The sequence below is a fragment of the Janthinobacterium sp. SUN176 genome, assembly GCF_030587335.1.
GTDB classification, from domain to species: domain Bacteria; phylum Pseudomonadota; class Gammaproteobacteria; order Burkholderiales; family Burkholderiaceae_D; genus Janthinobacterium; species Janthinobacterium kumbetense.
This window is the reverse complement of record NZ_JAPWIA010000001.1, coordinates 2335870-2391827: the sequence shown is the minus strand read 5'-3', so window position 1 is coordinate 2391827 and position 55958 is coordinate 2335870. Positions and strand designations below refer to the sequence as shown.

Genomic DNA, 55958 nt, shown 5'->3' with positions numbered 1-55958 from the left:
ATCGTAGGGGGAGGTGCAGGCGGCCTGGAGCTGGCCTGCAAACTCAGCCGCAAGCTCGGCGCCGGCCAGGTCACCCTGGTCGACAGCCGCCTGTACCATATCTGGAAACCGTCGCTGCATGAAGTGGCGGCCGGCACCCTGGACATTCATCAAGAGGGCCTGTCGTATCAGATGTTGGCGCATGACAATGGTTTTACCTATGTCTATGGCCCCCTGATCGCACTCGACGCCGCGTCGAACAGCCTTACCGTGGGCGCCATCGCCACGGACAAGGATGAGCAACTCTTGCCGCAGCGCACTGTCAGCTACGACCAGCTGGTGCTGGCCGTGGGCAGCACCTCGAATTACTTCGGCGTGCCCGGCGCCCAGGAAAACACGATTTCCCTGAATGCCACGGAAGACGCCGAACGTTTCCGGCTGACCCTGCTGAAACTGCTGGCCATGGCCGAACAGCGCCAGGGCGACGCGGGCCATCCCGGCGTCGACATCGTCATCATCGGCGGCGGCGCCACGGGCGTGGAACTGGCGGCCGAATTGCGCGAAGCGAGCGGCGTGTATGCCGCGTATGGTTTCCAGAATCTCAACGCCATCAAGGATGTGCGCATCACCCTGCTCGAAGGGGCGCCGCGCATCCTGGCGCCGCTGCCCGAGCGCGTTTCCATCGCCGCTTCGAAATTGCTGCACCAGCACGGCATCACCGTGGTGACCGATACGCGCGTCACCACCATCGAAGCCGACAAGGTGACGGTGGCCAGCGGCACCAGCTATGCGGCCGACATCTGCGTGTGGGCCGCCGGCATCCGCGCGCCGGAATTCCTGTCTACCCTGGGCTTGCCGACCAACCGCGCCGGCCAGCTGGAAGTGACGGGCATGCTCAACGTGCAGGGCCATGCGAATATCTTTGCGCTGGGCGACTGCGCCGCCTGCATGGGGCCGGACGGCAAGCTGGTGCCGCCGCGCGCCCAGGCTGCCCACCAGCAAGCCGATTACCTGCTGAAAACGTTCCTGCTGCAAGCGAAGGGCAAGCCGCCGCAAACCAAGCCGTATGAATACCTGGACTACGGTTCGCTCGTGTCCTTCGGCCGCACCACCTCGGTTGGCACCCTGATGGGTTCGCTGAAGGGCCTGAGCTGGTTCGTCGAAGGATTTGTTGCGCGCATGATGTATGTGAGCCTGCACCTGATGCATCACAATGCCGTGCTGGGCAGCGTGCGCACGGCCGTCATGGCCATGGGCCGCTTCCTGATCAAGCGCAGCACGCCGCAAGTCAAGCTGCACTGATCGCGCTGTAGTAAACGGTTTGCGCCGGATCAAACAAGGGGCCTTGCGGCCCCTTTTTTATTTGCCGCGCGCGGCAGGCGCCGCTTCGCAACGGCCCCGCGTCATGGGAAAGTCGATGGTGGTGAATTTGCCCTTCAAGGTGCCGACGATGCTGGCATGCAGGATGCGCTCGCTGTCGCGGCGGTAGATGATGCGGCTCGGAAAATCGTTATCCAGGTTGGCGAAGATGAATTCATTCGGCTTGTCCTGGCGCAGCAGGTTGAAGATCACGGGCGGCTGTCCCGACGGCTGCACGATGTAGGCCAGTTGTCCCGGTTCCGTGAGGCGGATCTGCACGAATTCAAAGGCCGTCGTCTTGCCGCCCTTGACGGTGCGGCTGGTGCCGAGGATGGTGCCGCCGGCGGCCGCGCTCCATTGTTCGCCGGAACCGGGTTCGGCGCCGTCGACATTCCAGCAGCCGGCCAGCCAGGCCAGCTTGTCCACGGTTTCCGGCGGCGGCACGGTATTGTCGGCGGCCTGGGCGGCGCCCATGGCCAGCAGCGCTGCCAGCAAGGTCGTTGCGAGTCGTTGCATGCCATCTCCTGTCGTTGCGATGTTAGCGGTCACTGGGGCACGCCGGCGGCGCGCCTGCCCAGTGTAGCCGATGCTGGGCTGCACACGGCAAACACTTTATACTCGGGAAAGATGCCGACCGTCACCACCATCACGCCAAGGACAATCATGCACGATACTTCCACGCAGCCGCGCGGCGCCGCCAGGCCGGGCCAGTTCGACGATCGCTACATCAGCCTGAAAAGCCTGGGCCTGGACCCGGAGCAGCTCGATTTTTACCAGCTGCTGCTGGCCTGCAGGGCCAGGGGGGATGCCGGGGAAAGCTTGCGGCAGGTCGTGCGTTTCCGCACGGATGGCTATGGCAAGTCCCGCTTCATCAGCAGTCTGGACGCGTTGCCGGCGCCGCTGGCCACGTTTCCCCTGTGGCGTGCCGAGCTTGACGGCTGGCCCGGCGAGCTGGCGCGCGAGGATTTGCTGGCGCGGGCCAGTGCAGCGCTGGAGCAGCCGGCCGGCGTCTTTCTCGCCTCGGCCGCCTGGCGCACGGCATTGCCCGACATTTGGCAAACCCTGCTGGTGCTGGGATGGCGGCAGGCGGGTTCCCCGGCCGATGCCGCCCTGGCGGCCCAATTGACGGATGTGTTGCGTGTTGGACATTTCTTGCAGGTGCTGGAAGGCGATCGCACCAGCCTGGCCGGGCATGGCGCGCGCCGCGATGTGCTGGGGGCGCAACTGCTGCTGCCGGAAGAGGGCATGCCGCTGCCCCGTTGAGGCGGGCAGGGCGCCCGCTGCGGGAAATTATTCTTTTGGCGTAATGCGCGGCAAGACGACGGTCAGGGCCGTGCCGCCTTGCGGATTGGCCGTCAGGCTCAGGGTGCCGCCCAGGTAATGCACGCGCTCGCGCACGGAGCGCAGGCCGTGCTTGCTCATTTCGACGGGCTCGTTGGCCGGCAAGCCGCTGCCGTTATCCTTGACCGTCATCATCAGCGCTTCGTCATTGTCGTCGATGATGATGTCCACCTGCGTGGCGTGGGCGTGCGCGGCGATGTTGCCGAGCGCTTCTTCCAGGGTACGCAGCAGGGCCACGCCCACGTTGCGCGGGCAAATCAATTCATCTTCGGGCAGGCTGCAGCGCACGGTGATCTTGTGCTGTTCGGCAAATTGCGCGGCCAGCTCGCCCAGCGCGACATTTACGCCGAGAAACTCGAGCTTGTCGTTCCACAGCTTCATCTGCATCTGGCGGTTGGTCTCGATCACATTCAGCAGCAATTGCTTCATCGTTGCCGCGCGGTCGAGCAAGGCGGCTTCCTGCGGCATCTTTTGCGTCAGCAGCGACAGGTGCATGGTGAGTGCCGTCAGCGAGGAACCGAGGCTGTCGTGCAGCTGGCGCGACAGGGCGCGCCGTTCATTGTCCCAGCTGGTGTTGACATGGCCGAGCAATTCGCTGAGGTCGGCGGCGCGTTCCGCATCGGCCTGGGACGCTTCCTTGTTCGGATCTGTTTGTGCGGACATAGCGCCCCGTGAATGGTGAAAGGTGAGGACCAAATTCAAGTTGTGGATCATACATGAGGATTTCATCGCGGGGCGCATGGATGAAAAATTTCTGTCTTTTCGGCAATTTTAATCTCCTTCCATCATTTTTATGTGATAGACAATATTATCGTTTGCGCCAGCGGCCACCGTTCCCGTCGTTACGTACGGCTGCGCACATACCGGGGCGCGGCACGCTGCCATAGTGGGGCTGTCATTACCCCATGCGGCCTGGCGCCAGTGCGGCGCGGGGCGCAGCACTGGCCCGCTTACCGAAACGAAAGGACATGCCATGAATATCGATACCATCGTCGACAAGGAATACCTCGACAAAAGCTTCCGCGACATCGTCAATGCGCCCATCAGCGCCCTGCGCGGCGTCAGCGCAAAAGACGCCAAGGCCTTGCAGCAGGCGTTTGGCGTGACCACCGTGCGCGAATTGTCCAACCTCAACTTCGTCAAATGGGCCAGCGCGCTGGCCATCCTCGCCGATGAAGAGGGCATGAGCGGCGAAGAGCGGGCCAAGGAAGAATTGCTCGACGACGCCGTGGAAATGACCTTCCCCGCCAGCGACCCGATCTCCGTCGATGCGGGCATCACGCGCATCGAAGTGTCGCCCGACACCGTCAATGCGCAAACGGACCACCAGCATGCGGGCCAGCATGAAGTGACGGCTGGCAAGAAATAAAGCCTGCAGGACATGAAAAAACCGGCTGGCCGCGAGGCCCGCCGGTTTTTTTACGCGCCTTTACGTGCCGCGCCGCGTCACGGTCAGGCGATCGATGGAATGCTGCTTTTCTGCATGTTGACCTGCGCCGCGATCACTTCGTGCGGCGTGCAGCAAAAGCGGTTCTTGCCGGCGCGCTTGGCTTCATACAGGGCCGTGTCGGCCGCGCCGAGCAGGGATTCGACGGTGCTGGCGTCGTCCGGGTAGATGGCGATGCCGATGCTGGTCGACAGGCGCAGGGTCAGGTCGTTGATGAAATACGGCTCGGAAATGACTTCGATCAGCTTGGCGGCAGGTTCGCGCGCGTCGCCCTTGCCGGCCAGGTTGCCCAGCACGATGACGAATTCATCGCCGCCGATGCGCGCTACCGTGTCTTCCTTGCGCGACGCGCCCACCAGGCGGGCCGCCACCATTTTCAGGATTTCGTCGCCATAGCCGTGGCCGTAACTGTCGTTGATGGCCTTGAAGCCGTCCAGGTCCAGGTACAGGATGGCCGACTTGCCGCGGCTGCGGGCCGATTGCTGCAGCGTATGCTCGATGCGGTCTTCCAGCAGGCGCCGGTTCGGCAAGCCCGTCAGCGGATCGTGCAGCGCCAGTTCCTGCTGCTGCTTGCTGTATTGCGCCAATTCCTTGTACAGCAGGCGCACTTCCAGCATGTTGTGGATGCGCTTGTGCACTTCCATCAGGTCGAAGGGCTTGCTGATGAAGTCGCGCGCGCCCGCTTCCAGGGCGGCGATCTTGAAACTCGGTTGCGCCGTGAGGGCCAGCACGGGCAGGTAGCCGCCATGTTCGATTTCTTTCAAGCCTTTCATGACCTGGAAACCATTGAGTTCCGGCATTTGCAGGTCGAGCAAGATCAGGTCGTAGCAATGCTCCTGGTGCAGGGGGCAAACCTGTGCCGGACGCATGGTGGCCGTGACGTTGGTATAGCCGGCATCGCGCAGGATTTCCAGCATCAGGTCGACATTGTCGGGTGAATCGTCGACGACCAAAATTTTGGCTTTCAAAATCTCATCTTGGCTGGGCATGTAAGGTCTCGGTTATACGGTCTATGCAACGCTGGCTTCTACCGCAGATGATGGGCTGACGGCGGTGGAAAAGATAGTAGCGCCTTGCAACAAGATAGGGCGCACAACTGCGCATGAACTCGCTTCTGCCGTTCTCCCCGGCCAAGGTCGCCGCTTCCAGCCTGCCGTGCAGGTGTGCTTCTGCATTTCAGTGTAGCAAACTTCAGCTTAGTTGCTTGTAGGACAGTGCCGCGTCTGAAAGTAGGAAGGCTAACCCATGAAAATAGTCATTTTGTACTGCACTATTTATTTCTTTGCATCATCTTTTTAAGATGGTGTTTTGCGCTCCCGTCCAGGGCGCGCAGCGGCCAGCTGCGCCACGGCCGCCACCAGTCCGGCCGGGTCGAGCGGCTTCGAGATCCAGGCCTGGAAGCCGCTGTCCAGCGCCCGCTGGCGATCTTGCGGTTGCGCAAACGCCGTCAGCGCCAGCGCGGGCAGCCGGGCCAACTCCGGGGCGGCGTGCGCGCGCACTTGCGCCAGCAAGTCGAAACCGTCGGCCTCGGGCATGCCGATGTCGCTGACCAGCACATCCGGGCGCACCTGCTCCAGCAGTTGCAGCGCTTGCGCCACGCCGCCGGCGCCGTGCACTTCGGCATTGTTGTCGCGCAAGATGCGTTCCGTCAGTTCGCGCGCATCGGCGTCGTCATCGACCAGCAGCACCTTGACGCCGCGCAAGTCATGGCTGGAGGGTAGGGCGCTGCCCGCTGGGCGCGCGGCGGCCGGCGTGCCCAGCGGCAGGCGCACGGTAAAGCTGGCGCCCTGCATGTCGCCGGCGCTGCTGACGGTGACCGTGCCGCCATGCTGCTCCACCAGGTGCTTGACGATCGCCAGTCCCAGCCCCAGGCCGCCGTGCCGGCGCGTGGTGGAGGCATCGGCCTGGCGGAAGCGGTCGAACACGTGCGGCAGGAAATCCTTCTTGATGCCGACGCCGTTGTCGGCCACCGTGATGGACAGGCGCGACGCCTCGCGGCGCACGCCGATATCGACCCGCCCCCCTTGCGGCGTGAACTTCAGGGCATTCGACAGCAGGTTCCAGATCACTTGCTGGATACGGCTGGGGTCGCCCGTGATGGTGCCCGCATCGCTGGCGATGTTGCAGTGGATGGCGATGTGCTTGGCGTCGGCCGCCGGGCGCAGGGTTTCGATGGCCGAGGCGATGATGCTGGCGGGCGCCAGGGTTTGCAGGTCGAGCAATACCTTGTCGGAGGTGATGCGGCTCATGTCGAGCAAGTCCTCGATCAGCTGCGCCTGCGCGCGCGCATTGCGTTCGATGCTTTGCAGGCCGCGGTGCAGGTCGGCCTGGTCGCGCGTGCCGCGCCGCAGCACCTGGGCCCAGCCGAGGATGGCCGACAGGGGCGTGCGCAGCTCATGCGACAGGGTGGCGAGAAAATCGTCTTTCAGCTGGTTCGTGCGCTCGGCTTCGGCGCGCGCCTCGCGTTCGCTGTCGAGCAGTACCTTGCGCTCTTCGGCGGCGCGCGTGGCGGCCGCGTACAGGCGCGTATTGTCGAGCGCGACGGCGGCCTGGGCCGCGATGGCCGAGACGATGCGTTCGCTGCGCGCGCTGAACATGCCCGCCTGCGGATGACCGAGCAGCAAGCGCCCCAGCAACAGGCCCGAGCGCGAGCTGACGGGCAGGCTCAGGCAGCTGCGCAGCGGCGGCGCGCCATCGGCGCTGGCATCGGGCGCGGCCAGCAAGTCGTTCTGGCGCATGGCCGGCCCCTGGCGCAGTTCGGTGGCGATCGCATCGGCCTGGCGCAGGCTGATGCCGTTGACGGCGCGCGCCGAGGGCAGGGGCGCGGCGCTGTCGGGGATCTCGCCCGCATCGTCATAATAGAAGGCGCCGAAGCGCGCGCCGCTGATGCGCGTGGCTGCATCGACGGTTTCCTGCAGCAGGGCGGGCAAGTCGAGGGTGCCGGCCAGGGCCGCCCCTGTATTGTTGAGCAATTCGAGCACGCGCGTTTCATCGCGCAAGGCTTCCTGCGCGCGCTTGACCTGGTCGACGTCGGTGCTCGTGCCAAACCAGCGCAGCAGCTGGCCGCCCCGGTCGCGCACGGGATTGGCGCGCGTCAGGAACCAGCGGTACTGGCCGTCGGCGCCGCGGATGGGAAATTCCATTTCGAAGGGCGTGCCGTCGCGCAAGGCGGCCTTCCACGCGTGCAGCATGGGTGGCAAATGCTGCGCGTGATAGGCGATGCTCCAGCCGTCGCCCGCCATCTGTTCGGCGCTGGTGCCCGTGTAGTCGTGCCAGCGCTGGTTGTACCAGGCAATGGTGCCGTCGAAGCTGGCGATCCAGGCCAGTTGCGGAATGGAATTGGCCAGCGCGCGCAAGTCTGCCTCGCTGTGGCGCAAGCTTTCCTCGGCCGCCTTGCGCTGGCTGATGTCCTGGATGTACGTGGTCAAGCCATCGCTGGAAGGGAAGATGCGCACTTCCAGCCAGCGCCCCAGCGGCCGGTACAGCAGTTCGAAGCTGCTGCTGTGCTGCTGCGCCATGGCGCGCCGGTATTGCACTTCCAGTTCCGTCCCCTGCAGGGCGGGGCAGGCTTGCCACAGGCTGCTGCCCGCCAGGCTGGCGCCGGGCGGACGCTGCGGTGCGAGCATGTCGGCGCCGCGCGTGTTGATATAGCGGATGGTCCAGTCGCGGTCGAGCAGGCAAAAGCCATCGGTGATGCTTTCCATTAAGTTTGCCAGGCGCTCGCCGGAGAGGCTCAGCGGCGCTGATGGGGGCAGCAGATATTGCGTGCGGTCAGGCTTGGCCATCGGAAATCCTGCAACAGTGAGTCTGCCGCACGGGCTCTTGCCCCGCCGGGCCGCCGCCGCTAAGCTCAGTTAAATGGGTCATGATGGTCAATGCCCGCGCCATGAATGAGGGGAGGCACAAGCGCCCCTGTCTGGCTGGTATTGTAGCCCCAAGCGGCGCAGCGCCACCGCACGCTTGCGCGTTGCCTGCAGATAGCACTGGACAGGCTGGAAAGCAGTCCCTATAATCCCGCTTCTTTCGAGACAGCAACTTCTCGATTCGCTGGAATCTCCTGTGAAAGCAGAAGTATCCATCGATAAAAAGGCGTCAGCTTTTTAGCAGTGAAAAGGTAGTCGATCATGCGGGGCGGTATTCTGCAAAATCAGCTAAGCGATTGAAAAATCGAACTTTTCAAAGCGAAATGAATACGCTATAATGTTTGCCTGCGCGGCTGTAGCTCAGCTGGATAGAGTACTTGGCTACGAACCAAGGGGTCGTGGGTTCAATTCCTGCCAGCCGCACCAGAATACTGAAAATCAGACTTTGCCTGGTTTTGTTGTAACAAGTTTCACCTCCATGTTGTTAATGGAATGTTGTAGAAGTTTTGCGGCTGTAGCTCAGCTGGATAGAGTACTTGGCTACGAACCAAGGGGTCGTGGGTTCAATTCCTGCCAGCCGCACCAGTATTGCCAGCATCGGGTTTTTCCCGTGCTGATGAAAGTTTCAAGCTTCGCGCCGTCCGGCGAAGTGTGTCAGAGTTTGCGGCTGTAGCTCAGCTGGATAGAGTACTTGGCTACGAACCAAGGGGTCGTGGGTTCAATTCCTGCCAGCCGCACCAGTATTTGCAGTAAAGAAAAACCCGGAAAGTTCGCTTTCCGGGTTTTTTTTCGTCCGGCGCAACTGCAGCGGGCCGCCGACGGCGCGGCCTGCCGCAGTTGCGCCAATATCCCATCAATTCGGATACGGCTGGCCCGAGGATGCCTGGTTGCCCAGGACGATGGTGGTCACCCACAGCCCGCCATTCGTCACCGGGCCGGTGAACTTGAACAGCGAACCGCCCGACTGCGCGGGGTCCGCCACATTCGACGCCAGGCTATTCAATCCCGAGGTCGTGAAGGTGCACGCGGTTTCTTGCCCAACAGCATTTTGTTCCGCGTTCAGCACGGGCGTGACGCCATTGAACAGGTACAGGCCGCAATTGTCCATTTTCGATCCGTAGGTGGCGGACTGCGTGTAGTTGAAGGTCACCGCGCCATCGAGCAGGGTGGCGGCCGGGATGGACGACAGTTTCGCCGGCGTGATGCTGGTGATCGTGGCGAACAGGCTGGCCTGGTTTGCCCGGGCAAACGCTTTCGACAGGGGCACGGCATTGATCTGGAAGGGGAAGGCGCTGACGGGGCCGTTCGCTGTCTTCAGGGTCCAGACATACACCTTGCCCGGCGCCACTTTCGTCTCGTCGATGCAGGCCGTGCCGGCGCCCAGGCCCGGCGTGCCGGCGGGCAAGCTGGCCAGGTCCTGGCAGCTCTGGATCGCTTCCGCGTTATTGTAGAAAGCGCTGGCAGCGCCATTGCTGTCGGCAATCCGCATGTGGGTGTAGCCCGTGGCTGGCAGGATCAGCTGCAATTTGCTGCCGGCCGTGCCCGGTGTCTGGAAGTCGCCGAATGTCGTCAGGCCCGGTCCCCGCACGTCGATCTTGTTGATGGCCGGATTGTCCTGCAGCACGGTGTCGAGCTCGACGTGCGCGGCCCATTCGCGCGCAAAGGTGGCCGCGCCCGCACCGTCGAGGCTGCGCTGGATGCGCGCATTCATGTGCATGTCCAGGTGGCCGCTGCCGGCCAGCTTCCAGCCGCCGGCGCAGGCGCTGGTATCGCTCGTCTTGACCAGCTTCCAGTTGAGCATGCCCGCATCTGTTCCTATGCGCAACTGTACCCAAGCGCTGCTCGGCTTGCCTGCGGTGAAGCCGATGGCCGTCGCCCCGGCGCCCAAGCGATTGTTGATGAAGTCGGCGACGCGCGATGTCGAGGTGCTGCTCGACGACGTCAGCGTGGCGATTTCATCCGTGCTTAACGGTTGCATGTTGACGCTGGCCAAGCCCAGCGCTTCAATCGTCAGCCCGGCATGGGCGGCCTGGTCGGTGCTGGTCAGGGCCGACACGATTTCCGCCTGGCCCACACCCGTCCCCATATTGAAGGAGCTGTCGATGAACGGCGACACGGCCGCCGTCGACGGCGCGACGAAGCCCGTCTTCGGATACAGGGCGCTGAGCGAGGCCATGCAGGCGCGGATTTCCGGCAAGACGCTGGCCGCGGCATTTGCCTTGAGCAAGTCGGCATCCGATGGCGGCGTCGCTGCGGGGATGGTGGCGGCGCCGCCGGCGGCGGCGGGCAAGGTCACGCTGCCCAGCGTGCTGTTGGTGGCAATCAGGGTGACCGTCGCCATGGCGCCTTGCGCTTCCGCGGGCGCGACGAGGATCTGGTCCAGCACGGCATCCATGCCCGTGCCGTTGGCAATAAAGGCGCCCGTCAGCGGATTGGTGTTGCTGGTGTTAATCGGTTTGATCATGGCGACGACTGCGGCGATGGCCGCATCGAGCCGTTGCTGGGTCGCGGCACTGGCCAGCGCCGCGGTGCAGGCGGCCGGGATGGCATTGGCAACGGGCGCGCAAACGCTTGCCAGCGCGGCGCCGCCAGGCTGGCCCGACGCCGTGGAAACGATCAGGTCGGTCAGCGGCGTGATATTGACGGTTTGCCCCGCTGCCGTGGCGATGGAATTCATGGTCACTTGCTTGCCGCCGGCCGTGCCGGTGATGCTGAGGAGAAAGGGCGCCGTCATGCCGCCCACGTCGAGCGTGTATGCCCCGCCGGCGCCGGTACTGACCGCCACGGATACTTTGCCCTTGCTATCGATGGCAATCACGCTGCCCGCGACGGGCGCGCCGACGGCGGCGGTGCCGCTGAGCGTCGTGGCTGGCGGCGGTACAACGGGCACAACGGGCACGACGGGAGGGATGGGCGCAACGGGTGCGACCGGGTCGACGGGGGTGCTGCTGCCGCCGCCGCACGCGGCCAGCATGAGGGTGGCGGCGCAGGCGGCAGCCAGAGGCAATAACTTGTGCAAGTTCTTCTTCATGGTATCCCCTTAGTATTTTTATTAAAATTACTGCTAGTAAACATTCTCAAAGTTTTCCATGAATTGCAATTTATTTTTCTTGGATGCATTAATAATGAGCAACAAGTAACAAAGCTGTCGGTTTCGCGCCGCAGTCTGAAAAGAAATGTGATGAAATGAGCAAGACTGCGGCGTGCGTGTGCCGCCACAAGACAGGAGTGGCCGCCAATTGTGAAATATCGCCGCCACGGCTTTGCCATTCTGCAAAGCCCTGCTATAATCTTGTCTTAGGCGGCTGTAGCTCAGCTGGATAGAGTACTTGGCTACGAACCAAGGGGTCGTGGGTTCAATTCCTGCCAGCCGCACCAGAATATCGGGGGTCAGATTGTAAAATCTGATCCCCTTTTTCGTTTCCGAATGGATTTACGCCGCGCCCGTGGCGCCGCGCCGGTATTGCTGGCGAAACGCGCGCGGCGTCACCTGCCTGGCGGCGCGGAACTGGCGGTTGAAATGCGCGAGGTTGCGGTAGCCCGCCTCTTGCGCGATGACGGCGATGGCCAGATTGCTTTCGATCAGCTGTTGGCAGGCGCGGCCGATGCGCAGCCGCGCCAGGTACTCGCCGGGCGTGCAATGCGCGTGGCGCTTGAAACAGCGGTGGAAGGCGCCCAGCGACAGGGCCGCCCGCTGCGCCAGCGTTTCCAGTGCAATCTCTTCCCGGAAATGCGCGTGCATGAAGTCAAACACGATTGCCATGCGCTTTTGCTGCCCATCGGCATGCACCGGCGCCAGCGCTTCCGAGGCCAGCGGCTGCGCACCGCCATCGCCAGCCAGGTCCAGCAGCACGTCGAGCAGCAGCGGCAGGCGCTGCGGCACGGGCAGTGCATTCAATTGCAACAGTTTCTCTGCGCTGCGCGCGCTCGTTGCCGGCGAAAAATGCAGGGCAGGGCCGGCGCGGCGCGCCAGTTGCCGCACGCCATGCAACTCCGGAAAACAGGCCGCCAGCTGTTCCACCCATTCCAGCGAAAACCACACGACGACGGCCAGCATCGGCTGCGTGCTGTCGATGCGCTCGCTGGCCGACCAGGTGTGCGGCAAATTCGGTCCCAGCAGCACCAGGTCGCCCGGTTCGAAGTCGCCCAGGTGGTCGCCGATATAGCGTTGTCCCCGCGCATTGACCGTCAGGGTCAGCTCGAATTGCGGGTGGTAATGCCAGAGGAAGGGAATCGCATCGAGTTCGCGCCACAGCAAGCCCCAGGAGTGGCCCGTCGGAATCGTGACTTGTTCAAATAAAGGCGTCATTGTGACGTTTTAAGGAGGATGGTGGTCAGGATAGTATCAGTTTTGGTTGCTGCGCACGCATTTTACGCGGCACTGCCGGAGCACAATCTGTCCACACCAACACAGGAGACAGCGATGCAAAACCGATATCAGTACGGCGAAGACCGTCCCGGCAATCCATCCGTGGCTTACACGGAACAAACCCAGTTGCGCGACATACAAAAACAGCTGCCCCTGCGCGTGCTGTCCGACAGCGATTTCCTGCACTGGCAAACCTACGGTTACGTCATCGTCAAGGATGCCGTGACGCCGGAACAGGTGCGCCGCACGACCGATTTCCTGTGGGAATTCCAGGGACTCGACCAGCACGACCCCGCCACCTGGAACCACGGCCAGTTGCGCGACCACGCGATGAAAGAGCTCAACGGTTCCGGCATGGTCGAGGCCTATCACAACCAGACCCTGTGGGATAACCGCCAGACCCGGCGCGTGTACGACGCCTTTGTCGACATCTGGGACCGTCAGGATTTGTGGGTGACCATCGACCGCGCCAACCTGAACACGCCGAACAATGGCAAGCGCAAGTTCGGCGGCTTCATCCACTGGGATGCCGACACCACGCTCGACCCGCTGCCCGTCAACGTGCAAGGCGTGCTGGCCCTGTCCGACACCTCGCCCGACAGCGGCGGCTTTCAATGCTATCCGGAATTGTTCAACAACTTGTTGGCGTGGCGCAAGACCGTGCCGCAAGACCGCAACCCGTGGCAGCCTGACTTGGCGACGGTGCCGTATCCGATGGAATTCATCGCCATGAAGAAAGGGGAGTTGTTGATCTTCAACAGCCTGCTGGCGCACGGCATCCGCCCGAACACGTCGACGGACCAGGTGCGCCTGGCGCAATACATTTCCTTCACGCCAGCCCAGGAAGACAATCAAGCCTTGCGCGACTGGCGCGTGCAAAGCTGGCGCGAGCGCAGCGCGCCGCAAGGCTATGCGTTTCCTGGCGATCCCGAGGAAAAGGAACAGCTGCGCTATCCGCAGGCGCAGCTGACTGCGCTGGGCGAGAAGATCCTCGGCGCGCGCGGCTGGTAAGCGTGGCGCCACGTCCGATGGCATTGCCTGCCGGATAGACAATTGCCGGCAAATGCACGATCATGGCTTGACTTGCCATCGACCGAGGAAACGCATGAGTATCATCACCTGCATCGAAGACTTGCGCGTGCTGGCCCAGAAACGGGTGCCGCGCATGTTTTACGACTACGCCGATTCCGGTTCCTGGACGGAATCGACGTACCGCGCCAACAACAGCGATTTCGCCAAGATCAAGTTCCGCCAGCGCGTGGCCGTCAACCTGGAAAACCGCAGCCTGGCTTCGACCATGGTGGGCCAGCACGTGTCGATGCCGGTGGCCCTGTCGCCCACGGGCTTGACGGGCATGCAGCATGCGGATGGCGAAATTCTCGCGGCCCAGGCGGCGGAGCGCTTCGGCGTGCCGTTCACCCTGTCGACCATGAGCATCTGTTCGATCGAGGACGTGGCGGCGAACACGACGAAACCGTTCTGGTTTCAGCTGTATGTGATGAAGGACCGCGAATTCATCAACCGCCTGATCGACCGCGCCAAGGCCGCCAAGTGCGGCGCGCTGGTATTGACGCTGGACTTGCAGGTGCTGGGCCAGCGCCACAAGGACTTGCGCAACGGCCTGTCGGCGCCGCCGAAACTCACCATTCCGAATATCCTCAACATGGCCACCAAGCCGCGCTGGGTGGCGGGCATGCTGGGCACGAAACGGCGCGGCTTCGGCAACATCGTCGGCCACGCGACCTCCGTCTCCGACATGTCGTCCCTGTCGGCCTGGACGCAGCAGCAGTTCGACCTGAGCCTGTCATGGGCGGACGTGGAATGGATCAAGCAGCGCTGGGGCGGAAAACTCATCATCAAGGGCATCATGGACCCGGAAGACGCGCGCCTGGCCGTGGAAAGCGGCGCCGATGCGCTGATCGTCTCGAACCACGGCGGACGCCAGCTCGATGGCGCGCAATCGTCGATCGAAGCCTTGCCGGCCATCGTCGACGCCGTCGGCAGCCAGATCGAAGTGCACATGGATGGCGGCATTCGCTCCGGCCAGGACGTGATCAAGGCCGTGGCCCTGGGCGCCAGGGGCGTGTACATCGGCCGCCCGTTCCTGTACGGCCTGGGCGCCATGGGCGGGCCGGGCGTCACCAAATGCCTGGACATCATCCGCAACGAACTGGATTTGACGATGGCCTTTTGCGGCTTGCGCGACCTGCAGCAGGTGGATAAAAAGATCCTGCTGCCGGGGACGTTTTAAGCGGCAATCCGCACGATTTCAAAACCTTCCGATGCCTGGGGCGGCACGAAGTGGCGCGTGATGTCATCAAATTGCGCGTCGCTGGTGGAAAACGGGTGCAGCCCGCTGGCATTGCGCTGGCGCAAGCGCGCCTTGCATTCCTCATCCGTCACGTCGAGGTAATGCAGCACGTGCGGCGTGCCCGCCTGCTGGAACAGGTCGCGCATCCAGGCGCGGCTGGCCGGCGTATTCGCGGGGAAATCGAGGACGACGGACACGCCCGCCTGCAGCATCTGCAGGCACAAGGGGGCGATGGCCGCGCGCAGCCGCGCCGCGCAAGCCGCGTAGTCGGCCAGGCTGGCGATCTGGCCCGGATACAGCTGCGCCAGCAAGCTGTCTTCGCTGATGCGCACGGTGTGCGGCGCCTGCGCAAGGCGGGCGGTCAGGGTGGATTTGCCCGAGGCAATCTTGCCGCACACGAGGTGCAGGGTGGGGGAGGCGGTGGTGCTGGAGGTAGGGGACATGGTCGCTCGCTAGAAAGAAATAATGCCTGCGAGACGTCTTGATCTATTGCTGCAAATCAAAGCCGCCTCCCGGGCGGCTTTGGCAATCTCAGTCCTGCCAAGCCACCATCGGTCGAATGGCGGCAATAATCGACGGCAGGGGCGGGAATGACGATTGCATGACTGAACGATGCCATGGAATGGCGGGCGCTGTCAATTGCCGATGCGCGTCCACGGCTCGCGGAACGTGGCCGCATCGAGCGGCCGCGCATGCGGGTCGTCGGGCTGGAACAGGCCGCCGATCAGCATATCCTGGATGGCGCCCGTGAAACCGCCGTACGCAGCGCTACCCCACTGGCGTTGCGTGTGGGCGAAGACGACGGCGTCTTGCTGCGCCGCCAGCTGCGTCAAGGCGTGCCGCAAGGCGGCGGCCGCTTCCGGGCCCATGTCCGTGGCGATGGCGCACACCAGGCGCTGGCCAAATTGCAAGGGTTTGTCCGCCAGTCCCAGCAGCGATTCATTGGCCAGGGCGAGGAACACATCGGGCGCCTGGTCGTCCTTTTCACAAATGGTCCAGGTGGGCGCCCACGCTTCCAGGCTCATGAAGCGGGCGTCGCGTGTTTCCGGCGTATGCGTCCACTTCGCGTGCGATTTGTCGTCCCAGCCCAGGCGGCCAAAGGAAATCGGCTTGCCCTTGGGATTGTATTGATGGCTGCGCACGCCGGCCTGGCCTCTCGTCCGCGCTTGCGTCATGAGTCCATCGAGGCTGGCGGCGAACGGCATCCATTGCGCCGCATCCCACAGCGGCGGCGCAGCGGGCGCGGCCAGCAGCAGGAATACTTCGTAATCACGTGAAAAAAACGCCATGCAGTTTCCTCGGCAAGTGGATGGAAAATTGTGTCGCAATATTATAGTGGCGCTTGCGACAAGGCGGCGCGCTGGCTGGGGCGCAGCAGGTAGACGCCGTACAGGCACAGGGGCAGCACGGCCAGCAGGGCGATATACGGCAGGATAGACGCGCCGTCTTCGGCCGGGTTGGGCAAGGTGGCCGTCACCAGCGCGTAGTCCCACAAGCCATGCACGAGCACCATGGGCCAGATGGAGCGGGTGCGCAGGCGGATGGCCGCGTAGCCGACGCCCTGCAGGGTGGCGGCCACGGCTTGCCACAGGGCGCCGCTGACGTCGCCCGTGGCCAGGCCGTTGGCCGTGTGGGCCAGGCCGAACAGCGCCGAGGACATCAGGACGGCGGGCCAGACGGCGTAGCGCTCCAGCATGCCTTGCAGCAAGATGGCGCGGAACATCAGCTCTTCCGAGACGGCCACCAGCGCCGCATTGCAAGCGACGATCAGCAGCACGCGCGGCTGCGGCCAGCCGCCCGCCCAGGCCAGCAACAGCATCAGCAGCGCATACAGCAGGGGCGGCGAGACGAGCCACAGCGTTTTCCATGGCTGCGGCGCGCACAGGCCCGCCGCGCGGCGCCGGCTTGAGGCCAGCAGCAGCGCCAGCGCGAACAGGGCGGCCAGCGCCCACGACAGGCCGATACGGCCGGTGACGGCGGCACCCGGCAAGGCGTAGCCGGCCGCTTCCAGCCAGCGGCCGCCCAGGCTCAAGCCCAGCCAGATGGCCAGTGCGATGAGGGTGACGGGCATGGTGAGGGCGATTCTAGGGAAGGGCATGGTTGGCTTCGGTGTTGGCCGCGTCGGCTATTGCGTACATGGGCGAATCATGAAGTTGCATCAATGATATGGTGGAAATATTGCCATACTACATTAAAAGCAGGCGTACAAAATTGCCACATCGTTATAGTTGCATGGAATAATAAGCATTCGTCCGTTTGCCGCCAGACTGGAGAGCCATGACCTACAGCAAGACCATCACCACTGAACGATTGATCCTGCGCAAGCCGCAACCATCGGATGAGGCGGCGCAGTTCGCCATGCATTCCGACCCCGAAGTGATGCGCTATTTCAGCGAACCGCCCTGGGAAGACACGGGCCGCGCCGCGCGCCAGATTGCCGAGGACATCGCCGCTTTCGAGAAAGAGGAATTCTTCCGCTTCGCCGTCGAGCTGAAGGCGACGGGCGAGTACCTGGGCAGCTGCAGCCTGTTTTCCGAGCACCGCCAGAACCGCCGCGCCGAGATCGGCTACGCGCTGGGCCGCCCGTACTGGGGCAAGGGCTATATGCACGAAGCGCTGTCGGCGCTGCTGGAATTCGCCTTCATCGAGCGCGACCTGAACCGCCTGGAAGCCGATATCGACCCGCACAACGCCGGTTCGGCCAGCGCCCTGGAACGCCAGGGTTTCAACAAGGAAGGTTTTCTGCCCGAACGCTGGATCGTCGGAGGCCAGGTCAGCGACTCGGCGCTGTATGGCTTGCTGCGCCGCGAGTGGGAAGCGCGGCGCAAGGGCGCCGCGTGAGCGGACAGGTTGGCGACGCGTTCCAGCAAACGCCAGGTCGGAGCTGAGGAGGATGCCGGGCGATGATCGCTGTCGATTTACCCGCTTCAGGCCACCCGCTGGTGACCTTGCGCCCGCTGGAATACAGCGACGCGCCCGCCTGGTATGCCTACCTGGCCGACCCTGCCGTCGTGGAGCACACGAGCTGGAACTTGCAGTGCGCCGACGATCTGCAGGCCAATTTCGATGACTATGCCTCGGCCCAGCCATCGTCGTCCCTTCGTCTGGCCGTCGTGCTGCGCGAGGGCGGCCGGCTGGTGGGCACGGTCGGCTTCAATGCCATTTCCCCGCAGCACCGCACGGCGGAGATCGCCTACGACCTGGCCCCAGCCGTGTGGGGGCAGGGCGTGGCCACGTCCGTCGTGAACGCTGTCGTGGATTGGGGCTTCCAGCGCCTCGGCTTCCTGCGCATCCAGGCAACCGTGCTGGAAAGCAATGAACGGTCGATGCGTGTGCTCGAACGCTGCGCTTTCGAGCGGGAGGGCTATCTGCGCTGTTACCGGCAAGTTCGCGGAAGATCCTGCAATTTCTGGCTGTATGCGCGCATTGCCGGCGTGCGATGAACAAGCTACCCTTGAGTATCCTGCTGGTGGAAGACCACCTGGCCATCGCGCGCCAGGTGCTCGATTTCCTCGACGGCTTGCGCTGGCAGACGGACCATGCGGGCACGGGTGCGCTGGCCGTGCAATTGGCCACGCGCAACAGCTATGACGTGGTGCTGCTGGACCTGAACTTGCCCGACATGGATGGTTTGCAAGTGTGCCGCGCCATCAAGGCGGCCGCGCCCAGCAATGTGCCGATTTTGATGCTGACGGCGCGCGACGCGTATGAAGACAAGGCACGCGGCTTTCGCGACGGCGCCGACGATTACCTGACCAAGCCGTTCGACTTGCGCGAAGTGGCCTTGCGCTGCGAAGCGCTGGCGCGCCGGCAGCAGTTGCACGTGCACCAGGAAATGCGCGTGGGACCGTTCACCTTGCAGACGCGCGCAGGGCGCGCCCTGTATGGCGACGCACCGCTGCCATTGACGCAGACGGGTTTTAAAATTCTGTTGCTGCTGTGCCGCGAATACCCGCACGCCGTCTCGCGCTCGGCCTTGCTGCAACAGCTGTGGGGCAGCCAGCCGCCCGACAGCGATGCGCTCAAATCGCACATCTATGCGCTGCGCAAGCAGCTGGAGTTGCTTGGCGGGGTTGGCGCGGCAGGCATGCTGGTGACCATACCGCAGCTGGGCTACCGCCTGGCCTTCGACGCGGCGGCATCGTCATGAGCCAGTCGATCCGGCAGCGCCTGTTTGCCGCCCTGGCCGGCTTCACCATCCTGCTGTGCCTATGCTACACGGGCCTGGCGCTGGTGATTGCGTATGTGACGGAAGACATGCTGGTGCAGCGCCTGCTCGAGCGCGAAGCGGCGGCCGTCAGCATGCGCTGGCAGCAGCATGGCAAGCTTACGCCTTCTGGCAGCGACCTCATCACGGTTTATGGCAGTTACCTTGACTTGCCTCAAGCGGTGCGTGCGCACGTGCCGCCGTCCGCCCCGCGCGGCGAAGTGTTTACGACGACTGGCCAGCATTATCACGTGCTGGCGCTGGATATCGTTGCCGGCGGCCAGCCGCAGCGCGCGTACCTGCTGGCCGACGTGGCGCCCGTGCTGGTGGTCTCGCGCCTGGCGCGGGAAGTGGGCGGTGTCGTGGCTGGCGTGGCGCTGGCGCTGATCGGGCTGGCCCTGCTGCTGGCGTACTGGCTGGCGCGGCGCCTCGTGCTGCCCTTGCAGAGATTAGCGCAGGAAGCGCGCCGGCTGGCGCCCGGCGGCGCCGTCCATTTCAGCGACCGCGACCGCCCCGATGAGATCGGTTTCCTGGCGCGCCGCCTGGAAACCACCTTTGCCGAATTGCAGGCGGTGTTGCGGCGCGAACAGGCTTTTACCCGCGACGTCAGCCATGAATTGCGCACGCCGCTGACCCTCATGCACAACACCCTGGCGCTGGACGATGCGCCGCCGCTGGGCAAGCAGGAGCAGGCGCAGCTGCGGCAATCCACGGATGAGATGCGCGCCACCATCGACGTGCTGTTCGTGCTGGCGCGGGCCGAGCAATTGCCGGGCGACGTGGTCGAATTGCGCGGCTGCATCGAGCAATGCCTGCTGCGCCTGCTCGACGAACACCCTTGGGATGCCAGCCTGCTGACACTGGACTTGCCCGAGCGGCTGGAGGCGGTCGGCAACCCGCAGCTGGTCATGTTGCTCCTGAATAATTGCCTGGCGAATGCGTTGTTCCATGGCGGCCCCGATAGCCGCATCGGTATTGCGTTTGCACAAGGTTGCCTGAGCATCCAGAATACCGTGCAGCCGGGGCAAGCGCCACGCATCCACGGTTTCGCGCATGGTCAGGACTTGCTGCTGCGCCTGGCAAAAGCCATGCACTGGGACATTGTTTTCCATCCGGGCGCGACGCAGTTCCGTGTCGCCATCCATCCGGCCCGGGCGCAATAAAGTTGGCGGATTTCACCGCGATTTCACCTGCCCCTGCTTATGCTGGCTGCTCTTTTACTTGAAGGGAAGCCCATGAAAATCGCCATCAGCCTGTTCATCCTGTCCTGCCTGTCCATGCCCGTGCTGGCCCAGGTGCAATCGCTGCAGCTCAAGGATGACAAGCGCCGCTACATCGTCTACACGCCGGCTGCGTATCAAAGCCAGCCTCAAAAGACCTTTCCCGTCGTCTTCAATTTCCATGGCGGCGGCATGAGCATGGCGGAACAAATGCTGTACACGCAGATGAACAAGACGGCCGAGCGGCACCAGTTCATCGTTGTGTATCCGCAAGGTATCAAGCAGGATTGGAACGTGGGCTTCGGCATGGATTACCTGGCGGGCACGGACGATGTCGGCTTTACGCAAGCGATGTTGAGCAAACTCAAACAGGATTACCGCATCGATGAGCAGCGCGTGTATGCCACGGGCCTGTCGCGCGGCGGTTTCTTTGCCCTGCGCCTGGCGGCCGAGCTGCCGCAACAGTTCGCCGCCGTCGCCTCGGTGGGGGCGCCCATGCCGGAACCGGTACGGCAGCATCACAAGACTGCAGACAAGGTCGGCATGCTGCTGATACAGGGCACGGCCGACAAGGTCGTGCTGTTCGAGGGTAAGGCCGCCAGCTATCTGTCGGCGGAAGATACGTTCGATTACTGGCGCCAGCACAACGGCATCGAAGGTGCCAGGCCGCAGCCGCGCCTGCTTCCTGGCCCCGCTGGCGACGCCACGCAAGTGAGCTGGCTGGAGCAGGACGCCGCTGGTGCCAGCGTGGTCTTGATCACCGTCAAGGAGGGCGGCCACACGTGGCCGGGCGCCGATGCCTTCAACGTCGGCCTGCCCATAGGCAAGACCACGCGCGCCATCGATGCGAATGAGGTCATGTGGGGGTTTTTCAGCCGCCATCGCCGTTGACGCCATGCTAGGATGGCGGCGCATGGCGTAACCATCAAGCAACGGGAAAGGCAGGCACAGTGGCATTATCAACAGCAGGCATCGCGGCCATGGCCGCGGCAATCTTTGCCAAGCCCGGCGCGGCCGTGGCGCAGGCGTATTCGCAGATGGAACGGGAAACGCTGTATTTCCACTCGCCTGCCGAGCTGTGCGCGTATGCGGCCAGGCTGGAAGCCGAAGGGGCCGGCGAGGTGTTCCTTGCCGTGCATTACCCGGACATGGCCGGGCACTTTGCCCCGCGCCGTATCGCCCTCGACCCGGCCAAGTGCGGCGGCCTCACCTACCGTTACGTGTGCGAAGGCTGGGGCGTCATCCGCGTCTACCTGCGCCTGTCCAGTGGCAAGGGACTGGCGTCGCATGTGAGCGCCAATTCGCAGAAGCGCGCGGAAAAATGGCAGCCCCTTTACCCGGACTTTGGCCAGACCGATGCCTGGGACTGGGCCGCCGTGGGCCGCCATGAACGCCGCCTGATCCGCGTGCTGAAGCAGGCCGTGGCGCACGATGCGGCGGCAGGAGGCTCGGCATGACAGGCGTGACGCCCATCCACCCGGCCGCCATCTTTTGCCGTTCCCTGGCGCAGCTTTCCGCCATGCTCGACAAGACCGGCACTGCGCCGCACATGCTGGCGGCGCGCCTGCACCCGGACATGCTGCCGTTCGCCCAGCAAGTGCGCGCGGCCGTGAGCTTTTCCCTGCGCGGCTGCTGTCCGCTGGCGGGGCTGGAGGTAGCCGATTTCAGCGCCGCCGCCAGCCTGCAGGAACAGATCGCACACACCATGCGCTACCTCAAGGACATTCCCGTGGAGCGCTTTGACGGGCCGCCAGACCGCATCTGCCGCGACCGCGCCGGCTTCGCCGACATCGTGCTGCCGGCCGATGAATTCTTGCAGCTGTACATACTGCCGAATTTCTATTTTCACTTCAGCATGGCGTATGCGATTGCGCGCAGCGCCGGCGCGGCCATCGGCAAGGGCGATTTCGATGGCTATCACGCGTATGCGCCGGGGTTTTCATTCGAGCGGCCTGCCGCGCCGTAGTTCCTACAAGCCCGCGTCTTTCCACGACGCCAGTCCCAGCCGCTTCAACAGCCGGCCCGACAGCCCGCAGCTCCAGCAACTGATCTGGATTTGTCGCTGCCGCGCCGGGTCCGCATGCCAGGCTTGTTCGGCGTAGGCGAGCAGGGCGTCGCTGAGGGCAGAGTCGTCGGCGACGGGCGGCAGGCGCGACATCAATTCAAGCAAGCCGTGGGTGGCCTCCTTGATCTGCAGCAAACCCGCCAGCATGGCGCGCAGGACGGCGCCGTCGATGTTGCTGCTTGCTTGCGTGAAACGCTGCTGCCAGCACGGGCCGCGCGCCTGCCACAGCGCCAGCAGCGGGGGTACGTCGGCGGACTGCAGTTGCCCGATCAGCTCGTCCGCCTCGAGAAACAGGTCGAGGCGGTCGTATTCATCGTCGTCGCTGCACAGCAGTGCATCGAGTTCCTGCAAGACGTTCATGCCACCACGTTCGTGGGCGCACCCCGTTCGAACGCTTCCACGTTGCCGATCAGGATGTCGGCCAGCTTCTGCATGGCCTCGCCGCTGGCCCAGGCCGTGTGCGGCGTGAGGATGAAGTTGGGCAGGCGCAAATTGAGCAGCGGGTTGTCGGGCGGGGGCGGCTCCTTGGACAGTACGTCGAAACCGGCGCCGGCGATCACGCCGTTTTTCAAGGCCTCCGCCAGTGCCGCTTCATCGACGAGGCCGCCCCGCGCCGTGTTGATCAGCAGCGACGTGGGCTGCATGCGCGCCAGTTCCTTTGCTCCGATGATGTTGCGCGTGGTGTCCGTCAGCGGCAGGTGCAGGCTCAGCACGTCGGAACTGGCCAGCAATTCGTCGAAGCCCACTTCCTTCACGCTATCTTCATTGATGGGCGAACGGTTGTGCACGATCACCTGCATGCCGAAGGCGCGGCCCAGCTGGGCCACGGACTTGCCCAGCGCACCATAGCCCAGCAAACCCAGGCGGCTGCCGGCCAGGTCGCGGATCGGGTGGCCGAACAGGCAGAAGCGGTCGGACGCCTGCCACAGGCCCGCTTCCACGTCCGCGCGGTAGGCGACCAGCTGGCGGCGCAGGGCCAGCATCAGGGCCAGGGTGTGTTCGGGCACGGTGGCGCGCGCATAGTCGCGGATATTCGCCACGACGATGCCCCGCTCGCGGCAGGCAGCCAGGTCGAGGATATCCGTGCCGGTGGCGGCCACGGCGATCATCTGCAGGTCCGGCAATTGCGCCAGCTCGGCCGCGCGCAGCGGCACCTTGTTCGTGATGGCGATCGTGGCGCCTTGCAGGCGAGCCACCGTCTGTTCGCTGCCCCTGGTGTGCGCATGTTCTTGCCAGCTGTGGGCGAAGGCGGGCGGGCGCACGGTGGCGATCAGGCTGTCGCGGTCGAGAAAGACGATGCGGTGCGGGTGCGGCGATGTGCTTGCTGCGGTCATGGCTGGGCCTCGGTCTGGGTGGCGCGCGCGCTGGGAAGGCTGCTCTTGCCTTTCAGTTGCGTGGCCGGGTGGTTGGTAAACATGTCGGCGACCCATTCGACAAACACGCGCACCTTGGCGGACAGATGGCGGTTGGGCGGATAGATCACGTGGATGGGCAGCGGGTCGGATTCCCATTCGCTGAGCAATTCCACCATTTTGCCTTGTTCTATCAGGGGCGCAAGCATGAAATGCGTCATTTGCACGATGCCCAGGCCCGCCAGGCCGGCGGCCGTGTAGGCATTCGAGTCGTTCAGGGCGATATGGCTGGGCATGGCGATCTGGATGCGGTCGCCGGCGCGCGTGAAATCCCAGTCGAAGGTCTTGCCCGTCTTGGCGGAGAAAAAATTCACGCCCCGGTGCTGCGCCAGGTCGTCCGGATGCAGCGGGGTGCCGTGCTGCGCCAGGTAGCCGGGCGAGGCGCACGTCATGAAGTGCAGCACGCCGACCCGGCGCGCGATCAGGTTCAGGTCGCCCAATTCGCCGCCGCGCACGGCGCAATCGACGCCTTCCTCGATCAGGTCGACGGGGCGGTCGCTGCAGCCCAGTTCCAGCGAGATGTCCGGGTAGCGGGCAAAGAAGTCGGGCAGGGCGGGGATGATCAGTTCGCTGGCCAGGGCCGTGGGCGCATCCACGCGCAGCCGCCCGCTGGGGCTCAAACGCGTGCGCGACAGCGATTCCTCCGCCTCGCGCACGTCCGACAGGATGCGCACGCAGCGCTCGTAATACGCGGCGCCATCGGACGTGATGCTGACGTGGCGCGTGGTGCGGTTGAGCAACTTAACCGACAGGCTCGCTTCCAGCGACTGGATCAGGGTCGAGACGGTGGCTTTCGGCAGCTGCATGTTTTCCGCCGCGCGCGTAAAGCCGCCCGCATCGACGACTTGGATGAAAACTTCCATGGCTTGCAGCTTGTTCACTTGATTCCTTATCACTTTATGCTTGATTATTCATAATCCTGAACAATCAATTCGTCATTGCACTCTTTATCAGATTGTAGATCAAGTCTATAGTTGTTGTACTGCAGCATAAATGTGATTGCCGCAGGAAGTTCACAGGAGAAAAATCATGGGTCATCGGAATGGAATCTTTGCAGTGCTCGCTCTCGCTATGAGCTCGCTCGCTCTGGCCGCGATGGTATCGACGGATGCATACTCGATGGCGGCGCAAAGCGAAGCCAGCGGTTATAGCGCCCTGACCCATGAAGTGGGCGGCGTCGCCCTGTTGTGCCTGAACGACACGGTGCTCGATGCTGCGGTGCAGCCGGTGGTGGCGCAATGAGCTTTGCCGACACTGCGGCCGAACTGGCACCTGGCCAGGCGCTGAAGATACGCGACATCCAGGTGCAGGGCGCGCAGGATGCGCTCGGCGCGCGCGTCTACACGGCCGGCGTGCCGGGCGCCAAGCAGCCGAACCTGATGGTTTTCTTCCATGGCGGCGGCTTTGTCGACGGCGACCTGGACGACGCGGACGACTTCCTGCGCTGCCTCGTGCTGAGCAATCCCGACCATGTGGTGCTGGCCGCGAACTACACCCTGGCCCGCGTGCGGCCATTTCCCGCCGCCGTGGAAGACGCGCATGCCGTGCTGCTGTGGGCAAAAAAGAACAAGTCCAAGCTGGGCTGGACGGGCAAGCAGATGGTGGTGTCGGGCATCGAGGCGGGCGCCAACCTGGCCGCCGTATGCGCGATGATGTCGCGCGACCGGGGCGGACCGCCCCTCGCGGGCCAGGTGCTGATCATGCCCATGCTCGACCCCGGCCTGTCGACCTGCTCGATGCGCTCCTTGCCGACCTGTCCTGACCTGGCGGAAGTGGCCGATCAATGCGCCGCCGCCTACCGTGGCTACCTGCCGAATGCCGCTGACCGTACCCATCCGTATGCGTCGCCGTTGCAGTCGAGCCGCCTGAAGAACCTGCCGCCGGCGCTCATCCTGTCCAGCGAAGACGACCCATTGCGCGACGAGGCTGAACAATACGGCAGCAAACTGATCGCCTGCGGCATCAAGACCACCGTGCGGCGCATGGCCGCCGCACCGCTGCAGGACGCCACCGCCCGCAATGAGTGCGCTTGCAAGGTACAGGTATTGAGCGAAATTAGCAGTTTCGTCGCCGGACTGGGGCAGGAGCCCGAGTCATGACGCCGCCATCCGCGGCACCGCAAAAAACTTACACTAATCAGTTTACTTTTTGAGTTTTGGTTGCTACACTACGCAGTGTAGTTCCCTTCATGCCTGAGTTGTGCGTTCGCACAGCCAGCTTCGTCGTCCCCGTCCGCTTTTAAGCAGCTGGCGGCCTGTTTACCTTTGATCGAGCGCCGTCGGGCGCCATGGCACCACCATTCACTTTTTCAGTTGGGTTGCTTCCTGCCGCCCATACCATTAGAAATTTTCATAAAACAGGGAAATAAAATGAAAAACGTTCAACAATTTTCCACTCTGCTGAAGCCCCTGGCTGCCTCGCTCGCGCTGGCAGGACTGGTGGCCGTGAGCCTGGCCGGCTGCGATTCGGCCAACAGCAAGGTGCCCGACGCACCAGCGGCCGGCGGCCCGCCCATCTCGGCCGCCGCCGTGGTGGAAAAACAGATCACGGAAACGCAGGAATTCTCGGGCCGCCTGGAAGCGATCGAGCGCGTGGAAATCCGCTCGCGGGTCGGCGGCTTCATCACGGCCGTCAATTTCAAGCCGGGCAGCGAAGTGAAAAAAGGCGACGTGCTGTTCGTCATCGATCCGCGCCCATTCCAGGCCGAAGTGTCGCGCGCCGAAGGCACGGCGGCTTCGGCCCGCGCCAAGGCGGAACTGGCCAAGCTGGAACTGTCGCGCGCTGAAAAGCTGCTGGCCGAAAAAGCCATCGCCCAGCGCGAATTCGATGAAAAGGCATCGGGCTTGAAAGAGCTGGACGCGAATGCCCGCTCGGCGCAAGCCGCCTATGAAGCTGCCAGGCTGAACCTGTCGTACACGCAGGTGCAGGCGCCGATCAGCGGCCGCGTCAGCAAGGCGGAAATCACCGTCGGCAACCTGATCGACGCTTCCGCCATCCTCACCTCCGTGGTGTCGACGGACCGCATCTACGCCAGCTTCGACGGCGATGAAGATACGTATCTGCGCGTGGCCGGCACGGCGCAAAAGGGCACGCCCGTCACCGTCAAGGTGGGCCTGGCCAATGAAACGGGCTTCCCGCATGAAGGCAAGCTGGAATTCGTCGACAACCAGCTCGATCCGGCCACGGGCAGCGTGCGCATGCGCGCCACCTTCGCCAACGCCGAGCGCCAGCTGGTGCCGGGCCTGTTCGCGCGCATCCAGCTCGACGGCGGCAATGGTCCGCAGGCGCAAAGCACGGCGCTGTTGATCAGCGACCGCGCCGTCGGCACGGACCAGAGCCGCAAATATGTGTACGTGGTGGGCGCCGACAACAAGGCCGAATACCGCGCCGTCAAGCTGGGCCCGAATTCGGACGGCTTGCGCGTGGTGCGCGAAGGCTTGAAGGCGGGCGAAAAGATCGTCGTCAACGGCTTGCAGCGCGTGCGTCCAGGCGCACCGGTGACGCCGCAGATGGTGGCCATGGACTTCGACCCGACCGCGCCTGTCGCTCCCGCAAAACCTGAAGTAAAAGACGCCAAGATCGCCGCGAAAGCAGCATCGACTTCCAAGGAATAAACATGAATTTTTCCCGCTTTTTCATCGACAAGCCGATTTTCGCGGCGGTGCTGTCGATTGTCATATTCGTGGCCGGGCTGCTGTCGATTTTCGGCCTGCCCATCTCCGAATATCCCGACGTCGTGCCGCCATCCGTGGTGGTGCGCGCGCAATACCCGGGCGCCAACCCGAAAGTGATCGCCGAAACCGTGGCCGCGCCGCTCGAAGAGCAGATCAACGGCGTCGAGAACATGCTCTACATGTCCTCGCAAAACACGTCCGATGGCGCGATGATGCTGACCGTGACCTTCAAGATCGGCACCAACGTCGAGCAGGCCGAGACGCAGGTGCAGAACCGCGTGCAGCGCGCCTTGCCGCGCCTGCCAGAGGAAGTGCGCCAGATCGGCGTGACCACCGTCAAATCGTCGCCCAACCTGACCATGGTGGTGCACCTGGTCTCGCCGAACAAGCGTTATGACGACATGTATCTGCGTAACTACGCGGTGCTGAACGTCAAGGACCAATTGGCACGCTTGCCCGGCATGGGCGACATCCAGATCTTCGGCGCCGGCGACTATGCCATGCGCATCTGGCTCGACCCGCAAAAGGTAGCGGCGCGCGGCATGACGGCCAATGACGTCGTCGACGCCATCCGCGAGCAGAACGTGCAGGTGGCTGCCGGCGTGATCGGCGCTTCGCCAGCGAAAAACTCGGACTTCCAGCTGACCGTCAATACCCAGGGCCGTCTGCAGACGCCCGAGGAATTCGGCGCCATCATCGTGCGCACGAATGCCGACGGCGCCGTCACGCATCTGAAAGACGTGGCGCGCGTGGAAATGGGCGCCAACAGCTACTCGCTGCGTTCGCTGCTGAACAATAATCCTGCCGTCGGCATGGGTATTTTCGAAGCGCCGAACGCCAACGCGCTGCAATTGTCGTCCGACGTGCGCGCCAAGATGGACGAACTGAAGAAAGACTTCCCGCAAGGCGTGGAATACCGCATCGAGTACGACCCCACGCAGTTCGTGCGCTCGTCCATCGAAGCCGTGATCCATACCTTGCTGGAAGCGATTGCCCTGGTGGTGCTGGTGGTGATCATCTTCCTGCAAACCTGGCGCGCCTCGATCATTCCGCTGCTGGCCGTTCCCGTGTCGATTGTCGGTACCTTTGCCGTGATGCTGGGCTTTGGCTTCTCGATCAACACGCTGTCGCTGTTCGGCCTCGTGCTGGCCATCGGTATCGTCGTCGATGACGCCATCGTGGTGGTGGAAAACGTCGAGCGCAATATCGAGGAAGGCTTGTCGCCGCGCGACGCCACCATCCAGGCCATGAAAGAGGTGAGCGGTCCTATCGTCGCCATCGCCCTGGTGCTGTGCGCCGTGTTCGTGCCGATCGCCTTCGTGCCCGGCCTGTCCGGCGAGTTCTATCGCCAGTTCGCGCTGACGATCGCCATTTCGACCGTGATTTCCGCTTTCAGCTCGCTGACCCTGGCGCCAGCCCTGTCGGCCGCGCTGCTGAAGCCGCACGATGCGCCGAAAGACGCGCTGACGCGCGGCATGGACATGGTCTTCGGCCGCTTCTTCGCCTGGTTCAACCGCTTCTTCGGCCGCGCTTCGCACCGTTATGAAGCGGGCGTGAAGGGCGTGTTGGGCCGCAAGAGCGCTTCGCTGGGCGTGTATGCGCTGCTGGTCGTTGCCGCCATCTTCACCTTCAAGTCCGTGCCGGCCGGCTTCGTGCCGGCGCAGGACAAGCAATACCTGGTGGGCTTTGCGCAATTGCCTGACGCCGCTTCGCTGGACCGCACGGAAGATGTCGTGCGCCGCATGTCCGACGTCATCAAGTCGGTGCCTGGCGTCGAATCGACCATCGCCTTCCCCGGCCTGTCGATCAACGACTTCACCAACGCGCCGAACGCCGGCATCGTGTTCGCCACCCTGAAGCCGTTCGATGAGCGCAGCAGCAAGGAATTGTCGGGCGGCGCCATCGCGGCCGAGATCAACAAGCGCCTGGGCGGTATCCAGGACGCCTTCATCATGGTCTTCCCGCCACCGCCCGTCAACGGCCTGGGCACCATCGGCGGCTTCAAGATGATGATCGAAGACCGCGGCAACCTCGGTTACGACGCGCTGTACAACGCCACCCAGTCGCTGGCCGCGAAAGCGTACCAGACGCCGGAACTGGCGGGCGTGTTCTCTGGCTACCAGATCAACGTGCCGCAGCTGTTCGCCGACGTCGACCGCGTGAAAGCCAAGCAGATGGGCGTGCAGCTGCAAACGATTTACCAGACCTTGCAGATCAACCTCGGTTCGCTGTACGTGAACGACTTCAACCAGTTTGGCCGCACCTACCAGGTGCGCGTGCAAGCCGATGCCGCGTTCCGTTCGCATGCCCAGGATATCGCGCAGCTGAAAGTGCGTAATGACAAAGGCGAAATGATCCCGCTGTCGTCGTTGATGCGCGTCAAGGATAGCTATGGTCCGGACCGCGTGCAACGCTACAACGCGTATGCTGCAGCCGATTTCAATGGCGGCGCCGCGCCTGGCGTGTCGAGCGGCCAGGCGCAAGCCGCGCTGGAACGCATCGCCAAGGAAGTGCTGCCGCAGGGGATTTCGTATGAGTGGACGGAGCTGACCTACCAGGACATCTTGTCCGGCAATACGATGATCTATGTCTTCCCGCTGTGCGTGCTGCTGGTGTTCCTCGTGCTCGCCGCCCAGTATGAAAGCTGGACCCTGCCGCTGGCCGTGATTTTGATCGTGCCGATGTCCATCCTGTGCGCCTTGCTGGGCGTCAAATTGACCGGTGGCGACAACAACGTGTTTACGCAGATCGCGCTGTTCGTGCTGGTGGGGCTGGCGTCGAAGAATGCGATCCTGATCGTGGAATTTGCCCGCGAACTGGAAGAGCATGGCCGCACCGTCGTGCAAGCGGCGCTGGAAGCGTGCCGCCTGCGCCTGCGTCCGATTTTGATGACGTCGATCGCCTTCATCATGGGCGTGGTGCCCCTCGTGTTCTCGCACGGCGCCGGTTCGGAAATGCGCCATGCGATGGGCGTGGCGGTGTTCGCCGGCATGCTGGGCGTGACCTTCTTCGGCCTGTTCCTGACGCCCGTGTTCTATGTACTGCTGCGCACCCTGGCGCAGCGTTTTGAGAAAAAACCAGCCGATGCTGCCGCCAAGCCTGCCGCCGCGCCAGCATTGAACCTGGAAGGAGATATATATTGAAAACCAAGGAAATCATCTGGCGCGTCAAGCCTGTGCTGACCGCCATGGCCGCAGCCGTGCTGCTGGCCGCCTGCGCGGCGCCCGAGTTCAAGCAGCCGCAGATCGAGACGCCTGCGGCGTTCAAGGAAGCGCAAGCCTTGCCCGCCGTGCAGACGGCGGCCGACGGCACGCGCTGGAAGCAGGGCGTGCCAGCCGAGCGCCAGGCGCGCGGCGAGTGGTGGCTGGCCTTCAATGATCCGGCCCTCACAAACCTGATCAACGAAGCCACGCAGGCCAATGCCAACCTGGCCGTCGCCGCCGCCCGCGTCAAGCAGGCGAGGGCGATTGCCGGCATCGCCGAAGCGGACCGCATCCCGCAAGTGGGCGTGAACGTGGGTGGCCAGCGCAACCGCGCTTCCGCCGTGTCGCTCGGCTTGCCGAACGGCGCGCCGGTGGCGGCGACCAACGTCTACCAGGCGAATCTGACGGCCAGCTACGAAGTCGACCTGTTCGGCCGCGTGGCGGCTAACGTCAGCGCCTCGCGCAGCGATGCGCTGGCCGTGGAAGCGACCTATCGCTCGGTGCTGCTGTCCTTGCAGGCCGACGTGGCGCAAACCTACTTCCAGCTGCGTGCCACGGACGCCGAACTGGCGACATTGGCCCAGACGGTGCGCCTGCGCGAGGAAAGCGTGCATGTGAACCAGCGCCGCTACGACCTGGGCGACATCGGCGAATTCGATCTGTCCCGTGCCCGCACGGAGCTGTCGACGACGCGCGCCGAAGCCATCGGCCTGCAGCGCCAGCGCGCGACCAGCGAACATGCGCTGGCCGTCCTGCTGGGTAAACCGGCCGCCAGCTTCACGGCGACCGTCAACCCGCTGCAGGACAGCGGCTTCCTGCCCGTGATCCCGGCCGGCATGCCGTCGTCCCTGCTGGAGCGCCGTCCCGACATCGCGTCGGCGCAGCGCACCATGGAAGCGTCGAATGCGCGCATCGGCGTGGCGAGATCGGCCATGTTCCCCGCCTTGACCTTGAACGCTTCCGGCGGCGGCGCGTCCGATACGTTCTCGGACATCTTCAAGTGGAGCAGCCGCTCCTGGCTGCTGGGCGCCCTGATGTCGATGCCGATCATCGATGGCGGACGCAATAAAGCTGCCGTGAGCCGCAGCGAAGCGCAGCTGGAAGAGTCGGTGGCGACGTATCGCCAGAGCGTGCTGGTGGCGTTCGCCGAGGTGGAAGACAACCTGGCCGGCCTGCGTATCCTGTCGGGCCAGACGCAGCAGATCGACGAAGCCGTCGTTTCGGCGCGCCGCTCGGCCGACCTGGCGCAAAAGCTGTACGACGCGGGCCGTTCCAGCTACCTCGATCTGCTGGATGCGCAGCGCAACCTGGCGGCCATCGAGCGCAATGCCGTGCAATTGCGCGGCAACCGCGCCGTCACCACGGTGGCGCTGATCCGCGCCCTGGGCGGCGGCTGGGGAGATGCCGAGCCGCAGGTGGCGGCCAACTGATTTCCGGCACCGCGGGTTGGCATGTCCGGCCCGCGGCAAGGAAAACATCGTCAAAACGGCGTCGTGCGCTTGCACGGCGCCGTTTTTTTGTTTTCAGCGAGTTGAATCCGTTTGCGGCAAGGCCGCGTAAGTACTCCTGCAATCACGCAAACGCAGTCATCCAGGAGATACCATCATGCGCACCTTTATTCCCGCAGCACTGTTTGTCACCGCCTTTACTTCCCTGCTGGCCGCCAGCGCCCCGTTTGCCGCCGACATGACGACCATGGTGGGCGGCCAGAGCATGTACCCGAGCAAGGACATCGTCGACAACGCCGTCAACTCGGCCGACCACACGACCCTGGTCGCTGCCGTCAAGGCGGCCGGCCTGGTCGATACCTTGAAAGGCAAGGGCCCGTTCACCGTGTTCGCGCCGACGAATGCGGCCTTCGGCAAGCTGCCGGCAGGCACCGTCGACACCCTGGTGAAACCGGAAAACAAGGCGACCCTGACGAAAATCCTCACCTACCACGTGGTACCGGGCAAATACGACTTCAAGGCGCTGGCGAAGGAGATCAAGATGCATGACGGGAAGGCGACCCTGCCCACGGCCAGCGGGGGCAAGCTGATGTTCGCCATGAACGGCATGCACAACATCGTCGTGATGGACGAGGGCGGCAATAGCGCCAACATCAGCACCTATGATGTGTATCAATCGAATGGCGTGATCAATGTCATTGACACGGTCTTGATGCCGAAATAAGCGGACGAAAGAGAGTACGAAATAGCGGACGAAAAAAAAAGACAGGGAAACCCCTGTCTTTTTTGCCTGCATGGCGCCGATTACTTGGCTGGCGCTGCTGCTGGTGCGGAAGCTGCCGCTGCGGCCGGAGCTGCTGGCGTTGCCGGTGCTGCTTTCTTCGCCTTGTGATGCTTGGCTTTCTTGTGCGCGGCCGGTTTGACGGCGGCTGGTGCTTCAGCCTTGGCTGCCGGTGCGACGGCGGCGGCAGAAGCTGCTGGAGCGGCCGGTGCTGCAGGTGCGGCTGGCGTCTGGGCGAAAGCGGCGGTGGCGAACAGGCTGGCGATCAGGGTGGCGATAACTTTTTTCATGATGAAATCCTATAAGGTAATGGTGCGAATAAAAATCGGGTGCTGATGGACTGGATTACTTGCTTGCTGCAGGCGCTGCTTCAGCGGTGGCCGACGCCAGTTTGGCATCTGCCTTGGCCTTGGTTTTTTTCGCAGTGTGATGCGCCTTGGCCTTGGTGGTGGCAGCTTCCGTTTTTGCGCTGGCGACTTCCGTTTTGGCGGCGACGACAGCTTTCGCTTCCTTGGCATCCGCTTTCACGACGGCTTGCGCTTCCTTGGCGTCAGCCTTGACGACGGCCTTGGTGTGGGCTGCTTCCACTTTGGCGGGAACCGAGGCTGCGGGAGCTGCTGGCGTTTGAGCAAAGGCAGCGGTTGCGAACAGGCCGGCGATCAGGGTAGCAATTACTTTTTTCATGGTGCAGTCCTCAGTGGTGGTTTGTCTGGTATGTCTGTTGGTGCCGGGATGATTCCCGTGTCACTGAGCATAAAACGCGCCCCCGGACGCTTGCGTTGACGGCCATTACAAACGCTTACATCTGCGTGGCATCCGCGGCTAAAATGGCTTTCAGGATGTCTTCCGAACGGCGCTGCCCGTAGCCCTTGCCGTATGCGCTCGATGCGATGCTCACCACCATGCGGCGCGCCGGTATCACGTAGATCTTGTTGCCGCCATTGCCCGAGGCGAAATGCACGGCGGTCTTTTTCCCGGCCACGTCCTGCGTCTTCGCGTACCAGAAATAGCCGTAGCTGTCGGCATAGCGGTCGACGGCGCCGATGGCCACGCGCGGCGCCAGCGCTGCCTTGAGCCAGGCGGCGTCGATCACCCGCTTGCCGTCAAATACGCCGTCGTCCAGCACCATCTGGCCGATTTTTGCCGTGTCGCGCGCGCGCAGCGAGAGGTTGCCCTGGCCTTTAGGGTGGCGTGCCACGTCGCGGCCCCAGCTCCAGCGCGTGATGCCCAGCGGCGCGAACAATACCTTGGCGGCGTAGTCTTCCAGGTCGGCGCCGCTGGCGTTTTCCACCACGCGCCCGGCAATGTACGAACCCAGCGAGTTGTAGCGGTAGATGCTACCCGGCTTTGTTGCGGCCGGCACGCCGCGCACGAAGGCGGCGGGGTCGGGCGCTGCATCGAGCTTGTCTTCATTGCCGGGCGAGTGTTCGTCTTCATCGAAGGCGGCCAGGCCCGAACGCATGGTCAGCAAGTCGTCGAGGACGACCTTGCCCGCCGGGCTGGCAGCGACTTCGGGCCAGTAGCCGCCCACCGTTTTTGTGGTCGCCAGCTGGCCGCGCGCCACGGCCGCACCGACCAGCAGCGCGGTGATGCTCTTGCCGGCCGAGCGGATGTCGTGCAGGGTGTCGGCCGTCTCGCCGTTGTAATAGCGCTCGGCGACGATGGCCCCGTCGCGCAGCACGACGACGGCGCGCAAGTCGCCATGGCTGTCGCCGTCCTGGGTTTGCAGGACTTGATCGAGGGTGGCGGGGGCGCTGTCCTGCGCCAGGGCAGGGCATGACAGGAAGAGGGCACTCAATAGTGAGAACGGCAGGCGGCGCATGGACAGCTTTCGTGGCGATGGTCGGATAGCCAGTGTCGCCCAATTGCGCCGTTTTGTCGCGCGCAAGCTGGCCTGTTCGATGAAGTTTGCGTGAAGGCGCGCCGCACGAGCGCCATGCAAAAAGGACAGCCGAAGCTGTCCCTGGTACGCGAAGTGGCCACGCAAGCGCAGACCCGGCGGATGCGCTCCCGTGGCTACATTTGGCTTACTTTGCCGGTGTGGCAGCAACTGCGGCATCCGCTTTTGCCGCATCCGCTTTTACCTTGGCTTTAGCGGCCTTGTGATGGGCCTTGGCCTTGGTGGCTTTGGCGTCGGCCTTGGCGCTGGCGACATCGGTTTTCGCATCGGCTGCGACGACCGCTTCCTTGGCGTCCGCTTTCACGACAGCCTTGGTTTCCTTGGCCTCTGCCTTGGCGACGGCTTTCGTGTGGGCCGCTTCCGCCTTGGCGGGAACCGACGCTGCCGGGGCGGCAGGGGTTTGGGCAAAGGCTGCGGTAGCGAACAGGCCGGCGATGAGGGTAGCGATAACTTTTTTCATTTTATTTTCCTGGCAAGTGGTAAGTGATGGTGTGTCGATGATTACTTGGCGGCTGCTGGCGCTGGTACAGATGCTGGCGCTGCAGCGGTGGCCGAAGCCAGTTTTGCGTCGGCCTTGGCCTTGGTTTTCTTGGCTTTGTGGTGCGCCTTGGCCTTGGTGGCAGTTGCTTCCGTTTTTGCGCTGGCCACTTCCGTTTTCGCGGCGACGACGGCTTTCGCTTCTTTTGCATCCGCTTTCACGACGGCTTGCGCTTCCTTGGCGTCGGCTTTGACGACAGCCTTGGTGTGCGCCGCTTCCACTTTGGCGGGAACCGACGCTGCCGGGGCGGCAGGGGTTTGGGCAAAGGCTGCGGTAGCGAACAGGCCGGCGATCAGGGTAACAATTGCTTTTTTCATGGTGCAGTCCTCTGTGGTGGTTTGTCTGGTATGTCTGTCGGTGCCGGGATGATTCCCGTGTCACTGAGCAGAAAACGCGCCCCGGAAGGTTATGGTTGACCTTGTTTACACTTTCTTACAATCAGGTGATTTAAGCGACGTTCATTGAGGAAGGCGGCATGAAAATGCAAAAAGACAGCCGAAGCTGTCTTTTTGTGTGGCGCCAAAAGTGCGCGGAGGGACTTACTTGGCTGCTGCTGCGGTCGCTTCAGTCTTGGCTTCGTCAGCCTTGGCTTTGGCTTTTTTCGCTTTGTGATGGGCTTTTGCCTTGGTGGCGGCTGCGTCGGCCTTGGCGCTGGCGACATCGGCCTTGGCATCGGCGGCAACGGCTGCTTCTTTCGCATCGGCTTTGACTACGGCCTTGGTTTCCTTGGCTTCTGCTTTTGCCACTTCCTTGGTGTGCTTGGCTTCGGCCTTGGCAGGCACGGCTGGCGTTTGAGCAAAGGCTGCGGTAGCGAACAAGCCGGCGATCAGAGTAGCGATTACTTTTTTCATGGTGCAGTTCCTCGAGAAGTGGGGTTGTAGTTCAGGAGATGCATTTCCCCTGTCACTGAGCCAAAAACGCGCCGTATGGCAATCGCGTTGACAACGATTTGATCTAATTACAAACACTTACATTTGCCGGGGCAGGCGCTCTGTTAGCTGGCGTACCGCGCCAGGTGCCGCGGCGGCCCAGACTCAAGGCCACGCGCCGTTCCGGGGACGGCGTCAAGCTCAAATGCGGGCTGCGCCAGGAATTCGTCACCGGCGGCGGCCCGATCGACAGGGAGAAGACGATGCAGAACACCTCCACGCCGGACGGCGCCTTGCCGGCCAGTTTCAGGGTCAGCCATGCGGACCGGGTGATCGACAGGGACAGCGGCGCCAGGAAGATCGACCTGGTGCGCTACTACGCGCTGGTGGGCAGGCTGATGCTCGTGCACCTGCGCGGCCGGCCCGTGTCGCTCGTGCGCGCGCCGGCCGGCGTGGGCGGCGAGCTGTTCTTCCAGAAACATGCGGAGTCGTCGGCCATGCCCGGTGTCAAACAGCTCGATGCCCGGCTGGATCCCGGACACCCGCCCATGCTGGCCGTGGCCAGCCTGCAAGGCTTGCTGGCGGCGGCGCAGTGGAATGTGGTGGAATTCCACACGCAAAATGCGCTGGCCAGCGCCTACGACACGCCGAACCGCCTGGTGTTCGACCTGGACCCGGGCAAGGGCGTGGCCTGGCCCGCCATCCGGGAAGCGGCCGTGCTGCTGCGGGCCTTTTTGACGCAGCTGGGCTTGCCCGCGTTCCTGAAAACCAGCGGCGGCAAGGGGCTGCACGTGGTCGTGCCGATCCGCCCGCAACACAGCTGGGAGACGGTGAAGGCGTTTTCGCAAGCCGTCGTGGCGCACATGGCGCAGCAGATCCCTGCGCGTTTTGTCGTCAAGAGCGGTGCCGCCAACCGGGTCGGCAAGATTTTCATCGATTATTTGCGCAATGGCCGGGGCGCCACCACTGTGTGCGCATGGTCGGCCCGCACGCGCTCCGGGCTGGGCATTTCCGTGCCACTGGCCTGGGAGGAGCTCGACCAGCTGAAGGCGGGCGATCAATGGAACGTGGGCAATGTCCACAGCCGCCTCGACATGGGCAACGCGCCGTGGAATGGCTATGCGCGCAGTGCGAAGGGACTCGATGCGGCGATGAAAAAGCTGGCCTTCAGTCCTCCTGCCTGAACGGCACGACGGCGCGCGCCAGCTGCAGCGCTTCGTCGATGGCCGCGTTGAGCTGGGGAATCTCGACGGGTTTGGTCAGGTAGCGGAAAAAGCCCGCGGCCAGGCCATGCCGGATATCGCCCTTCATGGCATTCGCCGTCAAGGCGATGACGGGGATGTGCGCCGTGCGCGTATCGTTGCGCAGGATGCGTTGCGCCTGGTTGCCATTCATGCCGGGCAGGTTGATATCCATCAAGATCACGTCCGGGCGGCGTTCCAGCGCCAGCGCGATGCCCTGGCGCGCATCGGTGGCCGAGATCATGCGCAGGTGGGGCAGGAAGCTGACGATGTCTTCCACCAGGCGCAGGCTGGCCGGATTGTCTTCCACGTACAGCAGCAGCGCCTGGCCGCCGGCGTCGTCCCCGGCGTCGCTGGCATCGCCGGCGGTTTCGGGCAGGCATTCCGTTGCCGGCTGCCCGGCGGGCGGCGCGGCCATCGTATCGAGTTCGATCCAGAACACGCTGCCCACGCCGAGGCAGCTGTGCACGCCCATGTTGCCGCCCATCAGCTCGACCAGGCGCTTGGTGACGACCAGGCCGATGCCCGTGCCTTCCTCGCTGCCCGCCTCCTGTCCCAGGCGGTTAAACGGCTGGAACAGCTCGGCCATTTGCGCGTCGTCCAGTCCCTTGCCCGTGTCGCGGATGGCGATGCGCACGCGCTGCGCCTCGGGCTGCGAGATTTCCAGCTCCACCTTGCCGGCCGGACGGTTGTACTTGATGGCGTTTGACAGCAGGTTCAGCAGCACTTGCTTGAGGCGCGTATGGTCGGCCCTGAGCGTCAGCGCCTCGCAGGCCGGAAACACCAGGTGAATCTGGCGCTGCTGCGCCTGGTCTTCCACCATCACGCGCACTTCCTCGAGCAGCACGGGCAGCGCCACCGGCTCGATCGACAGGCTCAGACTGCCTGATTCGATCTTCGCCAGGTCGAGGATTTCATTGATCAGGGTGAGCAGGTGGCGGCCCGAGGTGACGATGTTTTGCACGAAAGCGCGCTTTTGCAGCACGGTCGCGGGCAGGGCTTCATTGGCCAGCAGCTGGGCGAAACCGAGGATAGCGTTCAGCGGCGTGCGCAATTCATGCGACATGCTGGTGAGAAAGCGGTCCTTCGCCTGGCTGGCCCGTTCGAGTTCGATTTTCTGTTCGTTCAGCGTGCGCTCGATGCGCTTGCGCTCCGTGATGTCGCGGATGGCCGACGAGACCAGCACGCCTTCCTCCGTTTCCAGCGGCGACAGGCTGATTTCGACGGGAAATTCGGTGCCGTCGCGGCGCAAGCCGTACAGTTCCAGGCCCGCGCCCATGGAGCGGGCGCGCGGCGCCGCGGAAAAGGACTGGCGGTGATGCGGATGATCGTGTGCATAGCGGGCCGGGATCAGCACTTCAACATTGCGCCCGAGCAACTCCGCGCGCGAGTAGCCGAACAGGCGTTCCGTTTGCGAGTTGACGAGCACGATCTCGCCATCGCCGTTGACGATGACGATGGCGTCCGGCGCCGATTCGAGCAAGCCGCGGAACTTTTGCTCGGCCCGGCGGCGGTCGCTGACGTCGCGGATGGCGCTGATGACGAAGGTGCCGATTTCCGTCTGGATCGGCGACAGGCTGATTTCCACGGGGAATTCGACGTTGTCTTTGCGCAAGCCCAGCAATTCCAGGTCGGCGCCCATGGTGCGCGTGCGCGGCTGGTCGAAATAGCGCGCGCGGTGCCCCACGTGCGCATGGCGCAGGCGTTGCGGCAGCAGGCTATCGATTTGCCTGCCGCTCAATTCGCCTTCCGCATAGCCGAACAGGCGCTGCGCCTGCTGGTTGGCCAGCACGATGGCGCCCGTCGCATTGACCATGATGACGCTGTCCGGCGTCGATTCGAACAGCACGCGGTAGCGCGCGTCGACGAACTGGGCGTCGCGCGCCGCCTTCAGCAAGGTCGTGTCCTTCATGGTGGAAATCAGGTAGCGGGGGCCGTCCGGTGCGCGCTGTGCGGCCTGGCAAGCCACGTCGACGTAGATGAGCTCGCCATCCTTGCGCCGCCGCAGCGATTCGCGGTCGTAGCTGCCGTGCAGGGTCAGCTGCTCGGCGATCAGCGGGCCAGCTTCGGCCTGTCCCGGCAGCGAGATCAGTTCCCACAGTGTGCGGCCCAGCGCTTCGTCGCCGGCATAGCCGAAAATGCGCTGCGCCCCCGCCGTCCAGCGCACGACGACATGGTCTTCGCTTGTGATGACAACGCCGCCAGGGGCGCCGCTGAGGATAAGCTGATCTAACTCGGCATCCATTTTTTCCGCACGCATGACAGGGCTTGCCGGGTGGCAGGCTGTGTGCATAACGTAGCGAGAAGCTTGATCAAAGTCAATGCATTTATCTTCCTGGCGATGCGCCCGCAGCGGGTGCATGGTTCAGGCCGTCTTGCGCAAGTTCCCGTGCGCCGTCGCTCAATCCCCTGCGCTGCCGGTGACGGGCAGGACGATGCCGCTGATGTAGCTGGAACAGGCGGGCGAGGCCAGGAAGACGTAGGCGGGCGACAGTTCCTCGGGCTGGGCCGGGCGGCGCATGTCCGTGTCCGCGCCGAATTGCCGGATGTCCTCGGGCGACTTGTCGGCCGGGTTGAGGGGCGTCCACACGGGGCCGGACGCGATGGCGTTGACGCGGATGCCCTTGTCCATCAAGTTGCCGGCCAGCGCCATGGTGAACGCGTGGATGGCGCCCTTGGTGGTGGAATAGTCGAGCAAGTGCTTCGAGCCGTGCAAGCCCGTCACGGAGCCCGTGTTGATGATGGACGCACCGCGCTGCAAGTGGGGCAGCACGGCCTTGGCCATGTGAAAGTAGCCGTAGACATTGGTTTTCATGGTGAGGTCGAAGCGTTCCTCGCTCAGCTCCAGCAGCGATTCGGCGTGTTCCTGGAAGGCGGCGTTGTTGACCAGCACGTCGATATGGCTGAACTTGTCCAGTACCTGGCTGACGGCTTGCTGGCAAAAGCCCTGGTCGCGCACGTCGCCGGCAATCAACAGGCAGCTCTGGCCTTCCGCTTCCACGTAGCGCTTGGTTTCGTGGGCGTCCGCGTGCTCGTTCAGGTAAATGATGGCGACATCGGCCCCTTCGCGCGCATACAGCACGGCCACGGCGCGGCCGATGCCCGAATCGCCGCCCGTGACGATGGCCACCATGCCGGCCAGCTTGCCGCTGCCGCAGTAGTCGGGCGCCAGGAAGCGCGGTTTCAGCTGCATCTGCGTCTCGCTGCCGGGCTTGTCCAGGTGCTGGGCGGGCAGGGGAGGCGCCGGCTGGCTGCGGCTGCCCGTCTGCACGGGGGATTTGCTGTCGCGTTTGTCTTGCCTGGCGGCATCGCGGCCGTCCTGCTCCTGCTGGATGCTGCGCTGCAAATTGCCGGCGGACTGGTCCTTGTTCTCGTTCATGCTGGCCTCCCTGGAAACGACTATCCAGTATCGGCGCGGCACCCGCATCGCACGGTGCGCTTGCTAACAGAGTGGCGCAAACGGGCGCAAAGTTATATGATGGTTGACATAAATGTGGGAGGGCAGCATGAAAGTGAGCAGGGAGCAGGCGGCGCTGAACCGCGAGCGCATCGTGGAGGTGGCGGCAAGGTTGTTCCGCGAAAAGGGCTATGACGGCATCGGCGTGGCCGACCTGATGAAGAACGCGGGCCTCACGCATGGCGGCTTCTATGGCCATTTCGCGTCCAAGGAAGACTTGATGATCGAGGCGTGCCAGCATGCCTTGAATAAGTCGCTGGAAGGCTGGCGGGCGAAGGTCGCACAGGACCCGCAGCGGGCGCTGCCGGCGATTATCGATAACTACCTCACCCCGAAACACCGCGACCAGCCCGGCGGCGGCTGCCCGGCGGCGGCCATGGGCGTCGACGTGGCGCGCATGTCGCCCGGCGCGCGTCCCGCGTTTACCCAGGCCACGCAGCAGCAGTTCGCCTTGCTGCAGGGCTTGCTGCCCGACGGCGCGCCGGATTGCACGCAGGAGCGGCGGCGCCAGCAGGCCATCGCCACGTTTGCCGCCATGGTGGGCGCCATGGTGCTGGCCCGTTCCGTCGATGACGAGTCCCTGTCGGCGGAAATCCTCGACGCCGTGAAGGCGCAATTGCTGCAAGACTGATCCCGTGCCCCCTGTCAGCCGGCCTCGTCGCATGATAGGCTTCGGTTTTCAGATTTCGGGATCATTCATGCTGCTCTGGCTCAGGCAATACCGGCGTCCTCTGTTGGCCGGAGACATTACCGCCGGTATCGTGGTCGCCATGATGATGGTGCCGCAAGGCATGGCTTACGCGCTGGTGGCCGGCTTGCCGCCCGTGGTGGGCATCTACGCCAGCATCCTGCCGCCCGTGCTGTACGCCTTGTTCGGCAGCAGCATGACGCAATCGGTGGGTCCCATGGCCATCGTTTCCCTGATGACGGCCGCCGCCCTGGCGCCGCTGGCCGACCCCGGCTCTTCCCTGTATATCGTGCTGGCCGCCCAGCTGGCTTTCATCAGCGGCCTCGTCCTGCTGCTGTGCGGCGTGCTGCGCCTGGGCTTCATGGCCAGTTTCCTGTCGCGCCCCGTGATCAGCGGTTTCAGCAATGGCGCCGCGATATTGATCATCTGGGGGCAGATCACGCCCTTGCTGGGGGCGACGCTGCCCCACTGGCATGCGCCCAGCCTCGTGCTGGGGCTGTCCGGCCTGCTGTTCCTGTGGCTGTCCAAGCGCTACGCGTCGCGCCTGCTGCGGCGCTGTGGCCTGAACCGGGTGGCGGCCGACGTGGGCGCGCGCCTGGCGCCGATGGCGCTGGTGCTGGCCGGCATCGCGCTCGTCGCCTATGGCGGCCTGGAAGCGATGGGCGTGCAGACGACGGGCCACGTGCCCAGCGGCTTGCCGGGCCTGAACCTCGCCACCTCCGGCGCCCATTGGCGCACTTTGCTGTCGCCAGCGCTGCTGATCGCCTTCATCATCTTCCTGATGAGCATGTCCGCCGCCCAGACCCTGGCGCAAAAACGGGGCGAAAAGCTGCATACCAATCGCGAACTGCTGGGCCTGGGCGCGGCCAACGTGGCCAGCGCGCTGTCGGGCGGCTTTCCCGTCACGGGGTCGATTTCGCGCTCGGCCGTCAATTTCCAGGCGGGCGCCAACACGCCGCTGGCCAGCATCATCACGGCCGGCTTGCTGGCGCTGGCGCTGGTGGCGCCCACGGGCTGGCTGGCCCTGCTGCCGCTGCCCGTGCTGGCGGCCACCATCATCTTTGCCGTGTCCAGCCTGCTGGACTGGGATACCTTGAAACTGTCGTGGCGCTACGACCGCAGCGATGCGCTGGCCCTGCTGGCGACCACGGCCGGCGTGCTGGTGCTGGGCGTGGAAGCAGGCGTGGTGATCGGCGTGCTGTTGTCGATGGGCACCCTGATCTGGCGCGCCAGCCGCCCGCACATCGCCGTGCTGGGGCGTATCCCGAACAGTGAGCACTTCCGCAACGTGGAGCGCTATGAAGCGCAAACCTTGCCGGACGTCTTGCTGCTGCGCATAGATGCGGGCTTGTTCTTCGGCAATGTCGAGGCCGTGACGGAGAGGGTGGAAGACGAATTGCGCGGCCACCCGACGGCGCGCCACCTGGTGCTGGTATTGTCGGCCGTCAACCAGATCGACAGCACGGCCTTGCTGGGCTTGATCGAACTCAACAGCGCGCTGGCCAAGCGCGGCATCAGCCTGAACCTGGCCGAAGTGAAGGGGCCCGTGATGGACCGTTTGCGCCAGAGCAGTTTATTGAAAGATCTGAGCGGCAAGCTCTACCTGAGCACGGCGCTGGCGACAAATGATTTGAGCGGGAAAAAGAGTGGAGAACCGGCATGACGATGGAATTGAATCTGCATGGCGAACCGCGCGCCGTTGACACCATTGCTGCGCTGGAGCAGGCGCTGCAGGAGGCGCGCGCGCTGGCCCAGTGCGAACTGTGGCTGACCCTGGCCACGGATGCGGAACAGGGCCCGGCCCTGTGCATGCTGCGCAATGGCGGCAACGCCTGGCTGATGTATCTGTCGGGACAGGACGACCTGAGTTTTCACTCGCTGGGTGACGAAGAGGCGGACGGCGCCTGCAGCTACCTGCTGGCCAATGGCCAGGTGGACGAGTATCCGGAAGCGTGGTGCATTGATGTGGAAGAATGCCAGCACGCCTTCGCTGCGTTTTTCAGGACAGCCGGCGCGCGGCCGGCCGCCATCGCGTGGGAGGCGGATTGAGATGCCGCAAACCATCATCGCCGATATCGACAAGGACTTGCTGGCCGCGCTGGACGCCAGGGCAGGGTTATTGACGCTGCGCGCCATCCTGCTGCGCTACCGCGCCAGCGGCGTGACGGCGGCGCAAGTGGCCAGCTTGCTGCACGAACTGCGCCCGTCTATGCAGAACGGCGCTCAGGAAGGGCCGCTGGAAGACGTGATACTGGACGCCCTCGACATGGTGACGGGCTGGTGCACGCCGCAACTGCGGGTATGGGACGAGGCAGGAGGCGAGCATGCATCCTGACAAGTTCAAGCAGGTGGCGGGGCTGCCGTCCGCCGAGCGTCATGCCTACTTTGTGCGCAAGGTGGCCGATACGCAAGAAGTGTGGGGCTTGCACCATGAAGGCTGGGCCACGGCGCAGCTTGACGGCAAGGTGGCGATACCGTTCTGGCCGGAAGCGGCATTCGCGCAAGCGTGCGCCAGCGGCGACTGGGAACATTTCCAGCCGCGTGCCATCGCTCTCGATGATTTTCTGGCTAAATGGCTGCCCGGCATGGCGGAGAATAAACAGCTGGCTTTCGTGTTTCCCGTGCCGCAAGGCCGCGCCAGCATCGCGGCGCCTGCCGATTTGCTGAGCGATGTGCAACATGAATCAGAGCAATATGAATGAGGGCAAGGAACGCCTGGACGCCTGGTACGACGGCTCGGCCATCTGCCTGATCGCCGTCGGCGCGCAAGGCGACCCGCTGGACCTGGGCGGCGACGAGGTGCGCGCCCTGATCGCGAAACTGCAGCAATGCCTGGCCGAATCCGAAGCCGGCCAGGACTGAAGGCTCAGGCGGCCGCCAGCGCCTTTTCCATCGCCACACTGGCCAGGCTGATGCCGCTGGGGCGGGCATACGCTTCCTCGCGCAAGGAAATAAACCCTGCGGCCCGGTAAAACGGCACGGCATTGAGCGATGCGGACAGGTGCAGACGCGCAATGCCGTGTCCGCGCGCCAATTGCTCCAGCGCCGCCAGCAGCCGCTTGCCGATGCCGAGTCCCGCACGCGCCGGATCGACGAACACGGCCTCCACTTCCTGCTTGTCCGCATCGAGCATGGCGTAGCCGGCAATGGCTTCTCCCTGCATCGCCACGACGCCACCACCCGCGGCCAGCATGGCGGCATACGCCCGCGGCACAGGTGTAGCCGTCCACGCAGTAATTTGCTCCGGCGCATAATGCGTGGCGCAACTGACGCGCACGGCCACCGTGCGCAGGGCCCACAGGGCGTCGATGTCGGAATCAAGGGCGGGGCGCAGGGTGATGGTCATGGACGCTTTCCGGGCAAAAGGCCATGCTAGCGCAATGGCTTGCAGCACGCCAGCCAGAGTTCATGCCGCGCTCAGCCAGCCGTCACTGCGCCGGCTTGTCCGGATCGATGTAGTAGGACCCCGGCGGCGCACCCGGTACTTTCACCCGGAACTTCAGGCCGGACAGCAGCTTGTCCCACAAGGCAATGGCCTCCTCATCGCTCAGCGAGGCGGCTTCGGCGGCACCGACCATGTTGTGGGCGACTTTGGTGTACATGGATGCTTCCAGCACAGATGGATAGGCGATATCGAGCGGCGTACCCACCAGTGCCCATTCAAAATCATGCACGCCATCAGTGCGCCGTATCAATGATTCCTCGCCATGCCAGTGCTGCACGTCACGCTTCCCTTCGCGTAGCAGAGTGCGAGCAGGGTAATTTTTGCCTTGCTGGTCTTTCGCCCGCTGGATACGGGCAAGTAATGATAATTCCCCACGTACTTTTGCCTCATATTCAGCAGGAGGATAATCGCCGTAGGCGTCTTTGTTGGAAGTGACGGAAAACGTCACATCCGGAAAACTTGGGAAATATAAGCCGGCATCTGCCATTTCTTGAACACTATAACTACTGTCGCTCATGTGGCCACCTTCTAAGCAATGGCCGGGTTCCTCAGGAATTTCATCGTGGTTGCGCAGACGCAGACTATTCGCTCGTATTAATTGTGTGGTAGCCGTATTTGTAATCGTTCCACCTTTTGGAGTCGAACCGCTAAGAATAAATGTAATATCTCCTTTGTTGATATACGTTTTGAAAAAAACATTGCCATCCTCTTTGGAGAATTTGTTGTCGAAATAGCGAAATTGCCAACTATTTTCTATAGGCCCATTTTCGCTGGATATGATTTCAGAAGAAGGATTATTGGTCTTTATTTTTTTTATGTCTTCTGATATTTTTTCATCTCTTGCAATGATTCCGCCTTTTACAATCTCAATTCTTGAAGGGAATGATATGTTGCCATATATTAATTTTGCCTCTTGTGGGACTTCTATGGCATAACGTCCAAAGCATACAATTTTTGTTTTTAGAAAAAGCACTTCAAGACGTTTGCTAAGTTTCAAGTTGTCAGACATCTGGAGCTCCTTAGCTATATTTTTTTGTGAGCATGCGGAAATAAATATTGTAATAATTATTGTGATGATTGAAATTTTCTTATTTTTTTCATTAATCATGATCTAGCTCCATTTTGCATTTTTTGCAATTTGTACGATGGAATAAAGCATGGATGCTAATACATTTGGATCGGTGTAACTATTTTGGTGTTCATAACCAGTCGCTTCCGTCGTGCCGTGTACGAATAATGTACCGGTGATGTGTTGAGCAGAACGATCTGATGGTACCGTACCATCGCCGCGTGCACTGGCTGGCTGTAATTTTAACTTTAAGAATTTTCCTCCAGCTTGGACAAGTAGTTGTCCCTTGCTATCATCTTCAAGTAATTTCCATTTTTCAGGTCGCGGCTCGAATTTATTCCAAGGATCGTTGGAGCCACCGTGAAGTCCGTCAATTAATTTAAATACGACATCGCCATAACTTAAAAAATCCCTGGATGCGCAATAGCTTGCGTAAGTGTTTGGATGAAACGTTTTCTCTATAGATGATAAAAATTCTGTGGCTAATTTCAATCTCTTCATTACCATTTCTAGGCCGCCACCATTATCAGATGGTATGCTCGCTGGATTTACCCAGTTTGGATTTATTAGTCGCCACCATGCATTAGGTGGCTGAAGGTAAATGCTCTCCAGTGCAGTGGCTTTATCGCGAGGCCAACTCCATAAAACTTTATCCTGAGCATCCACAATTTTTAGCCAGTTTTGGCCATATGCCACGCCTGGCATCATTTCCAATGGCGCCGGTGCATTTGCCAAAATCGCGGTGGCATGTACACCGTTGATGCCTAGAATTTTGGCTTCTATTTCGGCTATGGAACCTTCCCTCTCCTGAAAACCAAAACGCATGCGTTTGTACGCCCCTGCTGCCCCAATGGTCGGCATCACGTTGTGATAAATTCCGAGGATTTTTACATCCTTATCGTCAAGCATCTTTCCATAACTGGGATGTATCAACGCCCTGGCTAGTAAACCGCCCATGCTGTGCGTGACGAGAATGACTTCACTACATTTGAAGCCACGTTTTTTGTAACCTCTGACAAGACCGCGTAGTCTCTCTGCAATGGTGATGGCAGATTCACCATTGCTCTTTGTAAAGTTATAACCCATCGCGTGCACGGGATACCAACAGGGCGAAATTTTCTTTAAGTCGTTGACATTAATGGCCTTGCCAGATGATGCACCAAAAGTTGTTGGGTCTCGCATTAGCCTGGCGCCCAGGCCACTCGTCCTACGCCAGAACGGATGTGCTTCTCCATTGGAAATCATATTATTTAGATGTTGCTCTGTGGTACGCAACATGGTTCCGTATGCACCTTCGAAAAGCACCTCACTCCACCCGCGCCAGCGTGCTATTTGCGCGGGACTTTGACGGGCGCGTGCTTGAGCTTGTAAAGGTCCCGTTACCGGAAGTATTCCGTAGGATCCAATCAACGGGGGGATTGGGGTAAGATTGTCGGGAACATTTTGATGCCGTGCATCTGCAGCCTTGGTTTCCGCACCATCTGGATCGAAGCGGCTGTTGCTCTCCGTATAGTGGTAGTACTCCACTTCGGTTTCAGTGGGGTCAAAAACCAATTGGCGCTGCCTTGGCGAAGCATCTTTGAACCAGCCACCCAAGCCGTTGCCTGTAAGGACAGCTGTCTTGCCTCCCGCACCCATCATATCGTCTGGCCGCCAAGCCCGATTGTCCGGACGGCGCAATTCTTCTTGGCGAATTTTGCTCATTCGCAAATTGCTACCCATCACGCCTGGAAGGAAAATGACAGGAATTACCTTACCAGGTGGTAGGGTGACGTCATGTCGTGCGGTATCTTTTGTTTCCGTCATCGAAACGGCGAGTTCCGCCCAGCCTCCCACGCCTTGGCCAAACTTCGCAGGATGATTTCCTCGCTTATTTAACTCATCGCTGTCGCTCATGGCAGTTCTCCCTTGTATCGAATCACATAGCTGTCCGTGCCGGTGGATTTTTGTAGGTTCGTCGAGCCGTCGTCACTGCTTTTGCCGGCCACGTTGCCGTCATCGCGCAGGATTTCAAAAGCAATGCCAACGGCCGGCGTATCGTCGGCATTCACTAGCAAGACTTCCTGATCGAAACTGCTGTGTGGCCTCTCATTAAATTCCTGCGACACGCTCTTTGGCGCCATGGTTTCCAGGTTGCCGTTGAAGAGCACAGGGGAGGACGTAAAGAACTGCACTTTGTCGCTGATTTCCAGCATGTGGTTGGCGCCGTGCAGGCGTACGCCTTTCTTGCCCTTGATGTTGACCCAGTCCGCTTCGCTGATCAGAGACAAGACTTTCTGGGCGAGGATTTCCACCTCGTCGCTGTGGGCCTGGATGGACACCTTGCCGCTGGCGGCGATCAGTTTCATGCCAGCCTTGTGCACGAACAGGCTGAAGGTCCTAGCGATGCTGGCAAACAGGCTGTCGCCGCTGGCGAGTGAAATATTCTTGCTGCTGGTGAGCGCCACATGCTCGCTGGCGGCCAGGTGAATCGACTGGGCCGTGCTCAGCTCGATGCCGGCCGGACTGGCCAGCAGTAGATGCGGTTCGGACAGCTCAGGGAAATCGCCGGCGCTCCCCTTGATGGCAGCGTTTTGCCGCTGGATGGATTCGGCCACGGCGCCTTGTTGTGCTGCGCTGTCTTGCGCGCCGGCGTCGACGGCCATGCTGGCCAAGCCTTGCTGTAATTGGCGTGCTTGCGCCAGGCGAGCCTGTGTTTCGTCGAGTTGTTTGACCGAGCCACCGCCTGTCGGCGTTTCGGTAGTGATCAGCATGCCTTTGGCCGCGCGCAGGGCGCCCCAGGCGTTGCTGGCCAATTCAAAACCTACACCGCGCGCCTCCTTGCGGCCTGCGTTGTCGTCGATGCGGGTGATGTTGCCCAATGAAAGCCGGCTATCCTGGTGCTCGCTGCGCAGCTGCGCCTGGATCGCCCCCTTGGTATCGTCGAGCACGAGATGGTTGGCGCTGCGGGCGCCCAGTTCACGGCTGCGCAAGCCGGACAGGGCACGCTGCTGCGGCAGTTGCCACGGCGGCGGATTGGCGCTGTTGTAGACCACGCCGATGACGATAGGGTGGTCGATATTGCCGTCTTGAAATTGCACAACGACTTCCTGGCCCACGCGCGGCAAGGCGATGTGTCCCATTTGCGGACCCGCCATCGGCATCATGACGCGTATCCATGGCGAGCTGCGCTCATCGAATTCACCCAGACGATCCCAGTGAAACTGCAGGCGGATGCGTCCCAGTGCATCGGTATGGATTTCCTCTCCGGCCGGTCCGACCACCAGCGCCGTCTGCACACCGGCAACCACGCACGGTGTGCTGTTGTGGCCACGACCCGGCCGCCAGCGGATGTCCCGACGCACGCACACCAACTTGTTGACATAGTGGGAAGGTGTGCCAGGGCCAAGCTGATAATTATTGCTGGCGCTATGCACGACTGACAGGATCAGGTACTCGCGTTCGGCGATATTGTCCGGGCGCTCCTGGCCAGGCTGGCAGCGTTTTTCCTCGGCGCTGAAATGTCCATCGAGCCGGAAGCAAAGGCCAGGCTGTGCGCCACGGTGATTGCCGGCTGCCTCGAAATACTGGCGCAAATGGTCGCTTTCTTCCATGCGGCGTTGCGCCAGGGATTCTCCCTCGTCGATATTCTTATAGCCATAGGCGCCCGTGTTTTCATATAGCTCATGGGCAAATACATCACCCTGGCGATTCAGGGAGTAGCCGCTGGCAAGGTGCGGCTGGGGATTTTTATAGTCGAAACTGGCCAAGGTCAGCTGCCCGGAGCCGAGCCGGCGCACGGCTTGCCACTGTTGCAGGCCATCGTCTTCCATGGAACCCGACTCGGAGTGGAAATGCATGGCGCCTTCGCCAGATGCCGTGGCGATCATGTCTGCCAAGGTGCTGTTGTCTGCGAGCCAAAGCGTATGGCCATCGGCGCGGTGCTCGTACCAGTAATGCCAGCCCAGCGCCTCCCAGCGCCGGTGCAGGTGGTTGTAGTCGGTTTCATTGTGCTGGTTGGCGCAGGTGATCTGCGGATCGTCGCCATGGATGCTGGTTTTCCAGTCGCGCTGATCGTAATGGGCAAAGGTCGTCTCGGTCAGCTGCATCACGCTTTGGCCATGAAAGGACACGTTGTCCTGGCGCAGCCGGGCGAAGGCCAGCCATGATTGCAGCACCATGCGGTACCACGCAAAGCCGCCATCGGCGCGCAACAAGCAAAACTCGCCCACGTAGCCGTTAAAGTGGCGCAGCGTGCCATCGTCGCGCACCATGGAAATGGTGACCATGCGGCCCATCATGGCTTTGAGCGCGATGTGCGCGTCATCGGACAGCAATTCAGCCTCGAAACGGAAGTCGCGCGACACCTCCTCCCTGGCAGTCAGCGAATTGACCAGCAGGATGGCGCCGGCTGGCCCATCTTCATGGGGGAACTCGATCTTCAGCAGGCGCCGGTCTTGCGCGGCGAGGTCGATGGCCGACAGTGCCGCCTGGATGCTTGCATGCATGGCCTGCCTCCGTTACAGGGATGTGATCAGGTGGGCGCCGCAGGCGGTGGCATCGCCGTCATAGGCGTACGGCTTGCCCATGTGTTTTGCGCCGGCGCCATCCGGCGTGATCGGAAAACTGCCCTTGCACTTGGGGCAGAACGTTGTGTCGTCAGCCAGCGCCGCAGTCTTCCCCATGACGGTGCTGCCGGACGATGCGCTGGTGACCTTGCCACCGTGATCGGTTGCGTCTCCGAGCCGGATGACGCCGCGTCCCGCATGTTTCATGCTTGCCTCACTTTCCAGGTGTGAGCTGCTCAAGCCAGCTGCAGCAAATAGCGCACTTCCGCGCCGTGTACCTTGTTTTGTGCTGCCTGCAGGAATGTCGTCCAGCCCAGGCGGCGCCTTTCCGCAGGGTTGGAGCTCAGAAGCAGGGGAGTAATGCATGGCGGACTCAATATCAGCCGTATTTCAAATTGCAAGTCCGGTACGCCAAACAGCGCCAGCATCTTTGCCAGTGCCACCGCCCCTGCACTGCGCGGCAGGAAGCGTTGCAGGCCGGCGGGATCCAGCGGGCCGATATGCAGGCACACGCGCATGTCATGGCGCCAAAGCCGCAGGCCAAGCGTTGCGCCGCGCGCCAGGGTAAAGTTGACATTACCTAGCAGGCTGCGGCGGTTTTTTTCCAGGTAGTCCCAGCTACCGACAAATTGTTGCAGGACGACTGGTACGCCGCAGTACTCGGCCAGCACGGGGCCGATCGCTTGCGCGGAGACGGGGCGGCAGCGCAGCAGACCCGCGTACCAGGCCGCGACATCCTGCGTCACGGCATCAGTTTCGCCACTCGACGGCAGCGCAGCGCGCCGCACCCCGGCCAGTGCCGTCAGCAAAGGCAATTGTGCATCCGCTGCCCGGGTCTGCATCGTGGATTCCAGTCGATACTTTTCCCACGCCTGGTAATACAGCGCGACCATGCGGTGCGAAAAGATATCGAGGAAGGCCGAGACGCCAGCGTCTTGGCCCGACAAGCGGTAGGCGGCGATGCGTTCCGAGTGGTGCATGGGCAAGGTGCCGCCGACGCCCAGAAAACGCATGAACGTCGGTATCAGAGTCAGCTGTTCATTGTCGTCAAGTGAAAGCCGTTCGATTTCACTGGCCGGAAAATTCAACGACAGGCTGTTCTTGAAGCGCAGCACCTGGTCGAAGGCTTGCGCATGGGACACGTTCTGCTGACTTAGCCAGCACAGCAGAATACGCACCGCCTGCACGAACTGGTAGCGGTAGGGCTCGGCCAACAAGCCGAGCATTACACCAGATTCTGCAGTCCGCTTCTTGGTTTGCATCGGATCAGCTCCTCTCCGCTTTGCCTTGACAGCGCCACCAGTTCGATGAAACTGTTGATTTGCACATACAACCCAAGGAAATGATCGATAACCTGCACAAACAGGTATATGCCGCTGCCGACGAACGCTTCCTCGTCAAGTGTGATGCGTACCTCCACGCCATGCGCCAGCGAGGTGCCGCGCTTGTGTCGCAGCCATGTCGTGGTCGGCGAGTGCGACAGCGCGACGATGCCGCCGATCTGGCGTTGCGAGCTTGCCGATTGGGACAGGTCATACAGCGTCAGCATTTCACGTAGTGCCGGCAGGCCCTCCTGGACCAGCGCGTGATGATTCAGCGTCAGGTGCGAAATCAGTCGCCAGTGCAAACCCGCGCCCGGCGAGAAGCGGCGCGGCTGGCTGGGGCGTCGCAGCATGTGCAGTGCAGATCCGCCGCCGCACGGTTGCAAGTCTCCTTGCGGCTGGCCGTATTTGAGTGCAAGGGGAAGATCGCGGTTACTGCAGGTCAGCGACAGCGACAGGCTGGCCTTTTCATGGATCAAGGGATTGAAGTCGCTATCGACCAGCGTGATTTTCTTTTCGTGGCCAGGACTGTTGATGGCCAAAGCCATGTCGTGGCGTACGACCCAGTAATGGCCCTGTTGCGCCGCGCCCTCGCCATGGCGCAGGCTGTACAGCGGGCGAAATTCGGTCAGCGTGCTTTCCCCTCCCCGTTGGCGCAGCAAACGCACAGCATCGACAGTGACGACTTCGTATCCATGGGCATGGGTGGCATGGGCTAGCACGGAGTAGTCGGTTTTCTGCCGGGTAACGGCGATAGGCACGCCTTCTTGGCGGAAGAGATTGACCGCCGGACTGCAGCCCAGCCTTAAGTTTTCGCTGGAAATACTGGACAACATGCGCGCCGCAGCGGAATCGGGTCGCAAACCGGCCATGCACAGATGCAGGGTAAAGCGCTGGCAACCAGGCGGCAGGGCCGCACTCAGCGCCGCGATATCGATGTCAAAGAAGTTGAATTTTTCCGGATACGCAAAATACTCGCACAGGATGCGGTAGGCCGGCTGCGAACGGGCACCGAAAGGTATCAAGGCATCCGTGTCGCCGAAGCCGACGGGCGTCAGAGGCAAGGCGGGCAAGGCTATCCATTGCACCGCGTCAATTGATACAAAAGCACAGACGGTCTGCATGAACAAGGCATCGCGCAAGGCGGCGGAAAAAGAAGCTTCGCCATCGATGAAAACGCGCAGTGATGCGGGCGCCGTATCGAGATGCCGGATGCCGATGTTCAGCGAGGAACTGGCCGATGCTGGCAGGCGCACGCCTGGCGGCGCCTTGATCATCGCATCGAAAACTGCGCTTTCCAGTACCGATACTCCTGTCGTCATGTCGTAGACCGTCTTGAAGCGGCAGCGCACGCCGCGCACAGGCGTTGCGTCCATTTCACTGCCGGCCGACAGGCGCAAGACACCCGCTCCAGCAGCTATGGTGGGCTGGTGCACGATAGTGCACGATGGAAAGGGGCGCAGATAATGGGGGAACAAGGCTTCGAACAAGGCTTCGGTAAATTGCGGATAGTCGTCATCGAGTCGTTTCGAGATACGCGCCGCCAGCATGGCCACCGATTCGATCAAATGTTCGACGTGCGGGTCTTCGCAAGATTCGCCGGACATGTGCAATTTGCCGGCGATTCTCGGATAGCGTTCGGAGAACTCACGGCAATGTCGCCGCAGCATCACCAACTCGCGTTCGAAATACGGCAGCAAGTCCTCCATCTCTCATTTCCTGTGTCTTTGCGGCGGAATGGCCAGTATCCGAGCGTTTGCTCAAAGGTAAATTGCGTTTGCGCAAATAATTGAACAGGGTTGCTGCGCAACATCAATAACTTCCAGGCTGGCAACATCAGACTGGCAAGGTAGCAGGATTCCAATGGTCAACATGGAGAACGCAATGACTTTGCCATCCAAATTACTTTGGTCCGAAGGGCTGGCTATCGGTCCCCAGCAATTCCAGCAGCTGGACCGCTACCATGAAGCGCGCCTGCAGCGTCTGGTTTCATTGATTAATCCACATTTGTGGGGTGTGCATGGCGTCTGCTGGAATGCGGACGCACTTGCCAACAATAGCCTGCGGGCGGATGCCATGTCGCTCGTCTTTCAGGATGGAGAAGTCTTTGAAGCACCGCTTGGCGATGTATTGCCCAGTGCGGTTGACCTGTCCAAGCTACCTTCCAGCGAACATAGTTTTACGTTTTATGCCGCGCTGCCCGTATTGCAGGCACATGGTGGCAATTTGCATTCTGCGGGTGCGCGCTATGTCCAGGCGGATATCGAAACCCCGGATCTGTTCAGCGAGGCAGTCAGCATAGACGTGGCTTACCTGAAGAAACGTGTGTACCTGCTATCGCAACTGGACCCTCTGCATGATTACCTTGCCATCCCGGTGATCCGCTTGTACCGCGCTGGCAACGGCGGCTTTGAAGTCGATACTTCCTTCATTCCACCCGGCCTGACCATCAGCGCCGAGTCTTCGCTGCAGAAAATGCTCGAGTCACTGATCGACCGCATGGGCGCGAAAATCGAGGCGCTGTACAGCCGTCACCGTCAGCCCGGAAAAAATACGGTTGAATTTCATGGCGGGGATGTTTCCTCGTTTTGGATGCTCAATACCTTGAGCACGGCCAGCGCCACGCTCAGTCATTGCGCCAGTTACCGACGCCACCATCCCGTGTATCTGTTTGAGAAATTGATGGCGTTGGCCGGTGGCTTGATGACGTTTTCGAAAAAATACACACTGGGCGACTTGCCGGCCTATTGTCACGATGACGCCGCTCCCGGTTTCGGCAAGCTCGATGGCATCATTCGCGACCTGATCGATACTGTGCTCCTGTCGCGTTACTTCCCGATTGCGCTGTCCAATGACACGCAACAAAATACCCACTATCACGGCTTGCTCGATGCCAAGCGGATTGACCGCCAGACCGAACTTTATCTTGCGGTAAACGCCGATATGCCGGCGCTGGAATTGGTCGCCACGGTGCCGTTGCAGTTCAAGATTTCATCTCCGGACAATATCGAACTATTACTCGGCCGTGCCCTTCCGGGTGCCGAGTTGCGCCATATGGCCCAGGTTCCTGCCGAGGTGCCAATACGGCCCAATACGTATTACTTTTCGATCGATAACAAGGGCAGTATTTATGACAGCATGATCAAGGCCCAGGCGATTGCGATTTATGTGCCGTCTGGCATAAAAGGGTTAAAGCTGGAATTGTTCGGTATCAGCGGCACCGCCGCGTAACGATGGCTGGCGTTACGCGAGGGTGTATTGTCAAAAGATTGCCCTAAGGAATAGACTTGCCCCTGCAGTTGACGTTATCATGTTTTTGTAAGTGTCGGTGGCTGAGCAGTCAGCGCATAGTTGAAACATGGTGACAGGCGGGGGTGAGCATGGGCATGGCGAAGGATGCGTGAGGTGCCTGGCGGCGGGCTGGGCAGGGCAGCGGTGCGCCGCTGTGGCTGCGCATTGCTGCTGGTATGCTGTGTTGCCGCGGCCCCTGCCGCCGTGCCGGCCGCGACGCCGGCCACGGCGGCGCCGCACCAGGGGCAGCGCGTGCTGTTCCTCAACGCTTACGATTACGGCCGCGCCGGCGTGGAATCGTACACGCGCACCTATGTGGCCGCCATGGCCGCCGCGGGCCTGGCCAGCGAAGACATCATGGTCGAGCACCTGAACCTGAATACCCAGGGCGACCCGGCGCTGCGCAATGAGATGCGTGATTTGTTGCTTTTAAGATACACCAAGATGATGGGCCGCAAGGCCGACCTGATCATCGCCATGCAGCAGCCGGCGCTCGATTTGTTGCTGTCGGACCTGGCGCCGCTGGCGCGCGGCGTACCCGTGCTGGCGATTAACACCTCGGGCAAGGCCTTGCCGGCCGGCAGCCCGTCTTCCATCTGGCAGCAAAAGGCGAACGTCGATTTTGCCGGCACGCTGGCGCAAGCCATGGCGCTGTTCCCGGAGACCAAGACCATCGTCATGGCCGTCGGCGCCAGCGAGGCCGACCAGGCCCTGAAGCGCAACATGCAGCAGGCGGCGCAGGCGTGGCAGGGCAAGGTGGCCATGCGCTACCTCGATGACCTGACCCTGGAACAGATGCGCGCGGCCGTGGCGCGCTTGCCCGCCGATACGCTGCTGGTGGCGGGCAATGTCAACCGCGACGTGGACGGCAATATCGCCACGCCGGTGCAGTTTGCCGCCCAGCTGGCGCGG

Annotated in this window: 53 protein-coding genes, 4 tRNA genes and 1 pseudogene (2 of these 58 only partly in view); 31 read left to right on the top strand and 27 right to left on the bottom strand. The window is 62.5% G+C overall.

Features of this window, described 5'->3' with window-relative positions; genetic code table 11:
• Positions 1 to 1281: the 3' portion of an NAD(P)/FAD-dependent oxidoreductase gene (locus O3299_RS10805; RefSeq protein WP_251348150.1), read on the top strand. It extends 18 nt beyond the left edge of the window; only the last 1281 of its 1299 coding nucleotides appear in the window; its start codon lies off the left edge, out of view; it ends in the stop codon at positions 1279 to 1281.
• 57 nt (positions 1282 to 1338) lie between these two features.
• On the opposite strand, the gene O3299_RS10800 is transcribed toward O3299_RS10805, so the two are convergent.
• Entirely contained in the window at positions 1339 to 1854 is a 516-nt protein-coding gene (locus O3299_RS10800; RefSeq protein WP_305052580.1) for a DUF6265 family protein, read from the bottom strand.
• Between the two features lie 147 nt (positions 1855 to 2001).
• On the opposite strand from O3299_RS10800, the gene O3299_RS10795 reads away from it, so the two are divergent.
• Positions 2002 to 2601, top strand: coding sequence for a hypothetical protein (locus O3299_RS10795; RefSeq protein ID WP_305062296.1), 600 nt, complete (start codon positions 2002 to 2004; stop codon positions 2599 to 2601).
• A gap of 27 nt (positions 2602 to 2628) precedes the next feature.
• On the opposite strand, the gene O3299_RS10790 is transcribed toward O3299_RS10795, so the two are convergent.
• Positions 2629 to 3342: a sensor histidine kinase gene (locus O3299_RS10790; protein ID WP_099667356.1), complete on the bottom strand. Its 714-nt coding sequence runs from the start codon at positions 3340 to 3342 to the stop codon at positions 2629 to 2631.
• A 310-nt stretch (positions 3343 to 3652) separates the two neighbouring features.
• On the opposite strand from O3299_RS10790, the gene O3299_RS10785 reads away from it, so the two are divergent.
• Complete coding sequence (locus O3299_RS10785; protein ID WP_077406391.1) at positions 3653 to 4048, top strand: hypothetical protein; 396 nt, start codon at positions 3653 to 3655, stop codon at positions 4046 to 4048.
• An 83-nt stretch (positions 4049 to 4131) separates the two neighbouring features.
• Here O3299_RS10785 and O3299_RS10780 read toward each other — a convergent pair whose 3' ends face one another.
• Positions 4132 to 5115: a diguanylate cyclase domain-containing protein gene (locus tag O3299_RS10780; protein ID WP_251348153.1), complete on the bottom strand. Its 984-nt coding sequence runs from the start codon at positions 5113 to 5115 to the stop codon at positions 4132 to 4134.
• A gap of 306 nt (positions 5116 to 5421) precedes the next feature.
• Entirely contained in the window at positions 5422 to 7911 is a 2490-nt protein-coding gene (locus O3299_RS10775; protein WP_305062295.1) for an ATP-binding protein, read from the bottom strand.
• 427 nt (positions 7912 to 8338) lie between these two features.
• On the opposite strand from O3299_RS10775, the gene O3299_RS10770 reads away from it, so the two are divergent.
• The 3 genes from O3299_RS10770 to O3299_RS10760 all read left to right on the top strand — a co-directional run bounded on the left by O3299_RS10770 (position 8339) and on the right by O3299_RS10760 (position 8729).
• Positions 8339 to 8415: transfer RNA gene (locus O3299_RS10770), tRNA-Arg, on the top strand.
• Positions 8416 to 8497: 82 nt separating this feature from the next.
• Positions 8498 to 8574 (top strand) — tRNA-Arg (locus O3299_RS10765).
• Between the two features lie 78 nt (positions 8575 to 8652).
• Positions 8653 to 8729: transfer RNA gene (locus O3299_RS10760), tRNA-Arg, on the top strand.
• 113 nt (positions 8730 to 8842) lie between these two features.
• On the opposite strand, the gene O3299_RS10755 is transcribed toward O3299_RS10760, so the two are convergent.
• Positions 8843 to 11020, bottom strand: a complete 2178-nt coding sequence (locus tag O3299_RS10755) for a hypothetical protein (RefSeq protein ID WP_305062294.1) — start codon at positions 11018 to 11020, stop codon at positions 8843 to 8845.
• Positions 11021 to 11290: 270 nt separating this feature from the next.
• Here O3299_RS10755 and O3299_RS10750 point away from each other — a divergent pair.
• Positions 11291 to 11367, top strand: a tRNA-Arg gene (locus O3299_RS10750).
• A 55-nt stretch (positions 11368 to 11422) separates the two neighbouring features.
• Here the strand turns inward: O3299_RS10750 and O3299_RS10745 are convergent.
• Entirely contained in the window at positions 11423 to 12298 is an 876-nt protein-coding gene (locus O3299_RS10745) for an AraC family transcriptional regulator (RefSeq protein ID WP_289904463.1), read from the bottom strand.
• Between the two features lie 114 nt (positions 12299 to 12412).
• Between O3299_RS10745 and O3299_RS10740 the strand changes: the two genes are divergently transcribed.
• Entirely contained in the window at positions 12413 to 13369 is a 957-nt protein-coding gene (locus tag O3299_RS10740; protein WP_305062293.1) for a phytanoyl-CoA dioxygenase family protein, read from the top strand.
• Between the two features lie 94 nt (positions 13370 to 13463).
• A complete protein-coding gene (locus O3299_RS10735; RefSeq protein ID WP_305062292.1) occupies positions 13464 to 14609 on the top strand; it encodes an alpha-hydroxy acid oxidase in 1146 nt (381 codons plus the stop codon).
• On the opposite strand, the gene O3299_RS10730 is transcribed toward O3299_RS10735, so the two are convergent.
• The 3 genes from O3299_RS10730 to O3299_RS10720 all read right to left on the bottom strand — a co-directional run bounded on the left by O3299_RS10730 (position 14606) and on the right by O3299_RS10720 (position 16767).
• A complete protein-coding gene (locus tag O3299_RS10730) occupies positions 14606 to 15112 on the bottom strand; it encodes an ATP-binding protein (protein WP_305062291.1) in 507 nt (168 codons plus the stop codon). The two genes, O3299_RS10735 and O3299_RS10730, sit on opposite strands and share 4 nt — an antisense overlap.
• A 192-nt stretch (positions 15113 to 15304) precedes the next feature.
• Positions 15305 to 15958: a hypothetical protein gene (locus tag O3299_RS10725; protein ID WP_305062290.1), complete on the bottom strand. Its 654-nt coding sequence runs from the start codon at positions 15956 to 15958 to the stop codon at positions 15305 to 15307.
• 41 nt (positions 15959 to 15999) lie between these two features.
• Positions 16000 to 16767, bottom strand: a complete 768-nt coding sequence (locus O3299_RS10720; protein ID WP_099667366.1) for a CPBP family intramembrane glutamic endopeptidase — start codon at positions 16765 to 16767, stop codon at positions 16000 to 16002.
• Positions 16768 to 16946: 179 nt separating this feature from the next.
• Between O3299_RS10720 and O3299_RS10715 the strand changes: the two genes are divergently transcribed.
• From O3299_RS10715 to O3299_RS10685, 7 genes are all read left to right on the top strand, one after another.
• The gene (locus O3299_RS10715) at positions 16947 to 17510 is read left to right on the top strand and encodes a GNAT family N-acetyltransferase (RefSeq protein ID WP_289910617.1); all 564 of its coding nucleotides are present in this window, start codon (positions 16947 to 16949) and stop codon (positions 17508 to 17510) included.
• A gap of 62 nt (positions 17511 to 17572) precedes the next feature.
• On the top strand, positions 17573 to 18112 hold the full coding sequence (locus O3299_RS10710) for a GNAT family N-acetyltransferase (protein ID WP_305062289.1): 540 nt from the start codon (positions 17573 to 17575) through the stop codon (positions 18110 to 18112).
• Positions 18109 to 18819 (top strand): response regulator transcription factor, encoded by a 711-nt coding sequence (locus O3299_RS10705; RefSeq protein WP_305062288.1) that lies wholly within the window; start codon positions 18109 to 18111, stop codon positions 18817 to 18819. The genes O3299_RS10710 and O3299_RS10705 overlap by 4 nt, the downstream gene beginning before the upstream one ends.
• Positions 18816 to 20039: a HAMP domain-containing sensor histidine kinase gene (locus tag O3299_RS10700; RefSeq protein WP_305062287.1), complete on the top strand. Its 1224-nt coding sequence runs from the start codon at positions 18816 to 18818 to the stop codon at positions 20037 to 20039. The genes O3299_RS10705 and O3299_RS10700 overlap by 4 nt, the downstream gene beginning before the upstream one ends.
• A gap of 72 nt (positions 20040 to 20111) precedes the next feature.
• Positions 20112 to 20987 carry a PHB depolymerase family esterase gene (locus tag O3299_RS10695; RefSeq protein ID WP_305062286.1) on the top strand — a complete coding sequence of 292 codons (876 nt, stop codon included), beginning with the start codon at positions 20112 to 20114 and terminating at the stop codon, positions 20985 to 20987.
• Positions 20988 to 21076: 89 nt separating this feature from the next.
• Positions 21077 to 21553 carry a hypothetical protein gene (locus O3299_RS10690; RefSeq protein WP_305062285.1) on the top strand — a complete coding sequence of 159 codons (477 nt, stop codon included), beginning with the start codon at positions 21077 to 21079 and terminating at the stop codon, positions 21551 to 21553.
• On the top strand, positions 21550 to 22062 hold the full coding sequence (locus tag O3299_RS10685; RefSeq protein ID WP_305062284.1) for a DUF1993 domain-containing protein: 513 nt from the start codon (positions 21550 to 21552) through the stop codon (positions 22060 to 22062). The genes O3299_RS10690 and O3299_RS10685 overlap by 4 nt, the downstream gene beginning before the upstream one ends.
• 3 nt (positions 22063 to 22065) lie before the next feature.
• Here the strand turns inward: O3299_RS10685 and O3299_RS10680 are convergent, their stop codons facing one another.
• The 3 genes from O3299_RS10680 to O3299_RS10670 are packed head-to-tail and all read right to left on the bottom strand — an operon-like array spanning position 22066 to position 24454.
• Positions 22066 to 22521, bottom strand: coding sequence for a hypothetical protein (locus O3299_RS10680; RefSeq protein ID WP_305062283.1), 456 nt, complete (start codon positions 22519 to 22521; stop codon positions 22066 to 22068).
• A complete protein-coding gene (locus O3299_RS10675) occupies positions 22518 to 23495 on the bottom strand; it encodes a D-2-hydroxyacid dehydrogenase (protein ID WP_305062282.1) in 978 nt (325 codons plus the stop codon). The genes O3299_RS10680 and O3299_RS10675 overlap by 4 nt, the downstream gene beginning before the upstream one ends.
• Positions 23492 to 24454, bottom strand: a complete 963-nt coding sequence (locus O3299_RS10670) for a LysR family transcriptional regulator (protein ID WP_099667375.1) — start codon at positions 24452 to 24454, stop codon at positions 23492 to 23494. The genes O3299_RS10675 and O3299_RS10670 overlap by 4 nt, the downstream gene beginning before the upstream one ends.
• Before the next feature lie 190 nt (positions 24455 to 24644).
• Here O3299_RS10670 and O3299_RS10665 point away from each other — a divergent pair, with 190 nt between their 5' ends.
• From O3299_RS10665 to O3299_RS10640, 6 genes are all read left to right on the top strand, one after another.
• Positions 24645 to 24815 (top strand): hypothetical protein, encoded by a 171-nt coding sequence (locus tag O3299_RS10665; protein WP_156894740.1) that lies wholly within the window; start codon positions 24645 to 24647, stop codon positions 24813 to 24815.
• A complete protein-coding gene (locus O3299_RS10660; protein ID WP_251348172.1) occupies positions 24812 to 25672 on the top strand; it encodes an alpha/beta hydrolase in 861 nt (286 codons plus the stop codon). The genes O3299_RS10665 and O3299_RS10660 overlap by 4 nt, the downstream gene beginning before the upstream one ends.
• Before the next feature lie 270 nt (positions 25673 to 25942).
• Complete coding sequence (locus O3299_RS10655; protein WP_289904479.1) at positions 25943 to 27187, top strand: efflux RND transporter periplasmic adaptor subunit; 1245 nt, start codon at positions 25943 to 25945, stop codon at positions 27185 to 27187.
• 2 nt (positions 27188 to 27189) lie between these two features.
• A complete protein-coding gene (locus O3299_RS10650) occupies positions 27190 to 30390 on the top strand; it encodes an efflux RND transporter permease subunit (RefSeq protein WP_099667378.1) in 3201 nt (1066 codons plus the stop codon).
• Between the two features lie 44 nt (positions 30391 to 30434).
• Positions 30435 to 31880, top strand: coding sequence for an efflux transporter outer membrane subunit (locus tag O3299_RS10645; protein WP_305062963.1), 1446 nt, complete (start codon positions 30435 to 30437; stop codon positions 31878 to 31880).
• Between the two features lie 265 nt (positions 31881 to 32145).
• The gene (locus tag O3299_RS10640) at positions 32146 to 32622 is read left to right on the top strand and encodes a fasciclin domain-containing protein (protein WP_257219082.1); all 477 of its coding nucleotides are present in this window, start codon (positions 32146 to 32148) and stop codon (positions 32620 to 32622) included.
• 80 nt (positions 32623 to 32702) lie between these two features.
• Here the strand turns inward: O3299_RS10640 and O3299_RS10635 are convergent, their stop codons facing one another.
• The 6 genes from O3299_RS10635 to O3299_RS10610 form a co-directional block, all read right to left on the bottom strand.
• Positions 32703 to 32969 carry a hypothetical protein gene (locus O3299_RS10635; protein ID WP_152257397.1) on the bottom strand — a complete coding sequence of 89 codons (267 nt, stop codon included), beginning with the start codon at positions 32967 to 32969 and terminating at the stop codon, positions 32703 to 32705.
• A 55-nt stretch (positions 32970 to 33024) separates the two neighbouring features.
• Positions 33025 to 33363 (bottom strand): hypothetical protein, encoded by a 339-nt coding sequence (locus O3299_RS10630; RefSeq protein ID WP_099667380.1) that lies wholly within the window; start codon positions 33361 to 33363, stop codon positions 33025 to 33027.
• A 115-nt stretch (positions 33364 to 33478) separates the two neighbouring features.
• Positions 33479 to 34501 carry a serine hydrolase gene (locus O3299_RS10625; RefSeq protein WP_305062281.1) on the bottom strand — a complete coding sequence of 341 codons (1023 nt, stop codon included), beginning with the start codon at positions 34499 to 34501 and terminating at the stop codon, positions 33479 to 33481.
• A gap of 205 nt (positions 34502 to 34706) precedes the next feature.
• Entirely contained in the window at positions 34707 to 35039 is a 333-nt protein-coding gene (locus tag O3299_RS10620) for a hypothetical protein (RefSeq protein WP_305062280.1), read from the bottom strand.
• Between the two features lie 41 nt (positions 35040 to 35080).
• The gene (locus O3299_RS10615; RefSeq protein ID WP_289897372.1) at positions 35081 to 35434 is read right to left on the bottom strand and encodes a hypothetical protein; all 354 of its coding nucleotides are present in this window, start codon (positions 35432 to 35434) and stop codon (positions 35081 to 35083) included.
• Positions 35435 to 35656: 222 nt separating this feature from the next.
• Positions 35657 to 35968 carry a hypothetical protein gene (locus O3299_RS10610; protein ID WP_077406305.1) on the bottom strand — a complete coding sequence of 104 codons (312 nt, stop codon included), beginning with the start codon at positions 35966 to 35968 and terminating at the stop codon, positions 35657 to 35659.
• A 293-nt stretch (positions 35969 to 36261) separates the two neighbouring features.
• Here O3299_RS10610 and ligD point away from each other — a divergent pair.
• Positions 36262 to 37170 (top strand): annotated as a pseudogene (gene ligD / locus O3299_RS10605) (non-homologous end-joining DNA ligase); the annotation flags it as partial.
• Here ligD and O3299_RS10600 read toward each other — a convergent pair.
• Positions 37154 to 39487: a PAS domain S-box protein gene (locus tag O3299_RS10600; protein WP_305062279.1), complete on the bottom strand. Its 2334-nt coding sequence runs from the start codon at positions 39485 to 39487 to the stop codon at positions 37154 to 37156. The pseudogene ligD and the gene O3299_RS10600 sit on opposite strands and share 17 nt — an antisense overlap.
• Positions 39488 to 39628: 141 nt before the next feature.
• On the bottom strand, positions 39629 to 40606 hold the full coding sequence (locus O3299_RS10595; RefSeq protein WP_305062278.1) for an SDR family oxidoreductase: 978 nt from the start codon (positions 40604 to 40606) through the stop codon (positions 39629 to 39631).
• Positions 40607 to 40733: 127 nt separating this feature from the next.
• Between O3299_RS10595 and O3299_RS10590 the strand changes: the two genes are divergently transcribed.
• The 6 genes from O3299_RS10590 (at position 40734) to O3299_RS10565 (ending at position 44234) form a co-directional block, all read left to right on the top strand.
• Positions 40734 to 41315: a TetR/AcrR family transcriptional regulator gene (locus O3299_RS10590; protein ID WP_305062277.1), complete on the top strand. Its 582-nt coding sequence runs from the start codon at positions 40734 to 40736 to the stop codon at positions 41313 to 41315.
• Between the two features lie 67 nt (positions 41316 to 41382).
• Positions 41383 to 43035: a SulP family inorganic anion transporter gene (locus tag O3299_RS10585; RefSeq protein WP_289897376.1), complete on the top strand. Its 1653-nt coding sequence runs from the start codon at positions 41383 to 41385 to the stop codon at positions 43033 to 43035.
• On the top strand, positions 43032 to 43421 hold the full coding sequence (locus O3299_RS10580) for an Imm1 family immunity protein (protein WP_305062276.1): 390 nt from the start codon (positions 43032 to 43034) through the stop codon (positions 43419 to 43421). Before O3299_RS10585 ends, O3299_RS10580 begins: the two co-directional genes overlap by 4 nt.
• Position 43422: 1 nt before the next feature.
• Entirely contained in the window at positions 43423 to 43707 is a 285-nt protein-coding gene (locus tag O3299_RS10575) for a hypothetical protein (RefSeq protein ID WP_305062275.1), read from the top strand.
• Positions 43697 to 44074: a DUF2750 domain-containing protein gene (locus tag O3299_RS10570; RefSeq protein ID WP_305062274.1), complete on the top strand. Its 378-nt coding sequence runs from the start codon at positions 43697 to 43699 to the stop codon at positions 44072 to 44074. Before O3299_RS10575 ends, O3299_RS10570 begins: the two co-directional genes overlap by 11 nt.
• Entirely contained in the window at positions 44052 to 44234 is a 183-nt protein-coding gene (locus O3299_RS10565; protein ID WP_305057538.1) for a hypothetical protein, read from the top strand. Before O3299_RS10570 ends, O3299_RS10565 begins: the two co-directional genes overlap by 23 nt.
• A 4-nt stretch (positions 44235 to 44238) precedes the next feature.
• Here the strand turns inward: O3299_RS10565 and O3299_RS10560 are convergent, their stop codons facing one another.
• From O3299_RS10560 to tssF, 7 genes are all read right to left on the bottom strand, one after another.
• The gene (locus O3299_RS10560) at positions 44239 to 44718 is read right to left on the bottom strand and encodes a GNAT family N-acetyltransferase (RefSeq protein ID WP_305062273.1); all 480 of its coding nucleotides are present in this window, start codon (positions 44716 to 44718) and stop codon (positions 44239 to 44241) included.
• An 82-nt stretch (positions 44719 to 44800) separates the two neighbouring features.
• Positions 44801 to 45925, bottom strand: coding sequence for a T6SS immunity protein Tli4 family protein (locus tag O3299_RS10555; RefSeq protein WP_305062272.1), 1125 nt, complete (start codon positions 45923 to 45925; stop codon positions 44801 to 44803).
• Positions 45926 to 45928: 3 nt separating this feature from the next.
• Complete coding sequence (locus O3299_RS10550; RefSeq protein WP_305062271.1) at positions 45929 to 47782, bottom strand: triacylglycerol lipase; 1854 nt, start codon at positions 47780 to 47782, stop codon at positions 45929 to 45931.
• A complete protein-coding gene (locus O3299_RS10545) occupies positions 47779 to 50373 on the bottom strand; it encodes a type VI secretion system Vgr family protein (protein WP_305062270.1) in 2595 nt (864 codons plus the stop codon). Before O3299_RS10545 ends, O3299_RS10550 begins: the two co-directional genes overlap by 4 nt.
• Before the next feature lie 12 nt (positions 50374 to 50385).
• Positions 50386 to 50673: a PAAR domain-containing protein gene (locus O3299_RS10540; protein WP_370385272.1), complete on the bottom strand. Its 288-nt coding sequence runs from the start codon at positions 50671 to 50673 to the stop codon at positions 50386 to 50388.
• Positions 50670 to 51695 (bottom strand): type VI secretion system baseplate subunit TssG, encoded by a 1026-nt coding sequence (tssG, locus tag O3299_RS10535; RefSeq protein ID WP_305062267.1) that lies wholly within the window; start codon positions 51693 to 51695, stop codon positions 50670 to 50672. Before tssG ends, O3299_RS10540 begins: the two co-directional genes overlap by 4 nt.
• A complete protein-coding gene (gene tssF / locus O3299_RS10530; protein ID WP_305052549.1) occupies positions 51659 to 53464 on the bottom strand; it encodes a type VI secretion system baseplate subunit TssF in 1806 nt (601 codons plus the stop codon). Before tssF ends, tssG begins: the two co-directional genes overlap by 37 nt.
• A 175-nt stretch (positions 53465 to 53639) precedes the next feature.
• Between tssF and tssK the strand changes: the two genes are divergently transcribed.
• Entirely contained in the window at positions 53640 to 54986 is a 1347-nt protein-coding gene (tssK, locus tag O3299_RS10525; RefSeq protein ID WP_251348192.1) for a type VI secretion system baseplate subunit TssK, read from the top strand.
• Positions 54987 to 55151: 165 nt separating this feature from the next.
• A protein-coding gene (locus O3299_RS10520; protein WP_305062266.1) for a PAS domain-containing hybrid sensor histidine kinase/response regulator crosses the window boundary here: on the top strand, positions 55152 to 55958 show its beginning. Its footprint extends 2256 nt past the window's final position; 807 of the gene's 3063 nt are visible here — the first part of the coding sequence; the start codon lies at positions 55152 to 55154; its stop codon lies beyond the right edge, outside the window.

Coding starts and splice junctions, on each gene's coding strand:
- O3299_RS10800 (WP_305052580.1), bottom strand. CDS start 1,854: ATGCAACGACTCGCAACGACCTTGCTGGCAGCGCTGCTGGCCATGGGC.
- O3299_RS10795 (WP_305062296.1), top strand. CDS start 2,002: ATGCACGATACTTCCACGCAGCCGCGCGGCGCCGCCAGGCCGGGCCAG.
- O3299_RS10790 (WP_099667356.1), bottom strand. CDS start 3,342: ATGTCCGCACAAACAGATCCGAACAAGGAAGCGTCCCAGGCCGATGCG.
- O3299_RS10785 (WP_077406391.1), top strand. CDS start 3,653: ATGAATATCGATACCATCGTCGACAAGGAATACCTCGACAAAAGCTTC.
- O3299_RS10780 (WP_251348153.1), bottom strand. CDS start 5,115: ATGCCCAGCCAAGATGAGATTTTGAAAGCCAAAATTTTGGTCGTCGAC.
- O3299_RS10775 (WP_305062295.1), bottom strand. CDS start 7,911: ATGGCCAAGCCTGACCGCACGCAATATCTGCTGCCCCCATCAGCGCCG.
- O3299_RS10755 (WP_305062294.1), bottom strand. CDS start 11,020: ATGAAGAAGAACTTGCACAAGTTATTGCCTCTGGCTGCCGCCTGCGCC.
- O3299_RS10745 (WP_289904463.1), bottom strand. CDS start 12,298: ATGACGCCTTTATTTGAACAAGTCACGATTCCGACGGGCCACTCCTGG.
- O3299_RS10740 (WP_305062293.1), top strand. CDS start 12,413: ATGCAAAACCGATATCAGTACGGCGAAGACCGTCCCGGCAATCCATCC.
- O3299_RS10735 (WP_305062292.1), top strand. CDS start 13,464: ATGAGTATCATCACCTGCATCGAAGACTTGCGCGTGCTGGCCCAGAAA.
- O3299_RS10730 (WP_305062291.1), bottom strand. CDS start 15,112: ATGTCCCCTACCTCCAGCACCACCGCCTCCCCCACCCTGCACCTCGTG.
- O3299_RS10725 (WP_305062290.1), bottom strand. CDS start 15,958: ATGGCGTTTTTTTCACGTGATTACGAAGTATTCCTGCTGCTGGCCGCG.
- O3299_RS10720 (WP_099667366.1), bottom strand. CDS start 16,767: ATGCCCTTCCCTAGAATCGCCCTCACCATGCCCGTCACCCTCATCGCA.
- O3299_RS10715 (WP_289910617.1), top strand. CDS start 16,947: ATGACCTACAGCAAGACCATCACCACTGAACGATTGATCCTGCGCAAG.
- O3299_RS10710 (WP_305062289.1), top strand. CDS start 17,573: ATGATCGCTGTCGATTTACCCGCTTCAGGCCACCCGCTGGTGACCTTG.
- O3299_RS10705 (WP_305062288.1), top strand. CDS start 18,109: ATGAACAAGCTACCCTTGAGTATCCTGCTGGTGGAAGACCACCTGGCC.
- O3299_RS10700 (WP_305062287.1), top strand. CDS start 18,816: ATGAGCCAGTCGATCCGGCAGCGCCTGTTTGCCGCCCTGGCCGGCTTC.
- O3299_RS10695 (WP_305062286.1), top strand. CDS start 20,112: ATGAAAATCGCCATCAGCCTGTTCATCCTGTCCTGCCTGTCCATGCCC.
- O3299_RS10690 (WP_305062285.1), top strand. CDS start 21,077: ATGGCCGCGGCAATCTTTGCCAAGCCCGGCGCGGCCGTGGCGCAGGCG.
- O3299_RS10685 (WP_305062284.1), top strand. CDS start 21,550: ATGACAGGCGTGACGCCCATCCACCCGGCCGCCATCTTTTGCCGTTCC.
- O3299_RS10680 (WP_305062283.1), bottom strand. CDS start 22,521: ATGAACGTCTTGCAGGAACTCGATGCACTGCTGTGCAGCGACGACGAT.
- O3299_RS10675 (WP_305062282.1), bottom strand. CDS start 23,495: ATGACCGCAGCAAGCACATCGCCGCACCCGCACCGCATCGTCTTTCTC.
- O3299_RS10665 (WP_156894740.1), top strand. CDS start 24,645: ATGAGCTCGCTCGCTCTGGCCGCGATGGTATCGACGGATGCATACTCG.
- O3299_RS10660 (WP_251348172.1), top strand. CDS start 24,812: ATGAGCTTTGCCGACACTGCGGCCGAACTGGCACCTGGCCAGGCGCTG.
- O3299_RS10655 (WP_289904479.1), top strand. CDS start 25,943: ATGAAAAACGTTCAACAATTTTCCACTCTGCTGAAGCCCCTGGCTGCC.
- O3299_RS10650 (WP_099667378.1), top strand. CDS start 27,190: ATGAATTTTTCCCGCTTTTTCATCGACAAGCCGATTTTCGCGGCGGTG.
- O3299_RS10645 (WP_305062963.1), top strand. CDS start 30,435: ATGGCCGCAGCCGTGCTGCTGGCCGCCTGCGCGGCGCCCGAGTTCAAG.
- O3299_RS10640 (WP_257219082.1), top strand. CDS start 32,146: ATGGTGGGCGGCCAGAGCATGTACCCGAGCAAGGACATCGTCGACAAC.
- O3299_RS10635 (WP_152257397.1), bottom strand. CDS start 32,969: ATGAAAAAAGTTATCGCCACCCTGATCGCCAGCCTGTTCGCCACCGCC.
- O3299_RS10630 (WP_099667380.1), bottom strand. CDS start 33,363: ATGAAAAAAGTAATTGCTACCCTGATCGCCGGCCTGTTCGCAACCGCT.
- O3299_RS10625 (WP_305062281.1), bottom strand. CDS start 34,501: ATGCGCCGCCTGCCGTTCTCACTATTGAGTGCCCTCTTCCTGTCATGC.
- O3299_RS10620 (WP_305062280.1), bottom strand. CDS start 35,039: ATGAAAAAAGTTATCGCTACCCTCATCGCCGGCCTGTTCGCTACCGCA.
- O3299_RS10615 (WP_289897372.1), bottom strand. CDS start 35,434: ATGAAAAAAGCAATTGTTACCCTGATCGCCGGCCTGTTCGCTACCGCA.
- O3299_RS10610 (WP_077406305.1), bottom strand. CDS start 35,968: ATGAAAAAAGTAATCGCTACTCTGATCGCCGGCTTGTTCGCTACCGCA.
- O3299_RS10600 (WP_305062279.1), bottom strand. CDS start 39,487: ATGCGTGCGGAAAAAATGGATGCCGAGTTAGATCAGCTTATCCTCAGC.
- O3299_RS10595 (WP_305062278.1), bottom strand. CDS start 40,606: ATGAACGAGAACAAGGACCAGTCCGCCGGCAATTTGCAGCGCAGCATC.
- O3299_RS10590 (WP_305062277.1), top strand. CDS start 40,734: ATGAAAGTGAGCAGGGAGCAGGCGGCGCTGAACCGCGAGCGCATCGTG.
- O3299_RS10585 (WP_289897376.1), top strand. CDS start 41,383: ATGCTGCTCTGGCTCAGGCAATACCGGCGTCCTCTGTTGGCCGGAGAC.
- O3299_RS10580 (WP_305062276.1), top strand. CDS start 43,032: ATGACGATGGAATTGAATCTGCATGGCGAACCGCGCGCCGTTGACACC.
- O3299_RS10575 (WP_305062275.1), top strand. CDS start 43,423: ATGCCGCAAACCATCATCGCCGATATCGACAAGGACTTGCTGGCCGCG.
- O3299_RS10570 (WP_305062274.1), top strand. CDS start 43,697: ATGCATCCTGACAAGTTCAAGCAGGTGGCGGGGCTGCCGTCCGCCGAG.
- O3299_RS10565 (WP_305057538.1), top strand. CDS start 44,052: ATGAATCAGAGCAATATGAATGAGGGCAAGGAACGCCTGGACGCCTGG.
- O3299_RS10560 (WP_305062273.1), bottom strand. CDS start 44,718: ATGACCATCACCCTGCGCCCCGCCCTTGATTCCGACATCGACGCCCTG.
- O3299_RS10555 (WP_305062272.1), bottom strand. CDS start 45,925: ATGATTAATGAAAAAAATAAGAAAATTTCAATCATCACAATAATTATT.
- O3299_RS10550 (WP_305062271.1), bottom strand. CDS start 47,782: ATGAGCGACAGCGATGAGTTAAATAAGCGAGGAAATCATCCTGCGAAG.
- O3299_RS10545 (WP_305062270.1), bottom strand. CDS start 50,373: ATGCATGCAAGCATCCAGGCGGCACTGTCGGCCATCGACCTCGCCGCG.
- tssG (WP_305062267.1), bottom strand. CDS start 51,695: ATGCAAACCAAGAAGCGGACTGCAGAATCTGGTGTAATGCTCGGCTTG.
- tssF (WP_305052549.1), bottom strand. CDS start 53,464: ATGGAGGACTTGCTGCCGTATTTCGAACGCGAGTTGGTGATGCTGCGG.
- tssK (WP_251348192.1), top strand. CDS start 53,640: ATGACTTTGCCATCCAAATTACTTTGGTCCGAAGGGCTGGCTATCGGT.